General features: G+C 41.7%; 53 protein-coding genes and 1 other annotated feature. Of the genes, 29 read left to right on the forward strand and 24 right to left on the reverse strand.

The annotated features are described in order from the left end of the window. Window positions 1–50: 50 nt before the first annotated feature. A complete protein-coding gene (gene istB, locus FD12_RS13380; protein WP_082622130.1) occupies window positions 51–701 on the reverse strand; it encodes an IS21-like element helper ATPase IstB in 651 nt (216 codons plus the stop codon). A gap of 5 nt (window positions 702–706) precedes the next feature. Further along, complete coding sequence (locus tag FD12_RS14365) at window positions 707–1,147, reverse strand: Mu transposase domain-containing protein (protein WP_371862796.1); 441 nt, start codon at window positions 1,145–1,147, stop codon at window positions 707–709. Window positions 1,148–1,224: 77 nt separating this feature from the next. Between FD12_RS14365 and FD12_RS01845 the strand changes: the two genes are divergently transcribed. The 4 genes from FD12_RS01845 to tnpC all read left to right on the forward strand — a co-directional run bounded on the left by FD12_RS01845 (window position 1,225) and on the right by tnpC (window position 3,352). After that, a complete protein-coding gene (locus tag FD12_RS01845) occupies window positions 1,225–1,404 on the forward strand; it encodes a hypothetical protein (protein WP_054747518.1) in 180 nt (59 codons plus the stop codon). Then, window positions 1,397–1,753 carry an IS66 family insertion sequence element accessory protein TnpB gene (gene tnpB / locus FD12_RS01850; RefSeq protein WP_054747520.1) on the forward strand — a complete coding sequence of 119 codons (357 nt, stop codon included), beginning with the start codon at window positions 1,397–1,399 and terminating at the stop codon, window positions 1,751–1,753. Before FD12_RS01845 ends, tnpB begins: the two co-directional genes overlap by 8 nt. 96 nt (window positions 1,754–1,849) lie before the next feature. Next, window positions 1,850–2,266 carry an IS66 family transposase gene (locus FD12_RS01855; RefSeq protein ID WP_056981372.1) on the forward strand — a complete coding sequence of 139 codons (417 nt, stop codon included), beginning with the start codon at window positions 1,850–1,852 and terminating at the stop codon, window positions 2,264–2,266. A gap of 36 nt (window positions 2,267–2,302) precedes the next feature. Continuing rightward, on the forward strand, window positions 2,303–3,352 hold the full coding sequence (tnpC, locus tag FD12_RS01860; RefSeq protein ID WP_225427277.1) for an IS66 family transposase: 1,050 nt from the start codon (window positions 2,303–2,305) through the stop codon (window positions 3,350–3,352). A 57-nt stretch (window positions 3,353–3,409) separates the two neighbouring features. Here tnpC and istA read toward each other — a convergent pair whose 3' ends face one another. Next, the gene (gene istA, locus FD12_RS01865; protein WP_054747526.1) at window positions 3,410–4,192 is read right to left on the reverse strand and encodes an IS21 family transposase; all 783 of its coding nucleotides are present in this window, start codon (window positions 4,190–4,192) and stop codon (window positions 3,410–3,412) included. 175 nt (window positions 4,193–4,367) lie between these two features. Here istA and FD12_RS01870 point away from each other — a divergent pair, with 175 nt between their 5' ends. Beyond that, window positions 4,368–4,670 carry a type II toxin-antitoxin system HicB family antitoxin gene (locus FD12_RS01870; protein WP_054747528.1) on the forward strand — a complete coding sequence of 101 codons (303 nt, stop codon included), beginning with the start codon at window positions 4,368–4,370 and terminating at the stop codon, window positions 4,668–4,670. Window positions 4,671–4,824: 154 nt separating this feature from the next. On the opposite strand, the gene FD12_RS14070 is transcribed toward FD12_RS01870, so the two are convergent. Together FD12_RS14070 and FD12_RS01880 are read right to left on the reverse strand one after the other, a co-directional pair. Further along, entirely contained in the window at window positions 4,825–5,208 is a 384-nt protein-coding gene (locus FD12_RS14070) for a hypothetical protein (RefSeq protein ID WP_054747530.1), read from the reverse strand. A 166-nt stretch (window positions 5,209–5,374) separates the two neighbouring features. Next, a complete protein-coding gene (locus FD12_RS01880; protein WP_056981376.1) occupies window positions 5,375–6,916 on the reverse strand; it encodes an SIR2 family protein in 1,542 nt (513 codons plus the stop codon). Between the two features lie 348 nt (window positions 6,917–7,264). Here FD12_RS01880 and FD12_RS13385 point away from each other — a divergent pair, with 348 nt between their 5' ends. From FD12_RS13385 to FD12_RS01900, 5 genes are all read left to right on the forward strand, one after another. Continuing rightward, a complete protein-coding gene (locus FD12_RS13385) occupies window positions 7,265–7,429 on the forward strand; it encodes a DUF262 domain-containing protein (protein WP_082622132.1) in 165 nt (54 codons plus the stop codon). A 100-nt stretch (window positions 7,430–7,529) separates the two neighbouring features. Further along, window positions 7,530–9,536 (forward strand): AAA family ATPase, encoded by a 2,007-nt coding sequence (locus FD12_RS01885; protein WP_054747538.1) that lies wholly within the window; start codon window positions 7,530–7,532, stop codon window positions 9,534–9,536. Then, window positions 9,526–10,557, forward strand: a complete 1,032-nt coding sequence (locus FD12_RS01890; protein WP_054747540.1) for a 5-methylcytosine restriction system specificity protein McrC — start codon at window positions 9,526–9,528, stop codon at window positions 10,555–10,557. Before FD12_RS01885 ends, FD12_RS01890 begins: the two co-directional genes overlap by 11 nt. Window positions 10,558–10,630: 73 nt before the next feature. Then, complete coding sequence (locus tag FD12_RS01895) at window positions 10,631–11,071, forward strand: hypothetical protein (protein ID WP_054747542.1); 441 nt, start codon at window positions 10,631–10,633, stop codon at window positions 11,069–11,071. A gap of 280 nt (window positions 11,072–11,351) precedes the next feature. Next, a complete protein-coding gene (locus FD12_RS01900) occupies window positions 11,352–11,654 on the forward strand; it encodes a type II toxin-antitoxin system HicB family antitoxin (protein WP_054747544.1) in 303 nt (100 codons plus the stop codon). A gap of 103 nt (window positions 11,655–11,757) precedes the next feature. Here the strand turns inward: FD12_RS01900 and FD12_RS01905 are convergent, their stop codons facing one another. From FD12_RS01905 to FD12_RS01920, 4 genes are all read right to left on the reverse strand, one after another. Beyond that, complete coding sequence (locus FD12_RS01905; protein WP_056981380.1) at window positions 11,758–12,813, reverse strand: linear amide C-N hydrolase; 1,056 nt, start codon at window positions 12,811–12,813, stop codon at window positions 11,758–11,760. A gap of 65 nt (window positions 12,814–12,878) precedes the next feature. Beyond that, the gene (locus tag FD12_RS01910; protein WP_162258716.1) at window positions 12,879–13,877 is read right to left on the reverse strand and encodes a DMT family transporter; all 999 of its coding nucleotides are present in this window, start codon (window positions 13,875–13,877) and stop codon (window positions 12,879–12,881) included. 322 nt (window positions 13,878–14,199) lie between these two features. Further along, window positions 14,200–14,946, reverse strand: a complete 747-nt coding sequence (locus tag FD12_RS01915; RefSeq protein WP_056981382.1) for a glutamine amidotransferase — start codon at window positions 14,944–14,946, stop codon at window positions 14,200–14,202. Between the two features lie 376 nt (window positions 14,947–15,322). Beyond that, window positions 15,323–16,339: a LacI family DNA-binding transcriptional regulator gene (locus FD12_RS01920; protein WP_056981384.1), complete on the reverse strand. Its 1,017-nt coding sequence runs from the start codon at window positions 16,337–16,339 to the stop codon at window positions 15,323–15,325. 319 nt (window positions 16,340–16,658) lie between these two features. Between FD12_RS01920 and FD12_RS01925 the strand changes: the two genes are divergently transcribed. From FD12_RS01925 to FD12_RS01935, 3 genes are read left to right on the forward strand one after another with little or no spacing between them, the layout of a single operon-like run. After that, on the forward strand, window positions 16,659–17,726 hold the full coding sequence (locus FD12_RS01925) for a mandelate racemase/muconate lactonizing enzyme family protein (protein WP_054747546.1): 1,068 nt from the start codon (window positions 16,659–16,661) through the stop codon (window positions 17,724–17,726). Window positions 17,727–17,740: 14 nt separating this feature from the next. Continuing rightward, window positions 17,741–19,360 (forward strand): peptide ABC transporter substrate-binding protein, encoded by a 1,620-nt coding sequence (locus tag FD12_RS01930; RefSeq protein ID WP_056981386.1) that lies wholly within the window; start codon window positions 17,741–17,743, stop codon window positions 19,358–19,360. A 5-nt stretch (window positions 19,361–19,365) separates the two neighbouring features. Continuing rightward, window positions 19,366–21,423 carry a CocE/NonD family hydrolase gene (locus FD12_RS01935; protein WP_056981388.1) on the forward strand — a complete coding sequence of 686 codons (2,058 nt, stop codon included), beginning with the start codon at window positions 19,366–19,368 and terminating at the stop codon, window positions 21,421–21,423. A gap of 239 nt (window positions 21,424–21,662) precedes the next feature. On the opposite strand, the gene rbsK (FD12_RS01940) is transcribed toward FD12_RS01935, so the two are convergent. From rbsK (FD12_RS01940) to deoC, 3 genes are all read right to left on the reverse strand, one after another. Then, complete coding sequence (gene rbsK, locus FD12_RS01940) at window positions 21,663–22,595, reverse strand: ribokinase (protein ID WP_054747548.1); 933 nt, start codon at window positions 22,593–22,595, stop codon at window positions 21,663–21,665. Between the two features lie 18 nt (window positions 22,596–22,613). After that, the gene (locus FD12_RS01945; protein WP_054747550.1) at window positions 22,614–23,630 is read right to left on the reverse strand and encodes an aldose 1-epimerase family protein; all 1,017 of its coding nucleotides are present in this window, start codon (window positions 23,628–23,630) and stop codon (window positions 22,614–22,616) included. 99 nt (window positions 23,631–23,729) lie between these two features. After that, the gene (gene deoC, locus FD12_RS01950) at window positions 23,730–24,383 is read right to left on the reverse strand and encodes a deoxyribose-phosphate aldolase (protein ID WP_056981391.1); all 654 of its coding nucleotides are present in this window, start codon (window positions 24,381–24,383) and stop codon (window positions 23,730–23,732) included. A 150-nt stretch (window positions 24,384–24,533) separates the two neighbouring features. Here deoC and FD12_RS01955 point away from each other — a divergent pair, with 150 nt between their 5' ends. Beyond that, window positions 24,534–25,496 (forward strand): sugar-binding transcriptional regulator, encoded by a 963-nt coding sequence (locus FD12_RS01955; protein ID WP_225427276.1) that lies wholly within the window; start codon window positions 24,534–24,536, stop codon window positions 25,494–25,496. Between the two features lie 85 nt (window positions 25,497–25,581). Here the strand turns inward: FD12_RS01955 and fucP are convergent, their stop codons facing one another. The 3 genes from fucP to rbsK (FD12_RS01970) form a co-directional block, all read right to left on the reverse strand. Further along, window positions 25,582–26,940 (reverse strand): L-fucose:H+ symporter permease, encoded by a 1,359-nt coding sequence (gene fucP, locus FD12_RS01960; protein WP_056981393.1) that lies wholly within the window; start codon window positions 26,938–26,940, stop codon window positions 25,582–25,584. Window positions 26,941–27,112: 172 nt separating this feature from the next. Continuing rightward, window positions 27,113–27,508 carry a D-ribose pyranase gene (gene rbsD / locus FD12_RS01965; RefSeq protein WP_056981394.1) on the reverse strand — a complete coding sequence of 132 codons (396 nt, stop codon included), beginning with the start codon at window positions 27,506–27,508 and terminating at the stop codon, window positions 27,113–27,115. Window positions 27,509–27,536: 28 nt separating this feature from the next. Beyond that, a complete protein-coding gene (gene rbsK / locus FD12_RS01970; RefSeq protein ID WP_054747556.1) occupies window positions 27,537–28,469 on the reverse strand; it encodes a ribokinase in 933 nt (310 codons plus the stop codon). 291 nt (window positions 28,470–28,760) lie between these two features. On the opposite strand from rbsK (FD12_RS01970), the gene FD12_RS01975 reads away from it, so the two are divergent. Next, on the forward strand, window positions 28,761–29,756 hold the full coding sequence (locus FD12_RS01975; protein WP_056981397.1) for a Gfo/Idh/MocA family protein: 996 nt from the start codon (window positions 28,761–28,763) through the stop codon (window positions 29,754–29,756). Between the two features lie 144 nt (window positions 29,757–29,900). On the opposite strand, the gene FD12_RS01980 is transcribed toward FD12_RS01975, so the two are convergent. Then, window positions 29,901–33,035: an AAA family ATPase gene (locus tag FD12_RS01980; RefSeq protein WP_056981399.1), complete on the reverse strand. Its 3,135-nt coding sequence runs from the start codon at window positions 33,033–33,035 to the stop codon at window positions 29,901–29,903. Beyond that, window positions 33,032–34,168 carry an exonuclease SbcCD subunit D gene (locus tag FD12_RS01985; protein WP_056981402.1) on the reverse strand — a complete coding sequence of 379 codons (1,137 nt, stop codon included), beginning with the start codon at window positions 34,166–34,168 and terminating at the stop codon, window positions 33,032–33,034. The genes FD12_RS01980 and FD12_RS01985 overlap by 4 nt, the downstream gene beginning before the upstream one ends. Window positions 34,169–34,629: 461 nt before the next feature. Here FD12_RS01985 and FD12_RS01990 point away from each other — a divergent pair, with 461 nt between their 5' ends. Together FD12_RS01990 and FD12_RS01995 are read left to right on the forward strand one after the other, a co-directional pair. Next, on the forward strand, window positions 34,630–34,920 hold the full coding sequence (locus FD12_RS01990; RefSeq protein ID WP_054747561.1) for an HPr family phosphocarrier protein: 291 nt from the start codon (window positions 34,630–34,632) through the stop codon (window positions 34,918–34,920). A 128-nt stretch (window positions 34,921–35,048) separates the two neighbouring features. After that, on the forward strand, window positions 35,049–35,543 hold the full coding sequence (locus FD12_RS01995) for a C39 family peptidase (RefSeq protein ID WP_054747564.1): 495 nt from the start codon (window positions 35,049–35,051) through the stop codon (window positions 35,541–35,543). A gap of 204 nt (window positions 35,544–35,747) precedes the next feature. Here FD12_RS01995 and FD12_RS14120 read toward each other — a convergent pair whose 3' ends face one another. From FD12_RS14120 to FD12_RS02020, 6 genes are all read right to left on the reverse strand, one after another. Next, on the reverse strand, window positions 35,748–36,182 hold the full coding sequence (locus FD12_RS14120) for an RDD family protein (protein ID WP_225427333.1): 435 nt from the start codon (window positions 36,180–36,182) through the stop codon (window positions 35,748–35,750). Further along, the gene (locus FD12_RS14125; RefSeq protein ID WP_225427326.1) at window positions 36,143–36,847 is read right to left on the reverse strand and encodes a VanZ family protein; all 705 of its coding nucleotides are present in this window, start codon (window positions 36,845–36,847) and stop codon (window positions 36,143–36,145) included. The genes FD12_RS14120 and FD12_RS14125 overlap by 40 nt, the downstream gene beginning before the upstream one ends. A 32-nt stretch (window positions 36,848–36,879) precedes the next feature. Beyond that, a complete protein-coding gene (locus FD12_RS02005; RefSeq protein WP_056981404.1) occupies window positions 36,880–37,941 on the reverse strand; it encodes a YdcF family protein in 1,062 nt (353 codons plus the stop codon). A 259-nt stretch (window positions 37,942–38,200) separates the two neighbouring features. Next, window positions 38,201–39,835: a peptide ABC transporter substrate-binding protein gene (locus FD12_RS02010; RefSeq protein WP_054747566.1), complete on the reverse strand. Its 1,635-nt coding sequence runs from the start codon at window positions 39,833–39,835 to the stop codon at window positions 38,201–38,203. A gap of 20 nt (window positions 39,836–39,855) precedes the next feature. After that, window positions 39,856–40,761, reverse strand: coding sequence for a proline iminopeptidase-family hydrolase (locus FD12_RS02015; protein ID WP_054747567.1), 906 nt, complete (start codon window positions 40,759–40,761; stop codon window positions 39,856–39,858). A gap of 62 nt (window positions 40,762–40,823) precedes the next feature. Further along, window positions 40,824–41,065 (reverse strand) — a binding site (T-box leader). 119 nt (window positions 41,066–41,184) lie between these two features. Next, on the reverse strand, window positions 41,185–41,886 hold the full coding sequence (locus FD12_RS02020) for an ABC transporter ATP-binding protein (protein ID WP_056981406.1): 702 nt from the start codon (window positions 41,884–41,886) through the stop codon (window positions 41,185–41,187). A 146-nt stretch (window positions 41,887–42,032) separates the two neighbouring features. Here FD12_RS02020 and FD12_RS02025 point away from each other — a divergent pair, with 146 nt between their 5' ends. The 12 genes from FD12_RS02025 to FD12_RS02080 all read left to right on the forward strand — a co-directional run bounded on the left by FD12_RS02025 (window position 42,033) and on the right by FD12_RS02080 (window position 56,681). After that, window positions 42,033–42,434 (forward strand): fluoride efflux transporter FluC, encoded by a 402-nt coding sequence (locus FD12_RS02025; RefSeq protein ID WP_054747569.1) that lies wholly within the window; start codon window positions 42,033–42,035, stop codon window positions 42,432–42,434. Further along, window positions 42,431–42,787: a fluoride efflux transporter FluC gene (locus FD12_RS02030; RefSeq protein ID WP_054747571.1), complete on the forward strand. Its 357-nt coding sequence runs from the start codon at window positions 42,431–42,433 to the stop codon at window positions 42,785–42,787. The genes FD12_RS02025 and FD12_RS02030 overlap by 4 nt, the downstream gene beginning before the upstream one ends. 57 nt (window positions 42,788–42,844) lie before the next feature. Further along, window positions 42,845–43,669 carry a YitT family protein gene (locus FD12_RS02035; RefSeq protein WP_054747573.1) on the forward strand — a complete coding sequence of 275 codons (825 nt, stop codon included), beginning with the start codon at window positions 42,845–42,847 and terminating at the stop codon, window positions 43,667–43,669. 395 nt (window positions 43,670–44,064) lie between these two features. Further along, window positions 44,065–45,363 (forward strand): GntP family permease, encoded by a 1,299-nt coding sequence (locus FD12_RS02040; protein ID WP_225427323.1) that lies wholly within the window; start codon window positions 44,065–44,067, stop codon window positions 45,361–45,363. Window positions 45,364–45,466: 103 nt separating this feature from the next. Beyond that, complete coding sequence (locus tag FD12_RS02045; protein WP_054747575.1) at window positions 45,467–46,615, forward strand: glycerate kinase family protein; 1,149 nt, start codon at window positions 45,467–45,469, stop codon at window positions 46,613–46,615. Between the two features lie 70 nt (window positions 46,616–46,685). Then, window positions 46,686–48,236, forward strand: a complete 1,551-nt coding sequence (locus tag FD12_RS02050; protein ID WP_162258717.1) for a PucR family transcriptional regulator — start codon at window positions 46,686–46,688, stop codon at window positions 48,234–48,236. Window positions 48,237–48,393: 157 nt separating this feature from the next. Further along, window positions 48,394–49,143: an aspartate/glutamate racemase family protein gene (locus tag FD12_RS02055; RefSeq protein WP_054747581.1), complete on the forward strand. Its 750-nt coding sequence runs from the start codon at window positions 48,394–48,396 to the stop codon at window positions 49,141–49,143. Between the two features lie 18 nt (window positions 49,144–49,161). After that, the gene (locus tag FD12_RS02060; protein WP_056981411.1) at window positions 49,162–50,439 is read left to right on the forward strand and encodes a cytosine permease; all 1,278 of its coding nucleotides are present in this window, start codon (window positions 49,162–49,164) and stop codon (window positions 50,437–50,439) included. 6 nt (window positions 50,440–50,445) lie between these two features. Further along, window positions 50,446–51,537 carry a DUF917 domain-containing protein gene (locus tag FD12_RS02065; protein ID WP_056981413.1) on the forward strand — a complete coding sequence of 364 codons (1,092 nt, stop codon included), beginning with the start codon at window positions 50,446–50,448 and terminating at the stop codon, window positions 51,535–51,537. Continuing rightward, window positions 51,534–53,090, forward strand: a complete 1,557-nt coding sequence (locus FD12_RS02070) for a hydantoinase/oxoprolinase family protein (protein ID WP_054747583.1) — start codon at window positions 51,534–51,536, stop codon at window positions 53,088–53,090. The genes FD12_RS02065 and FD12_RS02070 overlap by 4 nt, the downstream gene beginning before the upstream one ends. Before the next feature lie 1,398 nt (window positions 53,091–54,488). Next, the gene (locus FD12_RS02075) at window positions 54,489–55,925 is read left to right on the forward strand and encodes an APC family permease (protein WP_056981415.1); all 1,437 of its coding nucleotides are present in this window, start codon (window positions 54,489–54,491) and stop codon (window positions 55,923–55,925) included. Next, a complete protein-coding gene (locus FD12_RS02080; RefSeq protein ID WP_054747585.1) occupies window positions 55,926–56,681 on the forward strand; it encodes a M15 family metallopeptidase in 756 nt (251 codons plus the stop codon). A gap of 98 nt (window positions 56,682–56,779) precedes the next feature. On the opposite strand, the gene FD12_RS02085 is transcribed toward FD12_RS02080, so the two are convergent. Then, on the reverse strand, window positions 56,780–57,313 hold the full coding sequence (locus FD12_RS02085; protein WP_056981417.1) for an HdeD family acid-resistance protein: 534 nt from the start codon (window positions 57,311–57,313) through the stop codon (window positions 56,780–56,782). Window positions 57,314–57,648 lie beyond the last annotated feature (335 nt).

A 57,648-nucleotide genomic window follows, 5' to 3' on the forward strand; every position in this document is an offset into this window, starting at 1 on the left:
GAAAACCAACAGTTCTAACCTGCCGTTTTCCTACATTTTACGGGTGCCTTTTACAACATCTTATCTGAGAAGGTGTTGCCCCATTTAGACAGTGGAATATTAGTTGTGATTACTGTTGATTTCCGTTCATAACGGCGTTCAATTAGTTGGAAAAATAGCTTAGCCCCAATTGAATCAATCGGTAAATAACCAATTTCATCAATGATCAATATTTGAAACCGGGCGTATTGGCGTAAGACTTCTTCACTTCTCCCTTGAGCTAATGCAGTCTGTAATTTGCTGATTAAATCGCTGCACCGAATAAATTGGGTTGAAATGCCTTGCTTACAACCTTCAATGCCAATTGCTGTGGCTAAATGAGTCTTCCCGACACCGGAGGTGCCAATGAACAAAATATTTTGATTATCGTCCGCAAATCTTAGGGATCCTAAATCTTCAATCATCTTTTGATTAATGCTGGGTTGATAACTAAAGCCAAAGTCCAGTAGTGTCTTATTGTAAGGGAAACGTGCCAGCTTAATTCTCAGGGCAACCTTCTTTTGTTCACGATACTTCAGTTCCGCAGTAGTTAACTCGTACAGGGCATCGGTGAGGGATTTTGGCTCATCTTCTTGGTGGTCTAAAAGGTGGTTTAAATGCTCCGCAAAACGATTCAACTTTAATTTTGTTAGGTTATTGGATAATGCTTGATACTTTGTCATTGTGCTCACTCCATTTCATCAAACATTTTGAGGTTGCGTTCAACGTACTCATCGATGACGTCGTCATCGCGATTCTTATACAAGTCGGACCGGACAATCTCTTCCATGTCTGGACGAGTGTAATTGAACCTTTTTGATGAAATAGCGTGAGAACGAATCAATTCTCCGTTATAATAAATCCAGAGAGTATTGTCATTGTGTTTGATTTGCACTGTATTGCCAATATATCTTGTCGGGACTGAGTATTTCCGATTTTGAAAGACCACCATAGATTCCTTGCTAACTTTCCTTGCGATGGTTTGGCTGGCATATGAATCCAGGAGGTCGTAATCAAATTCGTGGAAATACTCTTTTTCTTTATCTAACAGTAAATACGGTGGTGTTTGGGTGGCTTGCGAACTTTCATGATTGAGTTGATCACACGTTGAATGAACGATCGTAAGCAGTGAAAATTTGGACGTCTACTTCGTAGACGCCTTTTTGAGTACCATAGAATTATCAGTAAACGATGAGGTGATTCTTAATGGAAAAAGTTATTGTCCCGGTTCCCGTTGAAAAACTGCAGGAACCAGCAAATGTGATCGCAAATGAAGCTCAACTTGCCTGTCAATTGACAATTAATGATAAACACTTGAGTATTTTTAATAATGCCCAGACGGAAATTATCAGTATTGTTTTGAAGGAGTTGACGAGTCATGTCTAAACTACTGAATTTTACTGAGTTAGATAAAGTCTATTTGGTTTGCGGTAAAACGGATTTAAGAAAGGGAATTGATGGTTTAGCCACGATTGTTCAGGAACAATTCAACTTGAATCCATTTTCCCCCGCCCTGTTCTTATTCTGTGGAACACGGAAAGATAGATTTAAGGCCATTTACTGGGAAGGTGATGGCTTTGTTTTGTTGTATAAAAGATACGAATCTGGTCATTTACAGTGGCCCAGAAGTGCGGTAGAGGTGCGTCAACTAACTGATCAACAGTTGGAATGGTTACTAACCGGTTTAACAATTGAACCTTCGGTTCATCGCGTACGACCCGGGCAAATATACTGATATGACACACTCCGTCAACTTTTTATAAGCTATTTTCAACTCCGAGACTGTATGGTATCATCACTAAGAGTTAATTTAACACGAGGAGGTGAAAAAATGGAAATTGATGATCTTAGAGCCGAGGTCGCTTATTTAAAGGAACAGAATCAGCTCCTGCAGGAGCAGGTCAAGTACTTATCGAAAAAACTGTACGGCAAGTCAAGTGAACAAATTCAAGAAGATGGTCAAACATCTTTATTTGGTGACGATGATAATGGTGTTTTCGAAGACCCAGAGTCAACTGGAGAACAAATCAAAACCGTCGTTGTACGTCAAAAGAAAAGGAAAAGTTCGAAAACGAAAATCACCAAAGAACTCTCGGTCAAAGAAGAAGTGATTCATTTGGAAGATGATCATTGCGATCGCTGTGGTGAACATTATGATATCTTTAAAAAGAAAGTTGGCCGAAAGTTACACTATCAGCCAGCTGAATTATACATAGTTCAACAGTACAAAGAAGTTGGCACTTGTTAGCATTGCTCAAAAGATGTTGACTACTTCGGTGACAAAATCACTTCCGCGTCCATGCCTAAAACATTCATGACTGGCGGTTTGCCAGCAGCCGACTTAGTAGCTACGGTGATTGATAATAAATATAAAATGGCGATTCCGTTGGATCGCCAACGGCGAACCTTTAGGGAACTCGGTCTGGAAGTGGCTGAACCCACCCTGTGTTATTGGGTGGCTAAGGCGGCCAATTGCGTTGAGTTAGTCTATGACCGATTTTTAAAACTATTAAGAGGGCAACAGTACTTGCATGGTGACGAAACCCCAATTCAAGTACTGCGTGAACCAGGGAAAACGCCTACTTCCAAATCATATCTGTGGGAAATGCGTTCAATTGAAGCGGCCGAACAATCACTGGTCTTTTTTCACTACGCAACTTCACGAAGTGAAAAGGTTGCCCAAAGCCTATATGCTGGTTACCAAGGAACTTTAGTCTGTGACGGCTATAATCATCTCCCCCCTGAGGTCATCCGGGCTGGCTGCTGGGCACATGTGAGACGAAAATTTTATGAAGCAACCAATGGAATTAAAAGCCAAATGAGTCTGGGGCGGCAATTCGTAAAACTGATTAATCGATTATTTGCCATTGAGCGTCACACCAACGGTATTTCAGAGTGTGAACGACTGGACGTTCGTCAACGGAAAGCTGTCCCAATCGTTGAGCAAATTTTTCAATTAGTTGAGCAAACTCAGGTCATTGCCAAATCTAAACTGGGCCGAGCAATTCAGTACTTGCTTAATCAAAAGCAAGCTTTGATGGTCTATTTGACTGATCCGCAAGTCGCAATTAGTAACAACGTGGCTGAGCGTAGCATCCGACCGACCGTTATGGGAAGAAAAAACTGGCTGTTTAGTACGAGCCAGAAGGGTGCCAAAATTAATGCCATTTTCTTAAGTTTAATGGAAAGTGCCGAAGCCAACGGCTTAAATTATCGAAAATATTTAATGACACTGCTTGAGGAAATGCCCCAATTAAGTTCCAGTGAGATTGACACTAAGCTGGAGGATTATTTGCCATGGAATCAGCGGATCCAACGGATCTGCGTCGATTAATCCAACCAAATAGGCAGCTGATAACGTTATTTTAAATAAAATAACACTATCAACTGCCTATTTGAATATGTCCACGTATCTACTGCTTACATTATAAACTTTTATTCGTTGAGTTGTTCTGGCCAGTGCTTCAACTTTTCCTTTAGTTTGTGGTCGAAAAGGTCGACAGGCTATTGGGTGAAATCCAGCATCCTTGGCGTATTCAACCAAAGTTTCGTTAAAAACCGGTTTACCAAAGTTGCTTTTGTGGTGATCAACGACAACCTTTTGGTTGTCAAACCAGATTTCTTTGGGAACACCACCAGTCGCATAAAACGCATTAGTTAGGCAATCAAAGAAGGTCGTTTGGGTTCGATCAAATGTAAACTGCATGTATTTCATTCGTGAGTAACCTAAGACATATAGGAAAATGTTGCCTTTCACAATTTCTCCATGTCGAGAGATCAACGTTAAATCTTCTTTCCAGTCAACTTGGGCAGATAATCCTGGTGAGGTTTCAATACGGATGGTTGCTTTCTTTTGAGCCGTTTTCTTAATCGTTTTACAGTAATCTCTCAAGATACTTTGCTTTCCCTGATAACCACGCTCCTTGATAAAGTAATAGATTGACGTTGCTGAGCAACCTTCAAGGGACTTCTCTTTGATGATTTCCCTGAAACCATCTAACTTACTCGGTCGCTTTAAGCGTTGCGGTACTTTATCATGCGGCGTGAGCCCCAGTTCATAATACTTTTTCACTGTTCGGGGATCGACGCCAAAGCGGCGACTTATTTCTGAATAATTTGGCTTGATTTGATTCATGATATATTGCTGGACACACTGTTCAACATCTAAACGCATTTCAATTCCTCCAGAGTTTGAGATGCATTTAGTTTACCGTAAAAAAATGCTAGAAATCCGACATTTTCTAATCGGTATTTTCCAACATTTTATAACCGTTGCTGACAAAACAATCTGAATATGGATGTACAGATAATCCAAATCAAATATTTTAAAATAGGAAAGGACTACCCAAATGGTCAAACCACAAATAGTGACCTACCTAGCAATCTTCTCTCCAGAGAAAAGCTCAGCCGCAATTAATGTGCGGTTCCCAGATGTTCCAGACACAATTACTTATGGAATGAATGAGTCTGAAGCAAGATCGTATGCAAGTGAGGCTTTGGGATTAGCTCTTACTATACGAGAATCTTTGCCGCCAGCAACTTCCGTAGAAGATATTGTTCTATCAGCTAATGAGTATGTGGTTATGATTTCAGTGGATTTAACCAGAGCGGCTAAGAAAGTTACTGATCACGATAACCTAAAAGGAAAATAAATTTTGTATGGATTGGGATTAGTCATGTCCATCTGTCCTCTGTTATTCCATACAACAAAAGCCTCCCGATTGATTGTCCTATCATCAATCTAGGAGGCTTCTACACTTGATACAGTCAATAAAAATTTATCTATCTGCAGTTCGGGGAAACAACCTATATCGTATTCTCCCCCTCACTCCACTCATCCTTCGCCTCAAACGGTTCCGCCGTCTGCTTCGAAATAAAACTAAAATAACTAATCCCATCTTTCCACTCACTCGGATCACCCCATGTAAGTGAGCGTAAGTTCCTGTTGTCGTAAGTGAAGGCATACAGGATCTTTTTTTGATCGTAGCCGGCGGTGTTGACAAATTCGGGGTACGAAGTACCTTCGGCCAGATATTCTTTAGCAACTGTTTGCTTGAACTCCAGTGAATATTGGTTGTTTTTCGAGGAGTGTTTCAGCTCATCTACATCTCTGCGGTTATACCTTTCCATCCAAATTTTTACCTGATCAATTTTAATCCTATACCGATTCTCGATTCCAGACACTGTCATTTTGACGTCTTGAATTAAGCCGATATAGAAGAGCTTTTGTTCTAGGGTGTATCTGGGTCATTTTTGACCCAGATCAAAACTCCTTCCTAAGTAAACAAACTTTAATTATTTGCTTGTCTACTCAAGTATATCCGAGACAGTTATTGATGAGGTGTTTATAATTGCATTATTTTCTTTGGTTAATTAGCTTTCTTAGAATTGATATATCATCATCAGTGGGCTTACGAGCTCTGATATTTTGATGAAGTTCAAAAAACAGATGGTGTTGCCAATAAATTGGACTATCCCTGGGTGTGTGCGCACTTTCATGGAACTTAGTGAGCCATTTTTCTGTAAACTCTTTTAGATCGTTTGGTAACAGACAATAAGGATAGGCTATTTCAGATAACGTGACTAAGTAATCTGGAAAGTGATTTAGAATAGGTTCGTTATTTTTCAAAATATCTGAACATGTCAAGGCCATTATAGCAATTAGGACAGATGGATCTGGTACTTCCCAATTCAATACGGATCCATAGCTCATGAAATCAATTTTGCCACTGATATTATTTCGATTGGCCCCTTTCAACAAATCGATCATATTATTAAACATTAGTTCTTTGTCAGGAATTCTGGTTAAATACGTATAGGAAACGTAGGTTGCTATTTTTTGTAATTGCTGCGAATTAACTGCTTTATTACACAGTATTCCAATTTGTTCAGATACAGTTTTAAATCTATCTTTAGGTATTTGGATTGGTCCAGAATATAAATGTTCAAATTCAGAAAATGCGTTGTCAAATGTTTCATTTGGGATGTTTCTGCTAAGTGTTTCGATCTCCATATTGGTGACCCCCTTTACCGGAACTGAGCCATAAAACAATCCGTGGAATTGGGCTGAAGAAAATAAGCGTTGTGACCTGTCATTCAGTTTTTGTAAGTAAAGCTGAAAAGCAACCTTGGGGTGTTTCCCTGGAAACATTTTAGTGGGGTCGATTAGTGTGATTGCATATTTATTACATTCTCTTTGGAGTGAGTCACTATACTCAAAAGCAATCATGTAAACGGATATACTTCGTTTTGCAAGAATGTTTTCCAACTCTAAAAAAATTTTTTGTAGGTCTGGATCTCTGAAGCTATATCCAATAAATAGTAAATTATTAGTCATAAGATGACTTTCTAGCATAATATCAAGGCCACTTCTTACTTTCATTCTGTGTTTATAATCATTCTTTGTAATAATGAGGTTATCTGGGTGATTATAATCTCCATGAAATTTAATTAATGTTTTGGGGGAAGGAGTATTTTTCTCAAAGTCATTAGCCGAGCAGATGACATTAAGATCCCGGTTATATTTTTTCATCATTGTTTCGTACACATTATCGAAATTAGTTGTGTAGGTTATAGGAAAAGCATTACTCATGAGCATTAAATCGGCTGTTCCTTTATCATCAATAAATTCCGAAATTTGAAATTGACTTCTTAAAAAAGTACATAATCCTTTCCTGCCAAACTTATTTTCAAATAATTGAGCAGCATTTAAAAAATAGTCAGTATCTTGTGTATTAAGATGACTGAGATCAACTTTAGATCCCATGTCTTTAATTAGGTTATCCCATGAAGGGTTAAATTCGATTGATGTACCAGCTCCTAAGAATGGTATCACTTTCTTATTCGCTACCATTCTTGCTAAGGTGTCTAATTGTTTTTCAGAACTGTTCTTTTGCATGAATACAATTCTCCTTATATTGTGAATGCATTACCGAGGTACTTATTTTGCTAACTAATCTATCATAAGGATATGTTTTTCTTATGCGAACATTCTACCTCAAGGAACGTACGTTCGTCAAAGATGAAAAAGGAATTCCATTGTCACCAAATCCTGGGTATGGGTTGTGACAAAATCAAATTATTAATCGTTCGCTTATTCATTAATAATCACTGAGGGGATTCTTATGTCAAAGTTTATTTCAAAACAATATGAGGTTCAAAATGTATCTATATAGGGAAGTTTTAAATTGGATTACCTGAATTGCAAAGGCCTTTTGTCTGAAAGTTAGTTAAAGTCAAAGATTTAGTGGATTCACTGTATAAAGACGTTCCGATTCGTTACATCATTACTTGGAACAATACTAAAGTGAAACTAAAAAGTCGTGATTCTGCTGTTGGCAAGAAGATCGTCATTGATGGTCAGCAAAGAATTACGGTGTTACTAACACCCTATAGTGAATTCAGTCATTGAAGGGAGTTTTTAATAACACTTTTACCGCCATTTATCAATTTGACAACGTCCCGAGCGATCCAAAAATGATATAATTTTTATCAGAAACGAGGGATGATTTATGGAAGAAAAGTACACCTGGCGACCGATTTTTAAAGAACTGAGTCGTAAGCTTTTGGATTATCGCGATCACCAAGATGAGCTTTTGAATATGGGGTCAAAAGCGCTTCGCAATGGGGATATGAAAGATTTTTCTGATTTACACATGATCGATCCGTTTACATTCTTTGGGGCGTTCATGCGCAGTGGGGCGGTTCCTAATCGATTACATATTTTAAGGGATATCAAAGACAAAATGGGATTGGATTCGAAAATGCCAACTGATCTTGCCGGACTCCCGACATTGAACCCAATGCAGGCGTGGTTTTGTTTCCCTGGCAGCACAGTGGCAGAAATTAATAACTTTTGGAATCTGTTTGAAGATACCCTTAATCTGGATCTAACTGATGGAGAAAGTCAAAGTCGTTTTATTAGTGATTACCACAAAATTTATACCATGAAAGGTATTCATTCTAGAACCACGTCAGGTCTCTTCTGGGTTCGCCCAGACCTGTTCTTTAGTCTGGATAATGCAAACACCGGTTATCTGTTTGAATTGATAGACAGACAGTCACTTTCAAAAATTGAGGATCAGATTAAACATGTGAAGAAGAGTGCATCTGGAACTGACTATCTTAATTTTTGCAATGATATGAAGGCTTTACTCAATAAATTTCAGCTTAATTTCGTTGAATATAGTGATAAAGCTTATTTGGACAAGGATTTGCCCCACTATTATTGGATGAATTGTAATCCAGCTATCTGGGATGTATCCAGCGAAGAAGAACAAAGCATTCAAAGTTATACCAAGAAGAACGAGAGTGGAAATTCCAGAAGAATGGCCTCGGCCTTCAATGAAATTAAAGAAGGGGATCCAGTTATCGGGTATGTGTCATCTCCAAGAAAAAATGTGACAACCTTATTAACTGCTGTCCAATCTAATAATCAATCTGAAATTATGGTTCGGGTGGACAAGCAATTGACTCATCCAATTGTTTCGGAAGAACTGGCTAAAGATCCAATTGTAGGTCCATTTTACAATGGTACTAAGCAAGGCAGCCTTTTCCGTATGCGTAAGGTTGAATATGATCAGATCCTGAAACTAAGTCAGTTAAGTGGAAATGACACCGTTATCGAGTCGGCTAACAAAATAATCCCTTATACTGAGGAAAATTTTCTCAACGAAGTATTGCTATCCAATGATCAATTACATCAACTCGAAAGATTATTAATTCGCAAGAAAAACTTAATTCTTCAGGGACCTCCTGGTGTTGGTAAGTCATTTATTGCTAAACGGCTTGCTAAGGTGATGTTGGATGATCAAGTGGATTCGTCAGAACATATTAAAATGGTCCAATTTCATCAAAGCTATGGTTACTCAAATTTAATGATGGGTTATGTGCCTTCAGGGGATGGCTTTAAGCTTCAACATGGGGTGTTTTACCGCCTTGTCCAGGAAGCCATTCAACATCCTAACGAGAAATATTTCTTCTTAATAGATGAGATTAATCGAGGTAATGTTTCAAAAATCTTTGGTGAATTATTGATGCTAATTGAAGCAGATAAGCGAAGTTCTAGTAATTCTGTCACGCTACTGGATGGGTCAACTTTCTATATTCCTAACAATATCTATTTAATTGGAACCATGAATACGGCTGATCGTGGGTTAACACGAATGAACTACGCTTTAAGACGCAGATTTAGTTTTTACACCATTCATCCGGCTTTCAATTCACTGAAGTTCCAACAAATATTAGCTCAAGATGATGATCCAACTGCTCATGAGTTGATTGCTGGTTTACAAGCCCTTAACTCTGATATCGATAAAGATGAGACTCTTGGTAAGGACTTCGAAATTGGCCATAGTTACGTCATGAATGACAATAAAATTGCCAGCTTGCCATACTTACAAGACTCAGTGTTGTATGATATCATTCCTCAACTTCAAGAGTACTGGCAAGATGAACCGGATAAGGCGAATAGTTATGCTGAAAGTTTGAAAGAAGAAGTTGGTTTGAATGAAAGATAGAAATATTCGTATCCAAAATATCTTTTATATGCTTGCTTTTGTTTACGATAAATTAAATTACTCCGGTTTTCAGAAATTAGGAACAGAGGACTTTGAGGATGGTTATGACTTGTTGGGGAAACTATTTTTGCATGCATGTAAGCTTCAGTTAATTCGTGGCTTCCCACACGATTATCGCGGATATACTGAGAAAACCGCTTATCCCCATGGGCAAATTCAAATGACGGACTCCATTACTCAAGGAGCGTTAATTAACCATCAAGTTATCGTTCAGGATGATTCTTTTTCTGCCAATATTCCTCAGAATCAACTGGTTAAAATGGTGCTGTCGAGGATTGCTCAAAGCAAAAGCTTTCCCCATGATCAACGTCTGTTGGCTAAGAAAATGTGGCGAAATTTTTGGCCAGTTAAAAATATTAATTCAAACGATTATCCAAGCGTTAAACGATACTTACACAGAATGGGGGAAGATGGCTCGCTGCTGGTTTTATTGTCAGAAATATTAATTGAAGGGAAAATTTTCGCAACAAATAATGAAAATTATAAAATGGCGAATTTTGAAGATCAATTGATGAGCAGATTGTATGAAAAGTTTCTTTTAAAGTATTATCAACAACGTTTTTCCAACTATGAAGTAAAATCCGCTTATATTAAATGGGACAAGCTGGAAAAGGAAACGCCCCATCTGCCAACCATGCATTCTGATGTTCGAATTTGTGGCCAAAATAAGACGGTTATTTTAGACGCCAAATATTATCAGCATTCGTTACAAAGAAATTTTGATGTCGAAAAGTTTCCTTCGGATAATATGTACCAAATTATTACGTATGTTCTAAATGAAAGTCGGACTGGCTGCAATTCCAATGTTGAAGGAATCATTTTATACGCAAAATCCAGTATCGGTGGCCATCCGGATGGTGAAATTCATATTTTGGGTCATCGATTTCGAGTCAAGACTTTGGATCTTAATGTTAATTGGCAACAGTTAACAGAACAGTTAGATCGTTTAATTGTATTTTGATCAGTGTTAATCCAAGAGAGTAGTCGATAGAATAATTCAACAAGAACTTCCCGATACACTTTGGAATGTTACATTGCCAGATGATCGTTTATCCCACTCTTCTACCCAAGCTAATGTTTGGAAGATCTTTGTCATGAGCCAGGTCCGCAACCATGATATTGCTTGGTTAGAAAAGGATCATGGAATTCGTGACCTATTGCTTGAACAAGGGAATATCCACCATATTTTTCCGAAAGCATATTTGAAGAATCACGGTTTTTCTCAAACACAATACAATCAAACTGCCAATTATATTTGGATTACGCAACCACGGAATCTGCAAATTAATGATCGGGCACCGAAGGACTATTTATCTGATCCGAAAATTACCGAATTTGGAACGGATGCTTCGTTTGCCAGCAATGCGATTCCACAAAGTTTAAAGAATGACGATTATAACGATTACCAAGCTTTCTTAAGTGAAAGACGAAAGTTAATGGCTAATAAGATTCATGCTTATTTTAATGAATTGTGAGTCTTTGTTACAAGTGATAGGGGTAAGTAAAGATATCAATTGTTGATTGACTTTAACATCATCATTTTTCAAAATTTCCATCGGCGATATTTATCTTATCAAAGCCTGTAGAATTTTTGATATAATTCTACATGTTTTAAGAAATTAGACTCACAGAAATTTCCTGATTTACAAAACAGCGTTAAATTTGATTAAAATCAATGCTTTAGGTATAACTTAACCATATGGAAGAGATTTAGATAACCTGTTATCAGTACTTTATCAAGAAAGGATCATCCAAATGGCCAAACCACAAATAGTGACCTACCCAGCAATCTTCTCTTCAGAGAAAAGCTCGGCCGCAATCAATGTGCGGTTCCCAGATGTTCCAGACACAATTACTTTTGGAATGAATGAGGCCGAAGCAAGATCGTATGCAAGTGAAGCTTTGGGATTAGCTCTTACTATTCGGAAATCTTTGCCGCCAGTAACTCCCGTAGAAGATATTGATCTGTCAGCTAATGAGTATGTGGTTATGATTTCAGACGATCTGACAAGAGCAGCCAAGGAAGTTGCTGATTACGATAAAGACATTTTAAAGTAAAACAAAAGCCTCCTGATTGATTATCCCATCATCAATCTAGGAGGCTTCCACACTTTATACAAGGTCAATAAAAATTTATCTATCTAGAGTTCGGGGAAACACCCTATATCGTATTCTCCCCCTCACTCCACTCATCCTTTGCCTCAAACGGTTCCGCCGTCTCCTTCGAAATAAAACTAAAATAACTAATTCCATCTTTCCACTCGCTTGGATCACCCCATGTAAGTGAGCGTAAGTTCCTGTTGTCGTAGGTAAAGGCATACAGGATCTTTTTTTTGATGTCGTAGCCGGCGGTGTATTGGGTCCAAGCGACCAGGGTATCGTCATCCTGGTTGATTCGGAGAGAACCTTTTGGCGTATTTACCGCCGTCAGCAATTGATACAGTTGGTTCAAGGCTTCATCGTCATCTACCTCAATCGACAGCAATTTGGAGAAGGCGGCTCGTAAAAATCTGGATTCTGGTTTGTAGTCGGCGGGGATGCCGACCAGACCACTAGTGGGTTCACCTAACTTGATTTGTTCGATTGGCTCATCAACTTTATAGGTGTAACTGCGGTTGGTAGTGCGTTCCAGCCACGTTTTCAAATTATTCAAGTGCCAATCAAATGTTGGCGCATTGGTAAAGACGCCCAGTGGATTTTCGAAGATCTTAAAGCCATTTTCAATGGATGGCTCGACTACAATCGAGCGGCCAGTTTCATCGTGGAATACACAGTGTTGCGGAACCGACATCCCCATCATCGGGCCAGTTTCATTTGTAATGCCAATATCATTGTTCAGCTGATTCTTGATGTCGTCCAAACTCTGATAATGCGTCAAAATCCACGTACATAATTCTTCACCCCGAATAGCAACTTTACCGGCTGCAGTAATTTCTTCAGTAGGAACGTACTTAAAGAAGTGATCGAAGTAAAACGAACCGCCGCAGATACCATAATCGTTAATCCCATCAAGCAGTACCGGTGATTTGTGGATATCCTTTGCCCAGACGATTCCCATAACGTTGGTTTGGGTTTCAAACGGGGTAAAGGTTGACTGAAATTCATAACCCTTTGGAATCTTGACACCCGAGTACTCGAAATGTTGTTCAAAGTCCTGGGTCCTTGCCCAGTAAGGATTACCTTGTTTACTAATCAATTCAATACCTGTACAAGCCATGTTGCAGCTCCTTTCGAAATGTTGATGTTGCATTTAACCCACGTCCTTCAAATTGACAAACCTGATTAATTTTCCAATTCATCAACGGCAACGTGTTTCTTAGCGGATGGCATCATTGCGATTCCTGCACCGATCAAGGCAACCAAAGCACCGATAACCGTAACCAAGTAAACTTGGGCGCCGAGTTGGGGAATCAACCAATCAATTAAGACCGAACCGATTAACTGGCCGGCAGTTGAAGCCAACCCCAGCAGCAATAGCCCCAAGCCGCGAACTAGCAAAGCCATCAGAGCAATTGAGAGTAAGCCAAGCGGGCCGCCTAAATACATCCACCAAGCGGTTGGCAGGCTAAACGAAACATCTCCCATTAGAACACGGACGAGTAAAACACCACCAAGAACACAGAAACCGATAATAAAGTTCCAGGTGATGGAAACCAACATTGAGCCGGTTTCCTGGGCAACAGCTGAGTTACCGGCAGGTTGCCAACCGGCTAACAAACCAGCCAGGAAAGGTAAAATGGCTAACGCAATTACTTTAGGAGCTTCCCAGTTGGGGGAAACGACTAATACGGTGGCCACAATTGCCAATAAGGCGCCTAAAATTCGGGGGAAGTTGAAGTATTGTTTCTCAGGAACGCCGATGCCTAAGCGGTCACAGAGCAGACCGGAAATAACCATGCCAGAAATCAAAGTTGTTTGGAAAGTCGCAACGCCTAAAACTGAAGCTGAAGCGCCTTCTGAAAAGACAACCATTGCGCCACAGATGCCGGCAATCCAGTTCCACCACGGAATCTTTTTGGCAGCAATTTTACCAGGAATCGAAGCAAATTGTTTTCGAGTTGAACGACGGGCCAAGATGATAACGGCCATCACAACCAATCCAGAACCAAAGGAAACGACGGCTGAGGCATTGCCGTCTTTCAATAATTTACCAACCTGACCATTAACGGCTGACTGCATTGGTGACAGCATGCCGGCCAAAATGGTTGCAATCACTAATAATGGCACAACAACTGTTTTTTCTGTATTTTTCATGTTATTTGTTGATGGTTGATCACTCATAATGTGTACCCCTTTCAAAAGTGAGCGGATCCAAGCGATTAGAAGTCGGAGCGTAAGCCGCCGCTGAGGAAAATTCCCGATTCTGGAATTTTTCTCAGTGGTGCTTACGTGCAGACTTCTGCTTGGAGCAGCTGTCCTAAAACAAGTGAGCGGAGTAAAGCAGTTAGAAGTCGGAGTGTAAGTCTCCTCTGAGGAAAATTCCTGATTCTGGAATTTTTCTCGGAGGTGCTTACATGCAGACTTTTGCTTTGCACAGCTGTCCTAAAATCTGGTTCATTTTAAATAGCGTTCAATATGATAAGTGGGTTGAAGCGAAACTGATTTAAGCTAATTCACCAGCTAACCAACTGATGCAACGGGAGAAAAACTCACCGTAGTTATCCCAAGCCATGAAGTCTTGAGAGGCCCAGTGGGGGGCAATGTCAGTTCCATATGCGAGGGTGCGGCCTTTACCAGCCGTGCCGGTTACTAAGAGGGGCGCCGAATCGGCAGTCATCAAGACTTGGCTGGCAGCTTTGGGTTCAATGTCTTGGTAGCCTAAAATGACAGGGAATTCACCTAAGCCGCGGGTAATTGGATTATCTTTGGCTTCAAGTGGTCGGACCCCTTGGGGTGACTCAATCCGATCGTCATAAGGCTTGATGGTAACGGGCAACACATCTTCGATTGGGGAACCATGATAATGGGCTTTGCCTTCAAAGCCGCTAAATGATAAATACCCGCCGGCCATCATTAGCGCGCCACCTGACTGCACCCATTGTTTGAGCAAAGCTAATCGGTTTACGGAAGGGTTGCCACCAGCAAAGACGCCGTTGGACAGCGTAAATGAATTTGAACCAATGTCAGAAAGCATGATGACGTCGTACTGGTTGAGTTCAGTTAACGTCCAGGGAAAGTTTTCCGGAACGTCGTGTGCTCGCAAGTGAGTGACGGTGTGGCCAAGGGCTCGCAATGATTTGAGTAAGTCCTCACAGCCAATTTCTAATTTCGTACTTGTAAATGAATCATATCCTTTGTATTCAGTCGTGGTTGAGATCCACGATTCACCAGCTAACAATACCTTTGCCATACGAAGTTATCCCTCCTAGGAATTGTGATTAAGTCAGATTTGGAAGCATTATCAGATTGCCAAAGATTGAATGATCATAATTGGGCCCATAAATGCAGCTGTGTTTTCAATCAATAGGGATCTTGGGTTGTCAACTGGTAAAGCGCTTTATCAATTGACCAAATAAAAATGCGTCGCTTCCTACGCTTTTTACACCTGTAGAATATCATGTTTTAAAATTATGTCAACTGATATCACATGTACAAAATGTAAGAAATTACATTAGAATCCTATGGAAACACCGGTTGACGCAGATAATAATTATTTTGATTGATAAAGCGGTTTATCAAGCAAAATAAAAAAAGTGATGTTAAAATACATGTTATATATTTTAACATCACTTAATGAATTTGACAGATTTTCTTCTAATGAGCTTAGGTTTAATGACAATTTGACGGGTGACATCTCGTTTGCCCTTAATCTTGCGAAGCAGCATTTTGATGGCATCTGCCGACATTTTATCTGCATCTTGATCAATCGTAGTCAGTGGCACCTCAATGATCTCCGTGTAGGGGGTGTTATCAAAGCCGACCATTGAGAAGCGATTAAAGATATCGACACCCTGTTCCTTGGACCATTTAATGAGTCCAAATAACATCAGGTCATTGGAACTCAATATGGCTGTAATTTCTGGATGCTTGAGAATTTGCGGCGCCAATTGATAGCCGCTTTCGCCAGAATAGTCGCCTTCAAAGACTAGGCTTTGATCAAAGGGAATGTGATTCTGCCGCAGACCGGCTTGGTAGCCTTGATAGCGCTCGTGAGCGTTAACCAAGTGATCCTTGCCTTTGATGAAAGCAATCTTTCGGTGGCCGTGGTCAACCAACTCCTGGGTCGCCATCATGGCACCTTCCACGTTATCAAAGTTGACATAGCTAATGTCCATATCTGTGCTGGCATTCAGCAAGATAATCGGCTTGCCGGCGCTTTTAAATAAGTGTTCGACTTCATCTTGATCGGCTGAAAAAAATTCACTGGAAGGAACTAGCAGGATGCCGTCGACACCCCGAGAAATCATATTTTGAATGGCCTGCTTTTCCCCCAGGTAGGAGTTGCCGCTGTCCACAAATAGCGTGAAGTAACCATTTTCTCGGAGCTTGCGATTAATAAATTGGGTCAACTCGGTGAAGAAAGGGTTAGTAATATCTGGCACAATCAGGCCAATGTTATAGCTGATTTGTTTGCTCAACAGCACAGCTGCAGAGTTGGGCTGATAATTCATTTCTTTGGCAATTTGTTTAATTTCTTGCTTCTTTTGCGTCGAGATTCGTGATTCCTTGTTGTTTAGAACCAGTGAAACGGTCGTTAAGGAAACGTTTGCTCTTTTCGCAATATCTTTCATGCCATATTTCATAAAGCGGGACCTCAATTCAAAATTAGTTAACAAATAAGTTAACAGAAAAACGGTTCATGCCACAATTTAATTAAAATGATTCTAGCTCCAATCATACTAATATATTTGGAAATGGACAACTCAAAAACATGACATGAGCGGGTCATGAGTGATCAACAAAATTGGTCCATTTAGCCAGAGTACTCAAGAATGTTGACAAAACAGGCATAGCTTCATTCTACATGGTTTCAGGTACGTCATTATTTGGTTGTAATTTCATTCAAAACACGCTATCATCTAACATTATGAGAACGTTTTTAATTTAAGGGGTGAAGAGTTCATGCAGATAAGTAGTATTGTTGGCAAAGCAGTTAACATCGAGCTGACCCAACCGTTGAAAGTGACCTTTGGGGAGATTAAATCCATTGAGTCGCTGATCATCAAGATTACCACTGATACTGGCTTAGTGGGTTACGGTGAGGCCTGTCCATTTGAACCAGTCACCGGTGAGTCAATCGAGACTGAGCAGGCGGCCCTTAACGCGATGGCTAAAACGATTGTCGGGGAAGATCCATTTTGTATCGAGCGGCTCCATTCATTGATGGATTCGCAGACGGTTGGCCACACCGCTTTGAAAGCCGGCATTGACATCGCCCTGTATGATTTGCTGGGCAAGGCAACCGGTTTACCAGTATACAAATTATTGGGCGGCAATGATAACCAGGTACATACGGACATCACAATCTCAATCGGTGAGCCTAGAAAAATGGCTAACGAAGCCGTTGATTATGTCAGTCGAGGATTCTCAGCTCTGAAAGTGAAAGCCGGGATTGATCAAGAGTCGGATGAAGAAGCCATCAGCGAAATCTTGAACGCTGTCGGTGATAAAGCGATGGTTAAGGTCGATGCCAACCAGGGTTGGAACGCCAAACAGACAATCCGCATTTTGAACAAATTTCAGAATACCCAACTCCAAATTGTCGAACAGCCTCTTCCATACTGGCAGCACGAGGAAAATAAAGTGATTAGAAATGCGATCACTCAGGATTTGATGTTGGACGAGAGTGTTCATGCGCCAAGCGATGCCTATACCGTGATCAGCAATGGTGAAGCCGATATTGTTAATATTAAGTTAATGAAATCCGCTGGCATCTATGGGGCAGAAGGCATTAATAAAGTGGCTGAAGCAGCGGGTGTTCGATGCATGATCGGCTGTATGGCCGAAACCCGATTGGGAATTTGTGCAGCGGTTCATTTTGCGGCTGCCCATCAAAACGTCGCTTTTTGTGATTTGGACAGCTTTTTGATGTTCAAAGAACCTGATTGGCTGACCGGTGGATTCACCAACGAAGGCGGATTACTAACGCTGTCAGATAAACCAGGTCTTGGGTTGGATATCACCATTTGAGGAGGAACATGTTTATGAAGAAAAAAATCGCAATCGCCGCCATGCTGGCAACAACGCTTTTGTTGGCAGCCTGTGGCAAACAGAGTAGTAGTGAAAGTAAGAAGCAGGCCACCTTTGGCTTAAACACTGAAGTGGCTTCCCTGGATACCTTAAAGGCCCAGGATCCAAATAGTTTTGATGTTCAAGATGCCTTGGTAAGCGGCTTATACCGAATGAATGCCAAAGACCAGGTTAAGCCGGATATTGCCAAAGGGATGCCGGTTAAGAGTAATGGCAATAAAACTTACACGATCAAGTTAAGGCATAATGCCAAGTGGTCAAATGGTGCGTCAGTGACCGCCAATGATTTTGTATATGCTTGGAAACGCGGCGCTAACCCAGCAACAAAGAGCAATTATGCTTATATTATTCAGACCATTGTCAAAAACGGTGACAAGATTGCCACGGGAAAGATGAGCGCCAATAAGTTGGCCGTGAAAGCCCTTGGCAAGTACCAGCTTCAAGTGACCCTACAAAAGCCAACACCTTACTTTACCTCACTGCTGTCCTTTAACCCATATTTCCCTCAAAATGAGAAATTTGTGGAAAAACAAGGCAACAATTACGCAACTTCCCCATCAACGATGCTATATAACGGGCCATTTAAACTCAAGAGTTACCGGCAAGGTGCCAGCAGTTTCTCTCTGACGAGGAATAAGAAGTACGTTGGCCCAATTAAGCCAAAGCTGGATCAACTCAACTTCAATGTGATTAAGGAAGCTCAAACCGGATTAAGCCAATATGAAAGCAAAAAGCTCGATATGACCTTCCTAACGGGTAATTTGGTTAAGAACAATGCCAAGAAAGCCGGCTTTAAGACGATCCCTAATTCACTGGTCACTTACCTCGAGTTTAACTTTAAGAAGGGCGCTAATAACTATCTGCTCAACAAGAATTTGCGGACAGCGATGGCAAATGCAATTGATACCAAACAATTAGCCACAAAGATCCTTCAAGACAAGTCTTCGCCATTAACTGGTTATATTCCGCCAAAATTTGTGAAAAATACGGCCACTGGCAAGGACTTCCGAGCTGAGGGTGGCGATTTGTCAGTTCCTAACAAGAATTTAGTTCAGGAAAACTGGCAAAAGACCTTGAAACAACTGGGTAAGAAGCAGATTACAATTCAATTGTTAGTTGATGATGAAGATTGGCAGAAGACAACGGCCCAATATCTCCAGTCAGAATTGCAAACTCAATTGAAGGGCTTGAAAATTGATATTCGATCACTTCCACAGCAGCAAGAGCTTGGCATGGTTGCCCAAGGCAAATTCCAGATGTGCTTGGCTCAATGGGGACCTGATTACCAAGATCCAAATACCTACCTGGCTAACTTCGTAACTGGTGGGCGAACTCAATTTAGTGATTCTAAGTATGATCAGTTTATGAGCGAAGCCAATGGCAAATTTGTAAACGATCCAGCCAAGCGATTCCAGGCATTGCATAATGCCGAACGACAGCTGGTTCAAACGGATAAAGCAATTGTTCCATTGAACCAACAAGTTTATTCAGTTCTACAAAATCCGAAATTGAAGGGCGTTCACCATCACATGGTTGGCGCACCATTCACATACGCAACGGCATATTGGAAGTGATTTGAGTGAATTTTGATTATTATCAAACTGGAATTAAAGAAGCAACCTTTTCTGTCGAAGACGATCAGATTCGAGTTCGAAAAAATGATGGGATTAGTGATTGGCAAACCGTCAGTGGTGAAGTTGAAGCCGATTATACCGAACGACTGCATTTTGATCTGGTAAAAGCCATTCATGAACTGATCGACAATCCGGAAGTAGTGGCTGGAATTCGAACAGGGGTAACATTCCATACCTCAACTGGCGCAATTTATCAGCCAACAACTGACGAGCATCTTTGGATTCAACGAGAAAAGAAGCCAGCAATTAATCTGGTAGTGGCTGCCGGCAAAGTGGTTGGACTTCAGGTGGCCGTTCGAAATATGGGCACGGTGATCATTCGTCCCGGCTTTGAAAAGGATACTGTTTTAGCCGAATGGCAGGAACAGGGGATGCTGGTGACGGATCCGTTTGAAATCCAGCCGCATTATACAAAGATGGTTTCAATGCGAGATGGCGTGAAGCTGGCGACGGAAATCTTTATGCCGGCTGATGGCCAGGCTAAGCATAGTGTCATTTTAGGGCGGACACCGTATGGGCGCCAACTATTCTATAAAGATTACGAACGGTTTGTTCAACGCGGATTTGTGGTTGTGCTTCAAGATGTTCGTGGTCGGAATGATTCTGAAGGCGACTGGCTGCCAATGTATTATGAGCGTGAGGATGGTCAAGACACCGTTGAGTGGATTGCCAAACAGGACTGGTCTAATCAAAAGGTTGGGATGATCGGTGGCTCTTATGGCGGTTACGTCCAATGGGCAGCGGCATCTTCCGGCACCCCTTACTTGAAAGCCTTGGTCAGCATTGTCACGGCTGGCGGCCCCTTCAACGACACGATCTATAAAAATGGCGCCCCAATGGCAGGCAGTTTAGCCTGGTTCTTTTCAACTTCCGAGCGGAAATTCCATCCGGAAAAAATGCTGCGGAATGATTGGGATGAGTTGATGAAGATTCGGCCATTGAGCATGATCCCTCAAGTTGGTTTGGGACATGAAATTCCGGGATTTTCCGAGTTCATGAAGCATAAACACTACGATGAATTTCTAGCTCAGATGGACTGGAAGGTGCGTGCGAACAACATTCATGTTCCGGCGCTGATTCAAAGTGGCTGGTTCGATGATAACGGAGTCGGAACCACCGAAGCCATTCGAGCAACCAATCACTACACTAGAGGAAGTCGAAAGCTGATCCTAGGGCCTTGGGTTCATAGTGGTAATGCCCAATATGATTTGGGGCCGGTTCATCTGGGTGAAAACGCGCTGCGATTCGATATCGACCTCCAACACGTTAGGTGGTTTGAGCATTTCCTAAATGGCGTTAATAACGGCGTTGACAAGGAAGCGCCGGTTGAGTATTACACCTTAAATACGGATAAGTGGAAGAATGCTGATCAATTTCCACCCACTGAGCAGCAGACCAGTTGGTATCTCGATTGCGAGAATGGTAAGTTGTTGCCTGAAAAGCCAACTCAAGAGAGTATCGGGAAGTTCGACTATGATCCGACGAATCCCATTCCGCATTTAATTGACGTTTCCCAAAATGAATTGGAATTTCCAAATGATTACGCCGAGGTTGAACAGCGGGATGACGTCTTGACGTTCACCAGTAACGAATTAGCTGAGCCGATGACCATTACCGGCTGGTTTAAGGCAATCTTTTACGCAAGTTCGTCAGCCGTTAACACCGACTGGGCAGTTCGCGTGACTGACGTTTATCCAGATGGGCGCTCGATCAACATTGATGATGGGGTCATGAATGCCATTTTCTACGATGGTCCGGATAAGCCACAATTGCTGAAACCAGGGAAAGTTTACAAGTTTGAAGTGGAAACTCAAAAAACTTCAATTCAGTTGGCGGCTGGTCATCAATTACGAGTTGACATTGCCAGTGCTGCCAATAATTTGATTTTCCCCAACACCAACACGGAAGCAGGTGCCGATGGCAATCACCCGGTGACAGCTCACCAAACGATTTATTCGGGAGGGAAGTATTCGTCTAGAGTTGTGTTTAGTGAAGAGTCGTAATATTTAGAAGATTTGACTAAAAGGCTCGCAAAAAGATCTCCTTCGATGTTGATTAATAAGAAAAGACAGGATTAACAGTTATTACTTCCAAAAGTATAAGCGTGTGTTCCGAATGTTAGGATTTTAAACATTCAGAGCACACGCTTATATTATTAAAATGATTTTGTTAAAGTAGTTACTCAATGAATTGAGTGCACTTAATTTAAAGCTTATTTCCACTAAAACAATTTTATAATTTATCAGCGTACCGAAGATGATCCCGACAGCGCTTTCATTTCATCCCAAGTTGGATATGACTTCTGCGTGCCGCGGCGGGTAACGGTGATTGCGGCGTACTGATTAGCGTGTTTGAGAGCAGTCGGCACATCTTCGCCTTGAGCAAAGTAGTGGGCGAACGATCCGATAAAGGAATCACCAGCACCGGTTGTATCGACAGCTTTAACCTTGACAGCGGGGATTAATTCACCACGATCTTTAGCAACCCAGAGAACCCCTTTGGATCCCAAGGTAACCATCATATTCTTAACACCCAACGTAATCATGTGTTTGGCTGCCTGCTTGATTTCATCCATATCATTGGTTGGCATACCGGTTAGGGTGGCTAACTCAGTTTCGTTTGGTGAGAAGAAGTCAACTTTAGATACATGATTAATGTCCAAGTCTTTGTTTGCGGGCGCTGGGTTCAAGAGGACCGGCACGCCGAATTGATTGGCCAAGTCGATTGCATGATAATTGGTTTCCAACGGAATTTCTTGCTGTAAGACAATGATCTTAGTATTTTTAATCAAGTCGACATATTTGTCCAGAACCTCTGGAGTTAACTCGTTGTTGGCACCTTTAATAATCAGGATTCGATTGTCTGAGGTCGGATCAACAAAAATTGGTGCGGCACCACTACTCTTAGTGCCAATGCCAACGCCAGTGGTATCAATGTGATTTTCCTTAAAATTAGCGAGCTGCTGTTTGCCAAACGTGTCATTACCAACCATTGAGATAAAGCTGACCTTGGAACCTAATCTGGAAGCTGCCACGGCTTGGTTAGCGCCTTTACCGCCAAACCCCATTTGAAAGTCGGGAGCCTCAACGGTTTCGCCTTCAACAGGCATACGATCAATGTAGGTAATTAAATCGATCATATTTGAACCAATTACTAAAACGTCACTTTTTGTCATGATAAGTTCCTCCTTAGATTACTTTTCCAATCCGGTTGTTACTTTGAATTCACGGGATTCATGCGCCTTCAACATAATCAGGGTGCCGGCTTGCTTAGCGGCAGCGAAGCCTTCTGGTGTACTGGTTCCAGGGATAACAAATGCATTAACCTGTTGATCTGGATTATAAAGAATCCAGCGGGTGCCAATTGGAAACTGTTTTGTTGAAAATTTGGTTAGGAAGTTTTTGCCATTACCAATGTTGACTCGGAACTCTGCATCGTCGACATACTTTGACAAATCTGATGAGAAGAAGACAATTTCCGGATCATAATGATCGGGATCATCTAATTTGTTAATCAACTTACCCGAGGCTTTCAATTTTTCGTTGAATGCTGTCCATTCTGGAGTTGGGTGAACGTGAGCAGGAATGGTTTGGCGAAGTTGGAAAGCCTCATCGGGCACATTTGAACTCATTTCAGCATCGGAAACGTAGGCGTAGTTCATATGGCAGAGGTACTGAAGCGGCATCGGCTGATAATTGGACAGGTTGGTGACTTTTAAGTGAATATCAAACAAGCCACTATCCTGATGCATGGTGACGTTCGGTTCAGCCAGATAGTGATCGCCAAAGCCCTTAACGTATTCATAACTGCTGTGGATGGTGATCGTATCACTGCCAAAAGTTAAGTGGGATTCATTCATTGGCGAAGTTGGGAATTCACCATGCAATTGATAATCGTCCTCGGGCCCTGGGGTTCCGTTAGCTAATAGGCCTGACGTGAATTGGAAACAACCGTAGGTGTCGGCAATTCCCGGACCAGGTAATGGTTGAGTAAACATGTCTTTCATTTTGAGGGAAATATTGTCAAAGATGGCGTCCCAAATGATTAATCCTTGGAAGGGGAGCACAGTTAGGGCACCCTTGGAGTTCTTGAGCTTTAAGCCTTCAATCCCTGAAGGATAAGTAAAGGTTTCAACTGCGAAATGATCATCTTTGAATAATTCAAAGGGTGCATCCGTAAACATTGCGTGACTTAGATTAAGTGATTTCATGAGTTTGGATCTCCTTTATTTATATATGAAGCGCTTACAATCTTTCCTTAAAATAAACAGAGAATTTGAACGTGATTGGATTCTCTGTTAGGTTAAGCTTTATTCTTTGCCAATAATCTTAAGGCTGGCGCTGGTACCTAATCGGGAGGCGCCAGCTTTGATCATACTTTCGGCATCTTCGGCAGAATGAATGCCACCGGCAGCCTTAACTTTAATGCGGTCACCAACGGCTTTTTTCATAATGGCAACATCATGGGCCTTGGCACCACTCGTTGAAAATCCAGTCGAAGTTTTCACGAAGTCAGCCCCAGTATTTGCGACAATGTCAGACGCCTTGGCAATCTCATCATCAGTTAATAGCGCATTTTCGATAATCACTTTAATGAGCGTATTACGTTTATGAGCAGCTGTCACAACGGATTGAATATCTTCTTGAACGGCTTGGTAATTTCCGCCCTTAAATTCGCCAATATTCATCACCATATCGACTTCATCGGCGCCATCTTCAATCGCTTGGTTAGCCTCGGCAACTTTGATGTTGGTCGTGTTTGCTCCCAAGGGGAAACCGATCACGGTTGCTGTTTTGACGTTGGTGGCGGCTAGCAAATTATGAACGTGTGAAACCCAATATGGGTTAATCATAACCGAATAGAAATCATTGTCGATGGCTTCTTTAACAACGCGATCGACATCTTCTTGAGTTGCTTCAGGTTTGAGTAACGTGTGATCAATGTACTGGTTTAATTTTTCCATGAATACATCCTCTTTTCAGTTTTTCTTTTATATCTTTAATCTATCATTAAATCATACATATGTAAACGTAATATATTTACATATGTAAAATAAAGTAATTTATGTTAAGCTTAATGATAATAACAGGTTCCCGATGAAAGGTGGCTACCGATGATGGATATCGCGAAAAGGTCAAAAGCAGATGAACATTTTAAACGACTTGTTAAGATTAGTCGGCTGTACTATCAAAACGGCTTAAGTCAAATCGAAATTGCCAAGCAGCTTAATTTGTCCCGGCCAACGATTGTCAAGGCACTTCAAGAAGCTCGCAAGGAAGGGGTTGTTCGAATAGAGGTGGTTGATCCCTTCGAAGATATTCCACTGCTTGAACAACAGTTACAAGATAAGTATCAGTTAAAACGCGTCATTGTTACCCTGGAACCTACCCATACAGAAAAACGGATTTTGACTGATTTGGGCAAAGCAACTGCCGATTATCTTCATGAGATTGTAAAGGATGACGACATTATCGGTATTAATTGGGGCAAGACAATGAAGGCAGTGGCCGAACACTTACGCGAGGATCACCACCAGAATGTTAAAGTCGTCCAGTTAAAAGGGAGCGTCACGAATTCTCACGAAGGTAATTTTTCCGCAGATATTACTAACAAATTTAATCGGGCTTTTCATACCCAAGCAAATGTTCTACCGTTGCCGGTTATCTTTGGTGATTCTAGGGTAAAAGAAGCCGCAACCAGCGATTATTTTATCAAAGATGTTATTAAAGAAGGCTATGACGCCAACATCGCTATCTTTACGGTCGGAACGACCCGGCCCAACGCCATGTTATTTCGCCTAGGATATCTTGATAACCAACAGATTAAGAAGTTACAGAAAGAAGCAGTCGGAGATGTCATCTCCCACTTTATTACCCTCGATGGTCAGCTTGCTGATCCTCAGCTAGACAAACGGACGGTTGCCATTCCATTGGATAAGTTAAAGCACAAGGCTTATTCAATCCTGGTTGCTGGCGGGGAACCCAAGCTTTTGCCAATTCATGCGGCGCTTACCGGCGGCTATGCCAATGTCTTAGTCGTCGACCAGGCGGTTGCCAAGGATCTATTAAAGTACTGATTAAAGACAAAAGCGTTTGATCACCTGTAAATAGTGACCAAACGTTTTTATTTTTCAAAATTGTTTGTAACGAAACAGGTTACTTTTATTGATTTTGTTCGATTTGTTCTGGGTGAGCAAGATCGTAACGATATTCAAAGAAGAAGTAAATTGTCACGATAACGTAGCAAAGAGTTGGTACGATAAATGAAAGTTGCATTGAACCAGTGAAGTCGGAAACTAATCCTTGGATAGCTGGGATAACAGCACCACCGACAATGGCCATAACAACAATGGCACCAGCGGTTTCAGTGAATCGTTTATCTTCAACCGTATCAAGCGTATGAGCATAAATCGTTGGCCATTCTGGACCGAAGAAGAAACTAGCAGCGATAGCCATCCAAACGGCAGTCATGTTTGGAATCGTAGTTGCGCCAATTAACGTCAACGTTCCAAGGGCTGAGAAGATAGCTAAAACACCGGTAATGGAATGGTCTTTCAACAAGTAGCTGGCAAACAATTTACCAAAGAACCAAGCGGCGTAACTGTAAATCATAAAGGTACTTGCATCACTATCTGAAATGCTGGTATTCAAGTTAAGGGCCAACCGAATGGTGAATGACCAAACAGTGGTTTGCATACCAACATAGAAGAATTGTGCCATGATTCCTTTTTTGAATCGAGTGTTTTTAGCAAGGTACTTAAGGGTTTCGATTAAGCTTGGCTGTGTTGCTTTTTCTTTATCAAGACTAACAGCTTTTGAACTAGGCATTGGCGTCAAAGCCAAAACAATTAAAATGGCAATTAAGACAACTAAAATGTACTTGTATGGCTGCAAAGTCATTTGAAGCATCTTTTCACCATAAGCAATTCGTTCAGCGCCATGCATGTGACTCATGGTTTCTGACAAATTACCCACGTGACCAAAGATTAAATATTTACCTAAGACAATTCCGGCAATATCACCAAGTGGTACCAGAGTTGCCGAAATGTTCATTCGGATGTTTGAATATTTACGCGGTCCAATCATTGAACTGTAAGTATCACAAGATGTTTCCAGGAAGCTCAACCCAACGGCAATTGCAAAGATTGAAGCTAAGAACATGGTGTAGGTTGCTACTCGTGAAGCGGGGAAGAACATTGCACAACCCACGATATAAAAGATTAAACCAGTCATAATAGCAAACTTGTAACTTTGTTTTTTAATAACAATTGAAGCTGGGATGGCGATTAAGAAATAACCACCATAAAAGGCACTTTGAACAAAGGCGGTTGCAGCATCGTTAAGCATAAAAACAGTCTTAAACTGGGTGATTAAAATATCATTCAGTGATGCTGCTGCTCCCCATAGTGGGAAAATTAATGAAACTAATAGGAATTGGAAAATAGGTGTTTTATTGAGATAGCCATCGGCATATTGTTTCCAGCCGTGTTTCTCTTCAACCACGTGACGACTTGCTTCCATATTTGAGTCCTCCTAAAGTAAGTGAGCGGAGCAAAGCGTTTAGAAGCTGGAGCCTAAGTTTACTTGGCCGGAAATCCCGGGCTTGGATTTTTGTCCAAGTAGACTTAGGTGCAAGCTTCTGCTTTGCGCAGCTGTCCTAAAATATAAATTGCAAAAACTAAATCAAATGCGATTAGAACGTTACGCCGGATTCAAGGATAATATTTGAAAATGGGGTCATTTCGCCGGTTCGCACGAATGCGTGACACTTAGCCAAGTCCTTTTTCAAATCTGAATGGGGCATATATTCAATTTCAACATCTGGTAAAACTTCTTTGATAGCTTTTAATTGATCTGGATTCTGAGTTTTAATTTCATCGGCTAAATAAATCTTTTGGACTTTAAGCTCGGCCAAAACATTCTTTAGGACGTCCATAAAGCTGGGGATTTCTTTGGTTAATGCCAAATCAATCTTTTTGGTTCCCATTGGAACTGGCATGCCGGCATCACCGATGCTTAACCAGTCCATGTGGCCCATACCAGCAATAACGGTTGATAACTCTGAATTAATAACAGTTGTTTTTTTCATTTTATAATTCCTTTCTGGATACTCAATTTTATGAAGCTGATTCCTTTTCAACTTTCAATACTTCGTCTAGGGTTGGAATTGAAGGTTGAGCGCCTAGTCGTTGAACCGTCAGTGAACTTGCGTGTTGCGCAAACTTTACAGCTGAGACGATGTTTGAAAAGTCTGGGGCAACTTGGGATACAAAGGCGCCGATAAAGGTATCACCTGCGGCGGTTGTATCCACTGCCTTGACTTTGTATGCAGGCAACATTTCTGCCTTGTCTGGAGTTGAATAAAAAGCACCCTTATCACCGATTGTGATGATCAAGTTGGCAACACCCAGATCGGCAAATTTCTTAGCAGTTGCCGTCATTGAAACTTGATCAGTAATTTTAATGCCAGTAATTGAAGCACTTTCCAGTTCATTAGGAACAATGATGTCGGTTAACTTCAACAATTCCGGCTTGATGCCATTGCTTGGTGCTGGCGCTGGATTTAAAACGGTTGTCACACCGTTTTGTTTGGCGATCTTAAAAGCAGCAATTGCGGCATCCTGAGGTGTTTCGAATTGAGCAACAACAAAATCTGAATTTTTAATCGTTGGTTCTGCTTTTTGGACCTCTTCAGCAGTGAGTGTTTGGTTGGCGCCGCCATAAACTAAGATGCAATTTTGACCATTATCATCAAGCATGATGTTAGCAGTTCCGGTGCCAACGCTTTCATTTTCGCTAACAAAAGTACTGTCAATTTTGTCGGCTTTCAGTGAATCTAGCATGAATTGACCAGCACCATCATTGCCAATCTGACCAATAAATGAGGTTTGGGCACCTTCCCGAGCAGCAGCTACTGCTTGATTGGCACCCTTGCCGCCAGCAGCGTTACTTTTTGATTTAACTTGAACTGTTTCCCCTGCTTGGGGGAAGTCTTTAATTCTAAAAGTTGTGTCAACGTTTAAGCTGCCTAAAACCGTTACTTTGTTCAAAAGACCACTTCCAATGTTGTTTTATTGATGTTTATCAAATGTTCCTTAAAAGGTTTTAGATAAACGTTTTACTAAATCCTTTTACAATTGAATAAGATAGCACAACCTGGAATCGCTTTCAACTATTTTATCCGTTAGAAAATTCTTTCACCTCGCCAAAACCCCGCCAATAAAACGTTTTCAAGCACTTAAAATTTTTTTCATATCATTGGTAGATTCTTTTAGTTGCTAGGAAGAGATACTTGTCATAAAGTTAATATGTTGAAATTCTATTTGAGAAGGGATAAAAAAATGATTAAATTAGGTATTATTGGTACTAATTGGATTACCCAGCAGTTTATTGATGCTATCAAGGAGTCTAAGCGCTACCAATTAACAAGTGTCTATTCTCGTCATCTGGATACGGCTAAAAGTTTCGCTGATCATAATGGGGCAACCGAGACGTTTGATGACTTGAAAACTTTTTTCAACGAGGGGGACTTTGATACTCTCTACATTGCGTCACCTAACAGTCTCCACTTTGATCAGGCGAAACAAGCAATTGATCATGAAAAAAATGTGATTGTTGAAAAGCCAGCATTTATGAATGTTGATCAAATGGATCAGATCCAAGCATTGTTGAAGGAACATCCAACCGTCAGCTATTTTGAGGCTGCTAGAAATATTCACACGCCAAACTTCCGAGCAATCAGCGAGAAATTGGCTGATCTAAAGCTTGTCCAGGGGGCTGAATTTACTTACTCTAAATACTCTTCACGATATGATAAAGTTTTAGCTGGCGAGGAACCCAATGTTTTCTCACTGAAATTTGCTGGTGGGGCATTGCAAGATCTAGGCGTTTATACGGTTTATGATGCCGTGACCTTATTCGGTTTGCCAACCGCGGCAACTTATTATCCCCAACTGGTTTCCACTGGAGTTGATGGAAAAGGGACTGCCATTCTTAGTTATCCAAATTACAACGTCACTTTGAACTTTTCAAAAATTTCTAATTCGTATATGACTTCAGAAATTTATGGCTTAAAAGACGTCATTGAGCTCGATGATGCAGGTGAAATTCAGCGGGTTAACTATATTGATGCAAAAGGCCAGCGGAGTCCGATTGGGGAACAAACTGACCAAAATCCGATGCTGCCGGAAGCCCTCGATTTTGCCAGAGTCATTTCAGATCCTGATAATGCTAAGAATAAGCAAGACTACGATCGCTGGCTGAAACTTAGTGTTGGGGTTAATCGCGTTCTTTTTGATTTACGGAAATCTGCCCATATTAAATTTGAGGGTGAGTAGATCAACCGAAAAATAGTTAACAACTGACTGAGGCTATTGCATACTCTAAAAACGGGACTGATTAGCGTGCTCAGTTATGATTACGCTAGCCAGTCCCGTTCTTTAATTGATTAAGTCATTTCAAAAAAGTCTGAATGGACGTTCTCACACCCCCACCATCTTCACCGCACTCTTCCCCTGCCCAACGGTCTGCACCTGAATCTGACAGGGAATACTATCCTTTAGCATCGCCACGTGGCTGATGATGCCAATCGTCCGGTTGCTGCTCTCAATGTTTTCCAGCGCCGCCATGGCGGTTGCCAGCGAGCTTTGGTCCAAGCTGCCGAAGCCCTCGTCGACAAATAGGGTGTCAATGCTGATGCCACCAGCTTCATTTTGGATAACTTCTCCTAAAGCTAATGCCAAGCTTAACGCCACGATGAAGCTTTCGCCACCTGACAAGGTGTGGACACTGCGGGTTTCGCCAACGGTATCATCGTAAACGTCAATTTCTAGTCCGGTATCCTTTTGATAGGTGCCGGACTCTTTGTGTAACAAGAGGTGGTAACGGCCGGAACTCAATTGTTTCAAATGTTCATTAGCGACGTTCAAAATTTCTGCCAACTGAGCCCGCAAAACGTAGCGCTCCAGCCCCAATTTGGCATCATTATTTCCGGTAACGGTCGATACTAGCTGCTCCAATTGAGTGAGCTTTTCCTGCTGGTTATGGATATCCTTGTAACTTTTATTGATTTGCTTCAGTGAATTACCGTTTAAAATGTAGCGGTTGTTCTGAACTTTTGACTCAGCGTTCAAATCATCCCGAACTTGAGTCAATTGAGCGAGTTTTGCTCGTTCTGCCTCAAGGTCAACTGGCTTGTGATCGCCGATGTTCTTTTCGTAGGTCTCAATGGCGACCTTGGCACTTTGAACTTGCTGTTGATAGTCTTTGGCCTGCTGTTGGTAATCAGCCAAATGAGATAGCTGCTCCAAGCAAGATTCGAACTTGGACCACTCAGCCGTGCCAAATTGCTTTTGAATTGCGTTGGTGATCAATTCCTGAACCGCTGTCAATTTCTGCTGATTATCCTTGATGTTTTGGTTCAATCCTTTAATCGTGGCGTTGCTCTCGGAAATTTGATTGCTGATTTGGTTCAAATCCTGATTGTTAGCCTTAACCGCATTTTCGTAATGTTGAACAGAATCAGTAATTTCAGTTAAATAGGTGTCCAAAGTTGACAAATCCTTAAATTCTGCTGGTAAATCTGCCTGAATTGTTTCTAAGGTGCCCTTAGTTTTCGCCAAATCCTTTTCGTTGGTCTGAAGTTCCGAATTGAGGTTGGTGGATTTCTCCATTAAAGCGCTGAGTTGTTGCTTGATATGGTCCTGTTTTTCGGCTTTGTCGGCCAATTCTTGAAGCTGATCGTCAATGTCACTGATTGCTCGTTGATTTTGATTGATCTGATTTTTGATGACTTGCACGGCACTTTGCAAATCACTAATCGGGTTTTCGGTGATTTTTCGCTCCTCAAATTCGGCAATCAATGCCGCAAATGTCGTTTGAAACTGTTGGGTTTGCTTGGTTAACTGGGCCGTTTGGTTCGCCAACTGGGATTCCTGTTGCGTAGCGGTATCCTTCACTGCCTGCAATTGATTTTGGGCAGCCTTCATTTGCGCATTGGAAACTGTTCGAACATCGACCACGTGAGCGGGTGCCGGGTGATCCAGACTCCCACAAACGGGGCAAGGGGTGCCATCTTTTAACTGGTCAACTAAATTCATAATCTGATTCTGCAGCCAGTCGTTGCGCAAATCATCATAGTTGGTCTGAGTGGCTGCCACCTGTTTTTTGGCAGTAAGTAAAGCCGTCTTAGCGGCAGAAACTTGAGCTTCCAGGTTCTGGTTTTCGGTATTTTGGTGCCACAAATCCTTCAGTTGTTGCTTGTAATTGGTTAATTGATCGCTGGTTTGCTTAAGCAGGTATCGACGATCCTTCAGGGGGTCTCGTTGCTTTAAATCGGCATCAATTTGGGCAGTTTGTTGCTGGAGATCAGCCATTGATTGGTTGGTGGCAGTTAGCTGCTTCTTGAGGTCAGCAAGCCGGCCCTCGGAATCACTTAACGATTGTGCTAAATCAGCTGCTTTTTTGAAGGACTGCCGTTGTTTTGTTAAGACGGGGATGCGGTCCTTCAATTCTGCTTGAGCACGCTGTTTATCTTGAAGCGTTCTTTGGGTCTTCTCTGCAGTCTTTTGCGCAACTTTATGATCTGCTAATTCATTAGTAACGGTTGCCAGCTTTGCCTGAAAATTCTGAATGGTTGCCTGGAGTTCTTGAAAATGGTCATATTTTGGTTTTAAATCCTTGGCCCAAGTTAATTGATCGATTTCTTGCTTGAGCTTATCATAATCGGCTTTTTTGGCACTAAGTTGGGTCAGCGCTTGACGTTGGTTTTCCAGTTCCTTGATCTGTGTATTCATCTGTTCATCAGCATTGATCTTCGAAGACTGCTTCGTGATTTGATCTTGGGCGTCGTCAACTTTTGCCTTCAGTGCGGCCAAATCTGCCTTGGCGACTTTTTGTTGGGCCTTCAATGCTTGAATCTGATTCTCTGTACTTTGAGCTTGAATGTCAGTAGGAGCGTCAACCCAATCAACGCTGGCTAAATTGTCTTGAATAGCCTGCTGCCACTGCTTAGCGTTGGCGTTCATGTCCCGTAATTTTGCATTCAAAGCATCGCTCCAACGACGGTAAATATCAGTATGGAAAATATTTCTCAATAACGTTTCCTTATCCGAGCTGCTGGCGGCTAAAAACTTGCGAAAATCCCCCTGGGGTAACAAGACAATCTGGACAAACTGTTGGCGGGTCAGTTGGAGAATCCGTTCGATGTTGCCGGTTATTTCTGAAATCCGCTTAATTTCATTAACTTTTTTGTCGTCTTTAAAAAAGCTGAGCGTCCCTTTGGCTTCGTAAACTTTTTGACCGGATCCCCGTTGTTTATTCAATGTTTGTTTAGGTTGGCGGGCAATCACGTATTTTTTGCCTTGATGTTCAAATGTCAGTTCAACCCTGGTCGGCGAGTCAAAGTCAGCAAAATCCGACCGTAAACTTGCTGGGTCACGGTCTTGGGTAATGCCTTCGCCGAACAACGCAAAGGTAATGGCGTCAAAGATGGTGGTCTTGCCGCTACCGGTGTTGCCGGCGATCAAAAAGACAGGCGTTTGATCTAATTTGTTAAAATCAATAGTTTCATCTTCATAGGGACCGAAATTTTGCATGTGTAATTTTAATGGTTTCACGATTTTTTACCCCCATCATTGGCAGCCTTCAGTGCTTCGGTGGCCCACTTTTTTTGTTGCTCGGTTAAGTCCTCTTTGGCAATTTGTTGATAAAAATCGGCTAGGAGTGCCATTGGGTCTTTCTGGCGGATTTGTTTGCCACTTTCTCCCCGATAGTCAATTGCGGTTTCATACCCGTTTTCCCGGTCCAACGAAATGATGTGAGGATAGATGTTTCGTAATTGCGCGAGAACGTTCGGAATTGGTTTGGTATCCTGCAGGGTGATGCCGTAGTAGTTATCTAGATTCAATTGCTGATAAAAATCCTTATCGGTTAAGGTCGCAAAAGTTTCCGTCAATTTCTGGACATCCCATAACGGTTTGATCGGCTTAAAGGTCAGCTTGACTGGATCGGTGTCCACGATAAAGACACCCTTTTGCTGGTTGGCTTCGGACAATGAGAACTTGACCGGCGAGCCGCTATATCTGGCGTTGTCAGCGTGAAGGGCGTCTTTGCCATGCAAGTGGCCGAGAGCAACATAATCGAAATCTTGAAGGAGGGCAACCGGTACGGCAGCCAGGCCACCAACGGTTAGCTGGGTTTCAGAAGCGGTCTGAGTACTGCCGTCCGCGAAGAAATGGGCCACTAAAATGTGCTTCTTCTGGGGATTAAACTGCGTCTTCATCTTCTCAGCAATTGGTTTAAATGCCTGATCCAGGTGCTTGATCGTCTCATCGTTGAAGTATTGTTGAGCATCAAAAAGTTCAAAGTAAGGCAATAAAAATAGTTGGGTGTCAGGCAGCTCAATTGGTTTAAATGCCTGGTCCAGCCTGGTATGCAGGTAAAAGTTGGTTTGCTTGAACCACTTGGAACCGGTAGATAGGCGCGTGGCACTGTCATGGTTGCCAGAAATGGCGTAGATGGGAAATTTGTCCGCTAAGTTTAACTTCTCAATCATTTGGTTCAAAAGAGCCACTGAATCTTCGGCGGGCATGCTGCGATCGTAGAGGTCGCCGGCAATGATGATCCCGTCGACTTTTTCGTCAATGGCAATTTTTTCGATTTGCTCAAAAGCATTCTTTTGTTCGGAAGTCAGGTCAAAGCCGTGCAGGCGCCGGCCAATGTGCCAATCAGCAGTATGTAAAAAGCGCATATGATTACGTCCCTTCAATGTCCAATTTATGATGGCTCTCATTATATATATACGGATTAAGTTCAGTCTGTTTTGAGTATATCTCTGGTAAAAATTGAAAGCAATCGCGGAATGACGCTCAGTCAAAATTTTTTCAACCACAAAGACGAGCCTCAAAGTTGGCAAGAGAAGGGCATCATCATGATTTCCTTTTAATAGGTACTCGCGGTATTCGTTAAAATGGCTATTTACGAAAAAACAATGGATATTTATAAAATAATTAACCGAATAGAATTGCAATAATTTTCAAAAGAAGTTCAGAATTTTGCTAAATGATAATGTTAAAATTTACTAAAATATCACTTTTCGACACCATTTATCGTAAAATAACCATTGATTATAAAATTGAAATCGCTTACACTATAAACTAAAGTTAATTAATAAAAAACTCATTTATAAAATCTGAAAGAGGGACATTTAAAATGTTAGAAAAAGAATATCGAGTTAATGCCGAAACCGGAATTATGGCTAGACCTGCCACCCAGCTGGTCATGGTCGCAAACGAATATCAAGCAAAAATCACTGTTTTTTACCGTCAGCAACGCGCCGACCTCAAGTCAATCATGGGCGTAATGTCGCTTGGAATTCCTAATGGCAGCGACATCCGGATTCAAGTAGAAGGCGAAGATGAAGTTGAAGCCATGAATGGGATTGATGAACAGCTGAAGACTGAAGGACTGGTTGAAGATGTAGACATGAGACGGGAAGCTTAGAAATGACTTTTCGTCAATTAAGTTTCATGATGATCAAATATAATCACTAGCTATTGAGTTGTTTTGTTACTCAATTAACGAGTGACTTTTGGGTTGTTTTCCAATGAGTTAGCTAAAGGAGATTCCTCATGCCCACCACCAAACTTTCCGTTCCACTCATTACCCAGCGGCCAGAGTTACCGACCGGCTGTGAAATTACGGCCGTGACAATGATGCTGCGGTATGCTGGCGCAAATGTCGATAAAGTTTCACTTGCTCATGAAATGCCGTACGACCACTTTGATCCAAATAAGGGATTTGTAGGAGATCCATTTACCGAGGATGGGAATAGTATCTATCCACCGGCGTTAATCGAGCTGGTTACGAAATACGCTGGGAAGGCTGTCAACTTAAGTGGTCAGCCAATTAACAAATTGAGCGAGTACCTTGCCAATACGAAACATCCGATTGTCACCTGGGTCGGTCAATTTGACGGCTTTAATACCCATGCGCTGATTATGACCGGATTTGATGATAAAGTGATCTACTATAATGATTGTTGGACCGGTGAACAAACATCAATGCCAATTTCAGCTTTTGAAGCAATTCGAAATCATCAACAAAAGCTGGCGTTGAGTTATTAGAGATTGGGACGAAAGGCGATTTGATCCCAGAATTTAAGTGAAAAAAGTAATGCATTCTGGTTTTTGAATGCATTACTTTTTTGGCTTAAATGGCCGGTATCAGCCGTTTGTTGCAAGTTTTATCAATATAAGAGAGAAAACCAAATGCATTTACACACAATCTGCAACCTCATGTTCCAAGCGTTCAATTTGAATAGCAATCTTTTATTGACCAACTTTTGTATCCGTGCCACTCAAACGTTCGAAGAAGAGTCGGTGCTTTTGCGAAAATGTGTCAATTAATAGGTCCACCAGAATCAAAAGGAGAACGAATGAGAGGGCTAGGACAATTTTTTGGATGGTGATTAATTCTGAAGACGGGGCGTAGGCAGTCATGTCCAGTAAACGTCCTTGGATGCCAAAGGTGCCGCCGATAATCCCGTAGGCAATCATGTTTCGCAGACAGATCTGCAGCCAAGTGGCATCTTGACCGAATCGGTTTGTCAGCCGAATGCCGACGATTCGCATACCGAACGTTTTTTGATTCGTGATTTCAGCGCCAAGGATATAGATCGCCCCAACGATGAAAGTGACCAACCATTTTGGGCCGAGAAAGATATTTAAAATGTCACTGACAATGTAAATAATGATCCAATCCACTGCCAACGCGGTCCCCGGCGAATGACCGAAATATTTTGACTCTTGGCAACGGCGGATTTGTCGACCTTTTGTTTATTCGGCAGAAAGCGCCCCAGCCAGATGGCCAGACTGCCACCAAGAAAGCCACCAAGGGTATTGAGCATTAAATCGTCGACATCGAATAACCGATACGGCCGGGGATAAATCCAGTACAGACCGGACAATTGAGTTAACTCATAAAATAGCGACAGACAGAAACTTAACAGGACGGTTTGCTTCCAGTTGCGATTGAAATAATACCGCAGATAAAACCCAAACGGCAGGGTTAACAGCAGGTTAAAGGCCGGCTGGATCACCGTTGGCGCCTTTAAGGCAGCAATCCAAGTGCTGGGATGGGTCAAAGAAAATGGATTATATTTCAAAAAGTAGGTAATGAACGTGAATGGGACAAAGTTATGGGTCGGTGTCGTTAAGTGAGCAACGTAGCTCCTCGATGGCAACGGTAGAATCGTTAAAAAGTAAGCACACAGCATATAGAACACGAATGTGTAAAGCATGAAAATATTCCATTTTGGTAATGCTCCATAGCGATGGTAGTTAACCAAAAGGATTGGCAGGGTGATCACCATGGCGATCATTGGAAAAATAATGGCAGCAGTGTAAATGACGTGAATATATTGTGACATGAAGTTCTCCTCAGTTGATGTTGAATGAATGATTAAGGCTTTGGCACTAACAGCGCGCCGATGGCCAATGTGATTGACAGGGCAAGCATTAGAATAAAGACGGTCAGGTGGAACTTCTTGTGCATCACAAACAATGCGAGGTACTCGCGAATGACGGCGTTGGGAAGGAAATAAAATGGTGTCGGAGCCCCTAACCCATAAGCGGCAATTTTTAATTGATGAGCGAGAATGCCGGCCCGTAAAGTATGGTAGTTGTTGGTGACAAAGATTTTCTTGCTTGTGTCAGAACCACCGTCATTTCTGATAATTTGTTCGGAAAATTGCATATTCTGCTTGGTGTTGACCGATCGATCTTCAACCAAGGTGTCGGCTTCAGGTACCCCGTGATCAATGGCATATTGCTGCATTGCCTTTCCTTCTGGGAGCTTTTCGTCAGCGCCTTGGCCTCCGGAAAAGATCAACTTAGCCCGTTTATGGGTGGTTTGAAGTTGCTTGTGATAAAAATCAATGGCGGTGTTAATGCGGTTCCCCAACAGGCGACCAACTTTATAGCCATCAATTAGACCACTCCCCAGCACGATAATGTAGTCCTTGTCTTTTTTGGGGAAGTACCAATGATACAGCAGCATTGAGGTGATCGTATTCCAGACAGTGAGCAGGACGTAAAAGATGACGTAGGTTAAAAATGACATTACGCCTAATTTGATGGGTTCGGGAGCATGAATGGGGTTGAAGAAGATTAAAATATCAGCTAAAACCACGCCAATACCCACAATTAAGGTCAGCGAACTGCTGAGGCTATGGCCTTCACGTTTCCAGACAATAATGGCATTCCAGAATAAAAACACAAAACTAAGGGTCAACCCTACAAAAACGACGGCGCCAACCAAGGCGATCAATAAGCCTAAAATGATTCCTAAGGTTTGGTTGTTAAAAACTGAGATGAGTTGGACAAATAAGACCAGCAGCGCCAAAAGTGAAAAATTGGCTAGCCAGCCCAGCATGGATGAATTTCGGTTACGAATTAAATATGTACATAATGTTCCCGCGAGGATCAAGAAAATGATCACAGTAGGAATAAGTGTTACGGCCAAGTCAAACACCCCTTTCTGTTATTATATTTCAGTGATGGTGGTTAGGCAAAGAATTTTGAAGCCAGTCATAAAGAAATGGCTAGGTGTGAATTCGGGATCATCGAGACACGATGACGCAACTAAAAAGGTCACCCCAATTGCGTAGGATGACACTCATGCTAGTATTATACAGGAATTTAAGGGCCAATGATAATGATGATTTCACATAGCAGAAAAAACACAAATTTCATTTTGCTGGAATTTGTGTTTTTTGAAATTGTTATTTTGTTAAATAAGCTCGCGTATAATCATCTTCTCCAGCTGGGTGGTGAAGAACGCCCTTTAGATGTGGATTTACCAAGTGACTTTCAATCATTTGATAGAGTGGGATGACTGGCATCTGTTCATTCAAACGAGTTTGCATGTTACGAAGATTTGCCCAATATTTGGACTGATTCTTTGCATTGTCACTGGTTGCCTCTTGATACTGCTTATCGAAGTAGGCATCGTCATATTTACCATAGTTTTGGGGACTATTTTTAGTCATAATGCCCATAAAACTGATTGGATCAGCGAAATCTGACAGCCATAAGGTTTGCAAAATATCGAATTTGCCGGCAGTTTCAGTATTGAGTAATCCTTTGGCTGGCAAACTGGAAATATTGACTTTAGCATCTGGAAGTGATTGCTTAATCGATGCTTGAATGAACTGGGCAACGTTTTTGGTGATTGTTTGATCGTCACCGGTTAATCGGAGCTGAATGTTTCCTTTAGTATGGGACTCTTTTAGGCCCTCAGCCCATAACTTTTTGGCTTTGGCAATGTTGTAGGTTTCTTTTGGCTTGGTTTCTTCAGCGAAATCTTTACCGGTAGTCGGGTCCGTCGCCGTATCCTTTGATGTATAAGTGTAAGCCGGTTGAGAACCATCAGACAGAATATCTTTGGTTAGTTTATCTCGGTCAATCACGAGGCTGATTGCTTGCCGTAATTTAGCGTTGTTGAGGGGCTGACCATTCCGCTGATTGAGTCGAAGATAGTAGGTTCCAGCTTTTTCAACGTGAATGAGATCTTTATTTTTTTGCAGGCCTTTAGCGGTAACCCCACTAATAGTGGCGTCATCAAGTTTTCCTTGTGTAAATAGGTTATGAGCGGTGTTGGGATCTTTAACAACCTGCATCTTAATTGAGCTTAAATGGATTGCTGATTGATCATAATAATGGGAATTTCGCTTCAATGTCCAATTATCATTAGTCCCATTCCAGCCGGTGACTTTGAACGGACCATTGTAATACATATATTGAGATTTAGTCCCATATTTTGAACCAAATTTATCAAGGGCGGTGCTGCTTTGCGGGAAGAATGCAGGCAAGACCATCATTTTAATGAAGTAAGGCATTGGATGATCCAGTTGAACCTGCAAGGTATGTTTGTTGAGGGCATAAACGCCAAGTGTCTTATATGATTTCTTCCCGGCCGTGATCGCATCGGCGTTCTTAATGCCCGAGAATATGTAGTTATAACCAGATTTTGCGGTTGGGGAAACGTCTCTTCGCCAAGCTTTTACAAAATCGGTCGCAGTTACCGGATCACCGTTACTCCATTTGGCATTTTTGCGAAGGTGGAAGGTGTAGGTTTTACCATCATTAGTTGGTTTGGCAATTGAGGTTGCCATGGCAGGCGTCGGCTCATTTTTACTATTGGCCCGATACAGGCCTTCCATGCTATTTTCCAAAGTATTCCAAATAGGCAGGTCAGCAACTGCTGAGGTATCCAAAGAAAGGAGTTCGTTGGTTTGCATTAAAGAAATTGAATTGTGACTACTCGCTGAATTGTGTGAACTGCCCTTGGCGCCGCATGCTGCTAACAATAATGCTGAAAGACTAATTGCTGCAAATGATAAGAGATGTTTGTTCATGTTGATTTCCTCCATTCGAATTATTTGGTATTAAAATTGCCATCCTCAACGTCTTGTAGATATTCGCCAAGGGTTTGGAAAAACGCTTTGGGATTATCAATGCTGTGACAATGACCACCATCTGGCGTAAGCGTAAGCCGAGCGTTGGGAATCGTGTCAGCCATCCGTTTGGCAGTATCGAGGGGCATGGTGTCGTGATCCCCAAATGTTAACAACGTTGGGTTCGTTATTTTGTGGATGTCTTTTCTGCGATCCCATTCGCGAAGTTTGCCAACCATCACGAACTCATTATTTCCTTGGAAGTAGTTGTATACTGGCGTGGCCATAGTCTCAACCAAATGACGAGGGGCTCGTTCAGGATGCCTTGTGACGTAAATTTTATAAAGCTGGGCAACGAGATCTTGGTACTTGGGGTCGTCAAAGCGCTCGTCTTTTTCGACAGCTTTCATGTAGTCAATTTCCAGTTCTGTGAAAGTCTTTTCCCGAAGCCGGTTAATATGGGTGGTATATTCTTCAATGTTATCGATCATACTCATGATGATTAAGCCTTTTAGATGATCACCATATTTAAGGGCATATTCTTGGGCCAGGATGCCGCCCCATGAATGACCAAGGAGATAAAAGTTCTCCAGGCCTAATTTTTGGCGAACTTCTTCTAATTCTGAAAGATAATAATCTAACGTCAGGTATTTTTGGTTTGCCGGTTGAGTAAAATCAGGTTGATCCGAATAAAAGGATCCTAGCTGGTCATACATCGATACTTGAACGTGATATTTCGCTAATCCTTGGGCAAAATTTTCAAATTCCTCATGGTTACTGCCGGGGCCACCATGAACACATAGAAGATGAATATCACCTTCACCGACTGTGCGCGTAAATAGATGGAACCCATTATCTAACGTCAAAATTTGACTTCCTTGTTGCATCAAAACCACTCCATTCTTTGATTGCTGAGTAAATAAAAAACGTCCTACATAAGTTTTCACTTACATAGGGCGTTTCCGCGGTACCACCTATTATCGTCCAGAAAAAAACTGAACACTCAATGTACGGCAAATGAAATCATCTGCGATACACGGCCAATCATAATGGGTGGCTACCATCAGAAACTAATTTGTTCATTTCTGCCGCTCAAGGATTACTTTCAACCAACTCAATTTGCCTTCTTTCACCAAACGAAAGCTCTCTTAAATCATTCAGTTGATTTACTATTCCTCTCAAAGCGTTTTTTAATTTACTCATCAATATTTAATGACATTAGATTAACGCCATGATGTCAGAATGTCAACCGCAGCTACTAAAAAATAATCGAAGGGGTGGCCGAGTTGTCTTTTGAATGCTTAAATATACTACCACTCAATTTCCTCAACCGGTTTCGGCCGATCATTTAGCTTATCTTGCTTAACCTGACCATCACCAATCTCAATGATATGATCGGCCATTGGCTTAATCATGCCATTATGGGTCACAATGATGACGTTTTTATCAGTTTTATGGCTAAAATCCTGCAACAATTTCAAAATACTTTTGCCGGTTTTGTAATCAAGGGCACCAGTGGGCTCATCACATAGTAATAATTCGGGATTCTTGGCGATGGCTCGGGCAATGGCAACCCGTTGTTGTTCACCACCGGAGAGTTGGGCTGGGAAATTATTCATCCGCTTGCCGAGACCAACTTCCTGCATCACTTCGGTAACGTCTAATGCGTCGGGAGAAATCTGCGAGGCCAGTTCAACATTTTCCAGCGCCGTTAAATTCGGAATCAAGTTATAGAATTGAAAGACAAAGCCAATTGAGTGGCGGCGATAGGTCGTCAATTGCTTACTGGTGTCCGTTGAAATGTCCTTGCCATTCACAATGATCTGGCCATGAGTTGGTGTGTCCATACCACCCAAAATGTTGAGCAATGTGGATTTGCCGGCGCCTGATGCCCCAACGATAATCGTCAACTCACCCTTGGCAATCTCGAAGTTAATATCGTCATTTGCCCGCACTTCTTGCTCACCGCTGCCATAAATTTTTGAAACGTGTTTGACGTCAATATATGCCATCCTAGATCCTCCTGCCTTATTCTATACAGTAACTATAGCCTATTATTTTAACTAATGACAACTACTCCCGAAGAAAAAGTGGGCTGAAAACTTTTGCCAATTCCGTTATACTGATGAAATAAGTTTTCATCGAGGAGGAAGCCATAATGCCTGTGAATTGGTATAAAATTGGCCAACTTTTGTCTGTCTTCATTGGCGGTATGACTGGTGGTGCTGGAAGATATGAGGTTGGCAAATGGTTGGGAAGCAGTCATTCTTTGCTGGCGACCACTTCCGTAAATTTGATTGGTTGCTATTTATTGGTATTTACAATTTATGGATTGGATCTGCACGTTGATTTGCCCGAATGGTTGATTTTAGGATTAGGAACTGGAATCGTCGGTTCATTCACCACTTTTTCGACTTTTGGCGTGCAGTTTGTGCAAACAGCGACAACCCATTTAGCGATTGCCATCCTGTATTTAACCGTCAATTTAGTTGGTGGCTTTTTCATGGCGATGCTGGGTTTTGGAACTGCCCATGTCATTGACTGGAGGCAGAAAATATGAATTTGATGTATGTGGCAGTTGGGGCCGGGATCGGCGCAGTGGGGCGTTATGAATTAACGATATTGGGGAAACGGCTAGCACCTATTATTCCATTTGGAACATTATTGATTAATGTGCTGGGGGCATTGCTGGCAGGCGTTTTAACCGGGATGCTGATTGATAACAGGTTGTCACTCTTTTTGCTTACCGGGATTTGTGGGGGCTTCACGACATTTTCAACGTTCACTGCAGACACGTTTGTGTTGGTGAAAAATCAGCGGTTTGGCATTGCCACGATCTATTGGGTTGCTACCGTGGGGCTGGGGATCGCTGCCGTCGTTTTCGGATTGTGGTTAGGAATGCTCATTCGGTAAGTGAGATATAATGAAATCGTTAGGGAGGTGGATTCGATTCAATTAAAGACAAGGCAGATGGTGCAAAATGGTCTTCAGATCGTGATCGGCGCATTTATTTATGCGATCGCTATCAATGATTTTTTGATTCCCCATCAAATTGGTGAGGGTGGCGTGACTGGTCTGACAACAATTGGGTATTACGCATTACATATTCCCCCAGCTTACACAAACTTTGTTTTGAATGGTATTTTGATGCTGGTCGGGTTTCGGTATCTTGAAAAACATACGGTGTGGTATTCACTTTGGGCAGTTCTATGGATTTCGATTTTCTTAAAATTACCACCGTTGTTGAATTATCATACAAATCAAACGCTGATTCCGGCGATTGCTGGCGGTGTCTTGATGGGAATCGCGATGGAGATCATTTTTCGTGGTGAAGGAACCATTGCCGGTAGTACCATACTGGCCAAAATTGTTAACCGCTATTTTGGCATGCAAAACGGCTCGGCAATGCTGATGTTTGATTTGTTAGTCGCGATTCCTTCAGGATTAATTATTGGTTTTCAAAATATGATCTTGACCGTTATTGAGTTGTATGTTTCAGCGGTTGTGCTGAATGGACTCTTGTCGAGATTCGGTGCCCGCAAAGCGGTGACAATTATTTCAGCCCAGACTGATGAAGTGACCGCAGAGTTGTCAGCTGTGCTGCACCAAGGAATTACGCTGATTAAGGCCAAGGGGTATTACCACCAAGAAAAGCGGCCGATGATTTACGTGATTTGCACGGATAAACAAGTGGCCCAAATTGTGCCATTGGTGTCGAGCGTGGATCCCGAAGCTTTAGTAGTCGTGGATAATGTTCATAGTGTCAAAGGTGAGGCCCTGGGGAAACTTTTATGATTCAAATAAACAAGCTAAGAGGACATCTGGTTAGAGACGGTTGGACATCAACCGTTAACTGGAAGTACTCTTAGCTTGTTTTAGTTTGTGGATTAAGATGGGTTATTTCATTTATAAAAATGAAAAATATTTTCAAAATGAATCACTAATTGATCATAATGTGCTAGAATGAGAAATCGTGAGCAAACTTCAAAAGCCATCATGCTTTCATTCAGTGGTGAAGGCGTTAAAAAGATTCTTAAAAAGTTATGTGAATTCGCTTACACAATCGTGTATACTATCGGTATAGTTTCTGCGTTTTTCTGCAGATGCTATTAATATACCAATTCAGGGGGTGACTTCCAAAAAAAACGGTTCATTGGTATATAATCTTTATTTCTTAGGAGGCATAAATAGTGGGAACGTTAATTTTACCTTGGTGGGCAGCTTTACTAGGCTTAGCCCTTGCTATTATTTTGATTTTATGGAAGCTCAACCCGGTTTATTCATTGATGTTGGGGGCCATTGTTGGCTGTCTGATTGGCGGCGATAACCTTGTTCAGACAATTAATGTCCTCATTCAAGGCTCTCAAAGTGTCATTGGAACGATCTTGCGAGTTATTGCTGCAGGGATGCTGGCTGGTGTCATGATGGAATCTGGTGCCGCGGATACAATTGCCCGGGCGATCGTTAATAAGCTTGGCGATCGACTGGCGCTGTTCAGTCTGGCCTTTGCGACAATGGTGATTACTGGGGTAGGGGTCTTCATCCCAGTTGCCGTTTTAATCGTTGCCCCAATTGCGCTTGAAGTTGGTGAACGGATGCATATTTCAAAGCTAGCCTTGTTAGTCGCTCTATCTGGTGGCGGAAAGGCCGGAAATGTGATTTCACCTAATCCCAATACGATTGCTGCGGCAAAAGGCTTTGGTTTGGAATTAAGCCAAGTGATGATTGCCGACTTTATTCCAGCGGTCGTTGGTTTGATTGTGGCAGTCTTGGTTGCCTCACTGTTGCGAAACAAGGGCTCTAAAGTCTTGGACACTGATTTGGCAAACCTGACTCAAGAAACCAATGTCAAAGATCTGCCATCTTTGGGATCTTCGTTGGTTACACCAGTTCTGGCAATTATTTTACTTCTGCTCAATCCAATCGGCTCCATTTTTCACGTTGGCTTTTTAACAAAATTGAACTTGGATGCGATGTACGTCTTGCCGATCGCCGCAATTATCGGCTCCTTGGCAATGAGAAAAGGAACCCATCTCAAGTCATATGCCCAATCAGGCATTACGCGAATGACTGACGTGGTGATGATTTTGTTGGGGGCCGGAATGATTGGTGCCTTGATTACGTCATCCAGTTTACCAACCGAAATCATCAGCCTGATTAAGGTTAGTCACGTTTCGGGTGTCTTCCTGGCCCCAATTTCAGGAATCCTGATGGCTGCAGCAGCCGCCTCGACTTCAACGGGGGTTATCCTCGCAACCGGCTCATTTAGTAAAGCGATTCTCGGCTTCGGAGTAAGTCCACTAGCCGCCGCAGCAATGGTTCACACCGGAGCGACGGTGATTGATCATTTACCACATGGAAATTATTTCCACGTTACGGCTAACGCGATGCACATGGAAATCAAAGAACGTTCCCGTTCGATCGTATACGAATCAATGGTTGGCCTCTCAATGACCATTGTCGCAACGGTGATGTACGGTTTCTTCTAAAGTTGCCCGTATCTGATGCAAGCTGATTTGGTGAAGCCATCATGATTCATGAATGACCAGTTTTAGATGAATTATTTTAAGACATTGCAGGAGGACAAAAAGTATGAAATTTGTGATCGCACCTGATTCATTTAAGGGCGGCCTAACTGCTAAGCAAGCTGCAGAAGCGATGAAAACCGGCCTTGCCCGCGTGTATCCCAATGCAGATTACACGTTGGTGCCAATGGCTGATGGTGGTGAGGGAACCGTTCAATCTTTAGTTGATGCCACTCATGGTAAGCTGTTCACGGAAAAAGTGACTGGACCGTTGAAAAATCAAGTCGATGCCAAATTTGGCATTCTTGGTGATGGTAAGACCGGCGTCATCGAAATGTCCCAAGCCAGTGGGATTCAATTTGTTAACGAGAAGACTCACAACCCTTTAATTGCGACAACTTTTGGTACTGGAGAACTAATTTTAAAGGCTCTCGACCATGGCATCTCTAAGTTGATTTTAGGGATTGGCGGTAGTGCAACCAATGATGGCGGCGCTGGCATGGCCCAAGCGATTGGGGTCCGCTTACTCGATCAGCAGGATAAGGAGATTGAAGTCGGCGGTGGCAGCCTTGATCAGTTGGCAAGAATTGACACGTCAAAAGTTGACCCGCGGATTCAAAATTTGGAAATCCTGATTGCTTCTGATGTGACGAACCCATTAGTTGGTGATGATGGGGCTTCGGCTGTATTTGGGCCACAAAAGGGCGCCACCCCGGAGATGGTTAAAACGCTTGATCGCAATCTGCGACATTACGCAGCTATTATTCAGCGAGACCTTGATAAGGATTTGGCTAATTATCCGGGTGCCGGTGCTGCTGGTGGTTTAGGGGCAGGCTTGTTAGCATTCACGAATTCCACGATGGAGAAGGGCGTTGACATTGTGGTTGAATATAGTGGCCTTAAAGAAAAATCTCAAGGGGCTGATTTTGTCTTCACCGGTGAAGGCGGGATTGATTTCCAAACTAAATTTGGGAAAACCCCATATGGTGTTGCTTTGGCGACCAAACAGGTGGCCCCTCAAGCACCTGTTATTGTGATTGCTGGCAGTGTCGGGGATGGCATCAATGAACTTTATTCTGACAAATCAATCGACGCAATCTTTACCAGCGTGGCAGGAGTTAAAACCCTGCAGGATGCCTTGGATACTGCAACCCACGATGTCGCTCAGGTGACGGAAAATATTGCGAGGTTGATTAAGAAGACGTTGGCGAAGTGATCTTTTATTTTTTTCTCACACCGTGATAAGATTATTAGAAATAATCTAATTGAAGGTGATGCTTATCAGTGTGACGGTAAAAGATATTCTTGGGTTACCATCTCTGAAGAATGCAAATGTAATTGCCGGACAACCAGCTGTTACCAAAGTTGTTGCCTCTGTTTCAGTTTTGGAATATTCGCAAATTACGAATACCCAAGCTGAGATATACCAACACATCAATTTTAATAATGATGAATTAGTTTTGACAGCCTTTGCAAGCGTTCGTGATGATGTTGAAGCCCAATGCGAAAATATTAAAACGTTAGCAAAGGCTGGTGAACTTGGACTCATTCTCTTTTATGTTGGATTAATCCTACCAAAAGTCGATCAACGATTAATTAAAGTTGCGGATGAGTATAACTTTATAATCATTTTAATGCCAAAAAACGAGCCTGAGTTGACATACCGTAGTGTCATCACTGAAATCATGTTTTCTGTTTTTAATGATCAAATTGAGAATCCTAACTTTTCTGCCGAGCTAGTTGAAAAAGTTTCCTCGATGCCGAGTTACCAACAGAATCTTGATATGGTTTTACGACTCTTAAGTGATCGATTGAGAGCATCGGTAGCTCTTGTTGATAGTGAGGATCAATTAATTAGTTCCCAACAATGGCCGCAAACAAATAGCTTGAATTGGAAACGGATCTTAAATAACATTGGACGACAAAACCAACCAGATGGTATGCATGTCTACACTCATGGCTTGGGTAAGAGCAATCAAACCTTAGTTCTTTGTAAAGAACACGGAGAATTAACTCACACAACCCAGAAGCAGGCCGTTGAAACGATTCGGATATCCCTGAATCTGTGGGGGAAAGTTGGTTCGTCTAACAATGAAATGGCAGCGTTACTCGATGCGATAATTCAAAACGAGCCTCAAAAGATCACCCAATTAGCCAATAAAAACCATATCAAGATCCAATCTTTATCAATGCTCCTAATAGTTAGCAACTTGGAAAATATTGATAATCTGAATAATGCTGAAGCGGACATTGTGCGAATAACTCGCGCGTTAGCGAATATTGCAATTTGTGAGATCTATCATGACGAAATTTTGATTTTACCAGTCAATCGGCCCTCAACGCTTCAAGAGTGGCATGATTGGCAGGCTGCAATCTCACAGTATAGTGATCAGAAGCAATTAAAAATAACGACAACGAGATTTAATGACTTACACGGTGATGGAAATATTCGGGAAGCTTATCTTAATAATCATCAGTATTTGCCAGTAGCTCAAATTATTTTTCCCCGGCGGACGATATTTTCTGGTCAGGATTTGTTATTTTCAAAGTCATGTCAAGAACTAATTGATCATGGTGGTGGATTAATTAATTCACAGTTGGGACTGATTGGACAATTATCAACTGATATGATCAAAACCCTATTAGTATTCTTGCTGGATGCCCGTGGAAACATCGAAGAGGCTGCAAAATTATTGTTTATTCATCGCAACACAGCAAAGTATCGACTTAAGAAACTGAATAACTATTTTGGGTTTAAGGTGGGCCTAATGCCCGATTCATCTTTGATTTATCAAGCTTCTGCCATATACAGAATCATCAACGGAGACCCAGTATAGCGTCCCTTTTGTCAAATGAGACAAAAGGAGACGCTATTTTTTTGTCATAAAGACCAATGACAATTGTTCCAAAAGACCGTAATATCGTTAACAATTAAATAAATGAGAAAATGATTAGATTGATTATCATTTATCTTATTAAGTGAGGTAATTGCTAATGTTGAATAAGGAAATACGGCTTTTAGATATTGTACCAGTTGTTGCCGAAGGGATCCTGAGCCAAAGTATGAAGGAAGACATGGAGCAGTATCTAATGCCGAATACAAAGGTGGACCATGTTCAAATTGGTGGTACTGGACCGATTACGATTGAGAGCGAGTATGATGAGGCTTTCGCAGCCCCCGAAGTTGTTAAGACGGCGAGTCAAGAAATGACTCATCGTGATTACGATGGCATTTTTGTTAATTGTTTTGGCGACCCAGGGGTCCGAGCAACTCGAGAAAAATTACCGATCACAGTTTTTGGTGGTTTTGAACCAGCAATTTATTTAGCACTCGGGCTGGGAGATACAGTTGGGATTGTGACGGTTTTGGAAAACGTTGTCCCAATGCTCAAAGGCGCCGTTGCCAGGGCAGGCCTTGGTTCTCGGGTCACAACTATCCGGACCTTGGGGATACCAGTTTTGCAGCTTGAAAATCGAAAATTATTAATGACAAATCTATATAAACAATGCAAATTAGCAATCGAGAATGATCATGTGAGTGTCCTAGTGATGGGGTGTACTGGAATTGCGGGGATTGTTGAAGAAATGACCTCACGACTTAAAGCGGATGGATATGATGTGCCAGTGTTAGAAGCTGGTCAATGCGCCATGTTGCTCACAGAATTATATGCCCGCTTAGGAATTCACCCAAGTCGTCAAACATACATGACGCCACCGGAAAAGGAAAAAGTTGATCAAGAATAACATGAGGAGGTCTTTTTTATGAATAATAATCAGAGAAATCAGAATTGGATTAGTCTTGCTTTTGTTTGGGCAGGAGCGCTGGTGTCAATCCCAAGCTTACTTCTGGGTGGAACATTGGTAGCAGGAATGTCACTTACTAAGACGCTCTTAACTGCGTTTATTGGTTATGCCTTAGTTGTTTTAATCATGATTTTTCAAGGAATGCAGAGTACAGATTTAGGCAAACCAACTGTCAAAGTCGCCGAACAGGTTTTTGGCCAAAAAGGCTCTAAACGGGTGATTTCGATCCTCATTGCAATTGGCTGCCTCGGCTGGTTTGGAATTCAGGCAAATGTTTGCGGTGAAGCATTTGCCAGCTTACTAAAAAATCTAGGGGTAACAATTCCCGTTTCAATTTCATCTCTTATTTGGGGGATGATTATGGTTGTTACCGCAATATATGGGATTAAAGTGATTCGGCTTCTTACATATGTGGCAGTCCCATATTTGATCGGAGTTTGTTTATATGGACTTTACCAAGCTCTTGAATCAAACAGTTTTTCTCAAATTAATGCCTACCATCCGGCAACTAATTTGCCGATTGGTACTGGACTGACGATTACATTAGGATCATTTGCGATTGGGGCAGTCATTGCTGGTGACTATTCCCAATATTCCCCTAAGAGAAGTGATGTTGTTAAAGCAGCCGTTTTTGGAGTAATCCCAGCCGGTGTCTTGATGATCGGAGTTGGGGCAATCTTAACAATCGTCTATCATAATGCTGACTTGAATGGTGTGTTCATGAGGATTGGCTCTCCGCTTGTTGGTGGTTTAGCTTTAGTGTTGGCAACTTGGAAAGTGAATGTTATCAATGCTTTCTCCGGTGGTATTGCCGTCGTGAACGCTTTTAATATTCCAGATCGGTACCAAAAAATAACAGTATTTCTGGTGGGTTTGTCTGGAACGGGCCTGGCAATCATTGGTATTATGAATTATTTTACCCCCGTTATGAATATTTTAGGGGCAATGATTCCCCCAGTTGCCGGTGTCATGTCTGCAGCATATTGGATAACGCATCGTGGCAACGCAAATCTTTGGGAATCAAATCCTGGATTCAAATGGTCAGGCATTATTGCCTGGTTGATAGGAGGCATTGTGGCATCCGTGCCAGTTATCATGGGCCTGATACCCAATATTGCCCACCCACAAATTAATCCGTTAACTGGGATTATTCTGTCCTTTTTCGCTTATCTAATATTACAAAAAGTGGCTGTTCGACAACGAGTTAAACAAAACATTCAAATTAAAGAGAGGTAATTTACAATGCGATATTTAAATAAAGAAGATGTTAAAAATATTGCTACTGGAGCATCGTTATTTGGCGCCGGTGGTGGTGGTGATCCATATGTTGGGATGATGATGGCAATTTCCGCAATTGAAAAAAATGGCCCTGTAAAATTGTTATCGCTTGATGAAATTGATAATGATGATATTTATATGCCGGCTGCTTCCATGGGAGCGCCACTAGTTATGACCGAAAAATTTCCTAAAGGTGATGAATTTACTCGGGCATTTAATCGACTTGGGAAATACCTTGGTAAGCCAATCACGGGAACATTTCCAATGGAGGCCGGTGGAGTTAATTCGATGATTCCAATCGTTGTTGCCGCTCAAGCGGGGATTCCCTTAGTTGATTGTGATGGAATGGGAAGAGCATTTCCGGAGCTTCAAATGACAACTTTCCATTTAGGCGGTGTCTCAGCAACGCCCATGGTTGTTACTGATGAGAAGGGAAATTTGAGTATTTTGGAAACCGTGACCGATAAATGGTCGGAACTATTGGCTAGAGATCAAGTTGTCGAGATGGGAGCCAGTGCCTCAGTTTCTCTTTATCCCTCAACTGGTCAGCAAATGAAGAAAAATGGTATCAGAGGGATTATTAGTCGATGTGAAAAAGTTGGAGAAATTGTTAAAAACCATACTAAAGGAAAGGACTGGCAATTAAACCAGCTACTTGATTTAACAAAAGGTTTCCATCTGTTTGACGGTAAAATCGTTGATATATCAAGAGAAACCCGCGATGGCTTTAACTATGGTGAAATGACAATTCAAGGACTAAATGATTATAAGGATCAGCAAATGGTGATTGAATTTCAAAATGAGAACCTGATTGCTAAACGAAATGATGAGATCGTTACCAGTGTTCCTGACTTAATCTGTTTGGCCGATATGGATAATCTATTACCAAGTACTACTGAATCAATTAAATATGGTAAGCGGATCACAGTCTTAGGCTTGCCAGCTGATAAAAAATGGCGGACACCAAAGGGAATTGAGACAGTCGGACCAAGATACTTCGGCTATGATTTTGACTATAAAACAATTGAATCAATTAATGAGGAGGTTGAAGTATGAAATATCGTTTAGGAATTGATGTTGGTGGAACCAATACGGACGCAGTCATTCTTGATGAATCACTTAATGTGATTGAGAGTACTAAATCACATACGACCCCAGATATTGAAACTGGTATTTATAATTCAATGAAAACAGTTATTGATCATTCTGGGATTGATCCCAACATGATTACGCATGCAATGTTGGGGACAACTCAATGCACAAACGCAATTGTCGAACGGAAGAATTTAGCAAAAGTGGGAATTATCAGATTAGGGTATCCAGCGTCAGTGTCAATTCTTCCCTATACTGCGTGGCCCGAAGATATGGTGAAGGTTCTTTCTGGCAAGTACAGCATTCTTCACGGTGGTGCAGAATATAATGGCAATCCGATTTCTGATTTTGATGGAAACGAGCTACGACAATTGCTTAAGGATTGGCGCGGTCAGGTTGAATCAATTGCGATTGTTGGGGTGTTTTCCTCGATTAAACCCGAACAGGAAAATGAAGCTGCAGCAATCATCAAAGAGGAATATGGAGAAGACTTTCCAGTTTCATTGTCTTCAACCATTGGCTCTATCGGACTTATTGAACGGGAAAATGCAACAATCTTAAATGCTGCTCTTCATAACGTTATTCAAAGGACGGCAAACGGATTTGCACAATCACTGATTCATGAAGGCGTTAAAAATGCTAAGACTTATCTATGTCAAAATGATGGGACATTGATGTCGATTGATTATGCGCGCCATTATCCAATTTTAACCATTGGCAGCGGTCCAACCAATAGTATTCGGGGTGCGTCATATCTGGCTGATTCGAAAAATGCGGTCGTGTTGGATATTGGTGGCACTACAGCTGATCTGGGAGTCCTCGTGAATGGTTTCCCACGTGAATCTTCAATTGCGGTAGATGTCGGCGGAATTCGGACTAATTTTAGAATGCCTGATATCATTTCGATTGGATTAGGTGGTGGTAGCATCGTTACTGAGGACGATAATGGGGACATTACTATTGGTCCTGAAAGTGTTGGCTATCAAATTGAAGAGAAATCACTGGTTTTTGGTGGCAAAACGATGACAACTACTGATATCGCTGTTAGGTTAGGCAAGTCAGATGTTGGCGAATATCAAAATGTTGCCGGAATTAGCTTGGCGTTTGCTCAACGGGTTGAAGATAAGATTCAAGAAATTATTGAGAATGCCATTGATCAAATGAAAACCAGCAGTGACGATGTTGATTTGATTCTCGTAGGTGGTGGGGCAATTATTGCTCCTAAACAACTGCAGGGGGTTAAAACAATTATTCAACACCCTCAAGGGTCGGTTGCAAATGCGATTGGCGCATCAATTGCTCAGGTCAGTGGGGACTTCGAAAAATTATATTCGTACGAAAAAGTTCAACGAGAGGATGCCTTAAATGACGCCCGCAGTTTTGCCGAAGATCAGGCAGTTGCTGCCGGAGCTAACGTAAGTACATTGGAACTTGTTGATGTAAATGAAACTCCACTCGCATATGCCCCTGGTAAAACGACCAAAGTGAGAATTAAGGTGGTTGGCGAGTTAAATTAAATATTATTTACCGTTGTAGTTCGGCACGAGCCATTCCGAAAGCTAAGGTTATTGAAATGGCTTTTTTAATACGAAAAATAGTGTTTATAATTTTCTAATTTCCATGGTAATTAATAGTGAACACAAAAAAATCTCATTCAAGTGATGGATCTTTTTTATAGATTGGCAAATCATAGGCAGTAATCGGACAACCCAACTAAAACCTCAGAATTTAATTTTTAATTATCAAGCAGGGAATTTAAAATTGTTTGGGTAACTTTTGAGGTTAATGATTCTACAAAAAACAAAGAGACAAATCTTCAAGGACGGAACTTTGAATTTGTTCAAGGGTCTGTAAACCATCTAATGAGACTTCATTTTATTAGAAGTAATAACGTATTGAAAGAACAGATTATCAAAGTTGCTTATACAAGGTTATATTTCGATTAACGTGTCATGAAATAAAAAAATGATTAAATTAAATAAGAATCGAGTCTGTGAGTGAATCGATATAAGTCTTCGACATTGTTACACGTGAAACAATGTCTTTTAATTAGTAACCACAGTAAAAGGCGATTTCTTTTTAACGAAGAAGTCGCCTTTTTGTGTGGACAGTTGCGCTAATCACGCTAATATGTTCAATTATCCGCCGCATTAAAAGTGATTATCAATAGTTTCAACTAAATCAAGTCAAATCGTGGGTCAAACCTGCGAGTAATCTGGTCGCAATCGACCAGCTAAGTGGTATTTCGGTGGTTGGAGATCCCGATCAGGCTGCCATTTGAGTGAAAGCCGATTATTTCAACTCAATGTCCAATGATTGATTTAATTGTATTCCCGCGTTAAATATTGATAACTATCAGCACGGATAGTTGATTCGAACAAGTTCCCTCAGAACTTTGAGACTATAGGACCCCCGCTTTAAAGCTGAATATGATAGGTGTATGCAGTACAGCAAGATTCAAAGTGCGATTAGCTGGATACCTAAATCTCCACACCTCTATTATAATATATTGTGAAATGATAAACAATGTGAATTTTGTTGGTTTGGATAAGCTTGATTAACCTTTTGAAATGAACACGGCCGGCGATTTAGAATTATCGGCAAGTGTATGTAACTTTTTATTACATATATTTTGGAAAAAATGTATGTAATAAAAAGTGATGACCTCACCAGTGCTGTTCAACCATGTGCTAATAATTATGCATATTTGTTATTCCAATTAAAGCTTTAATTAAAGCAACAAAAACCGAAAGCATCTAAAGCATTCTCCTAACATTTCCATGTAATAAATGAATATGTAATTTAAATAAACGCACTATTATATATATTTATACATTGACAACCCTGATAATCATGCTACAATTCATTTAACTCATGTTAAAAGATATTACATGAAATGAATTGGAGGCCATTAGATGGAGCATTCACTTAAGCATAGTATTAGCTTCTTTGGACTGATCGCATTAGGAGCCGGTGGCGTCATTGGCAGCAGTTGGATTTATACCAATAGTCAATTTTTTAAGACTTATGGTGCCGGCGGCGAAATATTTGGGTTACTAGCCGCGGCTTGTCTTGCAGTCTTGGTATCATTGTCGTTCGCGGAGCTCTCAACAACTTTCTCTCGATCAGGCGGGGAAGTTGTGTATGGTTACGCGGCTTTTGGAAAAAAAGGATCATTATTTGCTGGTTGGGCATTACTCGGGGCATATATTAGTACGTTGGCATTTTATGTGACGGCATCCAGTTTGCTCATCTCAACGATTTTTCCTCAAATTGCAATTGGCCCGTATTATTCATTTGCAGGCGTTAAAGTTTATTTAACTGAATTAGTAATTGGAATTGCGATCATGCTGTTGGTTTTTTTGATTAACTATTTTGGTGCCAAATTAACTGGTCGGGTGCAGATATTGATGTTTCTGTTATTGGTAGTTCTTGGCTTGTCTCTGGTTGTCGTCGGCTTCTCACGGGGAAACGTTGCTAATTTTCTCCCGGCTTTTTCACAAAGCCAAGATAAAGTATCTTCAATTTTTCGATTTATTTTACCTGCAATGACCTTTCTGACTGGCTGGGAATCAGTCGCAATCATGGCAGAAGAGGCAAAATTTCCGAAGAAACGAATCGGGACGGTGGTAATCTTATCAATTGTAATCGCTGCGGTTTATTACATTTCGGTATTGCTATCATCAGCTTGGGTGTACCCTTGGCAGCAGACTGCCGGTATGCAAATGGGGACAATTGATGCATTCAAAGCAGCTGGTTTTCCAATCCTGAGTGTTTTTGCCTACGCCATTTCATTTTTGGGGTTGGCAACGAGTGCCATGACGCTGTTTACTGCAGCATCCCGTCTTGTCTTTTCGTTAGCCAGAGCCCGTATCCTGCCTCAAAGATTTACGAAAGTTCATCCAAAATATGGGACGCCCGTCAATGCATTATGGCTGGTCTTAGCACTCGTTCTTGGAATGGGTTGGCTCGGGAAAGGAGCTTTAGTTTATTTCCTTGATATGGGTGGCTTTCTCGTAGCATTAGCTTGGTCATTTAGTACATTTTGTTTGTTGAAGATTCGGCGCAAATACCCATACCTGGATGGTGGATTCAAAAACAAGCATTTGTTCTTTCCAACTTTTGGTGGGGTGATTGCGCTTGGGGTAGCTGGTTTGACATTGATTCCGGGAACCCCCGTTTCACTTGTTTGGCCATATGAATACATTATTTTAGCCATTTGGTGTGGCTTTGGGCTAGTAAGCTACTTTACTCAAAAGGGCGAACAATCTGTTTCGGAAGAATTTATGGGAGCAGATTCTCAGTTACTTAACTCTAAAAATGTCTCAAGTAATCCAAAGGAGGTTCTTTAAATGGCTAACGATATTGACCAACCCATTCCGGTTTCAAAACAACCGTGGGATTGGAAATTGTCTCATGATCCGTTGATTGAAGAATCAGGGGAGCCGCTAATTGAGGCGGCGTTTTACCCAGAACGAATCTTAACGTTTCCAGAATATTTTTATCAAGGATTAGATGGGACGGTGTTGCCAATTTTCATTCGTCAAGGAGCCTATGATCGACTAATTAAGGCAGCGGCTAGCCTTCCGAAAGGCTATAAGTTTGTCCTATTTGATGTCTGGCGTTCTAATCCCACCCAGAAAAGTTTATTCGATACTCTCAAAAATCAATTGCGTGGGCTGTTCCCGGATTTATCAGAAGAAAAGTTAACTGCCCGCACCCTGATTACGGTTGCCCCACCTTCCAAAGATCCGAAAAGGCCTTCACCGCATAATACGGGTGGGGCGGTTGATTTGTCGATTGCAGACGCTAGTGGTCATCTATTGGATTTTGGAACGCCATTTGATGATCATACGGAGGTTGCTAGGACGACGTATTTTGAAGAAAAACGTCTTAAGGATGAATCATTGACCGAAAAAGAGATAACGATCATTAAGAACCGCCGGCTTCTGTACCAAGTGATGATAAGTGCTGGCTTTACCAACTATACCGATGAGTGGTGGCATTACGACTATGGCAATCAAAACTGGGCCTGGAAGTCAGGAAAGGACACCGCCATTTATGGGTCGGCTAAGCCTAAATTTGCTTGGCGGGATCCGTTTGAATGATTATAATGAAATTATTAAAAAGACAAGCAGATCCATTCCTTTTGAAGTGCAATTAACTTCAAATTGGAATGGATCTGTTTTTGTGATATTTTGAAAAATTACCGACTCCAGCGCCAAGCCATCACGATATCCAAGATCGATATGACCACTAAGGTTGCCCCGAAGAATTGGAGAACCACCAACACAGTGCCGAATGGATTAAACATCAGCATGATGCCCACTAAGACCAACAAAATCCCATACAGGCTATTTGGAAAAGGCGAAACGTTCACGTATTCACGATGCTGTTGAATGCCGTCAACCGTTTTGGAGATGCCCATGATAACCAGCGTCAGGCCGACAATAAATGGCAAAAAGGCAAGCAATGGTTTGGCAAATATCCAAATGATCAGCGCAATAATCAACTGTGAGACGCCCATTGTCAGGCTGTAGCTGGTGATATCATCGTGGGATCGCTGCCACCAGCCAGAAATCAAGTTGATAATGCCAAACACCGCGAAAAAGACTGCCAATATGATAATAAAAATGTTCAAAGTTTCATGTGGTTCAAACAGGAACAGTAGGCCAAAAATGATATAAGCCAAACTTTTGAGCCAAACATAATTTCTAATTTGATTGATAAATGAGTACATATGATCTCCCCCAACTTATTACTGTCTTCATGATACGAGAAATGTTATCAAAACAACAGTAATTAGTAACAGGTTATCAGATTTTTTGGTGGGTCTTAAAGTCGAATATTGGAATGACAAGTAGGGACAGGAATGGTAACCAAATTAAGTTGGCATAAACATTTAGGAAAGCGTGGTTTAAATGAACCTTCAGTTGATGTTTAATGTGAGCAATGAGGGATTTTAACTGGTGATCCAAGTCATTTTCTTTCTTAGTAATCGTTTGGCTAACTGTGGCTGAGAAACTGTTTGAGATCTAAATTGAGTTTTGGTATACTTTTGCAAAAAAGGAAATT

It is taken from the genome of Lentilactobacillus rapi DSM 19907 = JCM 15042, assembly GCF_001436255.1.
Lineage (GTDB): Bacteria > Bacillota > Bacilli > Lactobacillales > Lactobacillaceae > Lentilactobacillus > Lentilactobacillus rapi.

Excerpts from the sequence above, each read along its gene's own strand:
- FD12_RS01955 (WP_225427276.1), top strand. The coding sequence starts at position 24,534 with ATGATGGATATCGCGAAAAGGTCAAAAGCAGATGAACATTTTAAACGA.
- FD12_RS01915 (WP_056981382.1), bottom strand. The coding sequence starts at position 14,946 with ATGGCAAAGGTATTGTTAGCTGGTGAATCGTGGATCTCAACCACGACT.
- FD12_RS14125 (WP_225427326.1), bottom strand. The coding sequence starts at position 36,847 with ATGTCACAATATATTCACGTCATTTACACTGCTGCCATTATTTTTCCA.
- FD12_RS01900 (WP_054747544.1), top strand. The coding sequence starts at position 11,352 with ATGGCCAAACCACAAATAGTGACCTACCCAGCAATCTTCTCTTCAGAG.
- FD12_RS02015 (WP_054747567.1), bottom strand. The coding sequence starts at position 40,761 with ATGCAACAAGGAAGTCAAATTTTGACGTTAGATAATGGGTTCCATCTA.
- FD12_RS14070 (WP_054747530.1), bottom strand. The coding sequence starts at position 5,208 with ATGACAGTGTCTGGAATCGAGAATCGGTATAGGATTAAAATTGATCAG.
- fucP (WP_056981393.1), bottom strand. The coding sequence starts at position 26,940 with ATGGAAGCAAGTCGTCACGTGGTTGAAGAGAAACACGGCTGGAAACAA.
- FD12_RS02045 (WP_054747575.1), top strand. The coding sequence starts at position 45,467 with ATGAAATTTGTGATCGCACCTGATTCATTTAAGGGCGGCCTAACTGCT.
- FD12_RS01920 (WP_056981384.1), bottom strand. The coding sequence starts at position 16,339 with ATGAAATATGGCATGAAAGATATTGCGAAAAGAGCAAACGTTTCCTTA.
- FD12_RS01885 (WP_054747538.1), top strand. The coding sequence starts at position 7,530 with ATGGAAGAAAAGTACACCTGGCGACCGATTTTTAAAGAACTGAGTCGT.
- FD12_RS01990 (WP_054747561.1), top strand. The coding sequence starts at position 34,630 with ATGTTAGAAAAAGAATATCGAGTTAATGCCGAAACCGGAATTATGGCT.
- FD12_RS01880 (WP_056981376.1), bottom strand. The coding sequence starts at position 6,916 with ATGCAAAAGAACAGTTCTGAAAAACAATTAGACACCTTAGCAAGAATG.
- FD12_RS01845 (WP_054747518.1), top strand. The coding sequence starts at position 1,225 with ATGGAAAAAGTTATTGTCCCGGTTCCCGTTGAAAAACTGCAGGAACCA.
- FD12_RS02035 (WP_054747573.1), top strand. The coding sequence starts at position 42,845 with ATGGTGCAAAATGGTCTTCAGATCGTGATCGGCGCATTTATTTATGCG.
- FD12_RS02060 (WP_056981411.1), top strand. The coding sequence starts at position 49,162 with ATGAATAATAATCAGAGAAATCAGAATTGGATTAGTCTTGCTTTTGTT.
- FD12_RS01945 (WP_054747550.1), bottom strand. The coding sequence starts at position 23,630 with ATGAAATCACTTAATCTAAGTCACGCAATGTTTACGGATGCACCCTTT.
- FD12_RS01925 (WP_054747546.1), top strand. The coding sequence starts at position 16,659 with ATGCAGATAAGTAGTATTGTTGGCAAAGCAGTTAACATCGAGCTGACC.
- FD12_RS02075 (WP_056981415.1), top strand. The coding sequence starts at position 54,489 with ATGGAGCATTCACTTAAGCATAGTATTAGCTTCTTTGGACTGATCGCA.
- FD12_RS01995 (WP_054747564.1), top strand. The coding sequence starts at position 35,049 with ATGCCCACCACCAAACTTTCCGTTCCACTCATTACCCAGCGGCCAGAG.
- tnpB (WP_054747520.1), top strand. The coding sequence starts at position 1,397 with ATGTCTAAACTACTGAATTTTACTGAGTTAGATAAAGTCTATTTGGTT.
- FD12_RS02020 (WP_056981406.1), bottom strand. The coding sequence starts at position 41,886 with ATGGCATATATTGACGTCAAACACGTTTCAAAAATTTATGGCAGCGGT.
- FD12_RS01985 (WP_056981402.1), bottom strand. The coding sequence starts at position 34,168 with ATGCGCTTTTTACATACTGCTGATTGGCACATTGGCCGGCGCCTGCAC.
- FD12_RS01890 (WP_054747540.1), top strand. The coding sequence starts at position 9,526 with ATGAAAGATAGAAATATTCGTATCCAAAATATCTTTTATATGCTTGCT.
- FD12_RS01975 (WP_056981397.1), top strand. The coding sequence starts at position 28,761 with ATGATTAAATTAGGTATTATTGGTACTAATTGGATTACCCAGCAGTTT.
- FD12_RS02025 (WP_054747569.1), top strand. The coding sequence starts at position 42,033 with ATGCCTGTGAATTGGTATAAAATTGGCCAACTTTTGTCTGTCTTCATT.
- FD12_RS02055 (WP_054747581.1), top strand. The coding sequence starts at position 48,394 with ATGTTGAATAAGGAAATACGGCTTTTAGATATTGTACCAGTTGTTGCC.
- rbsK (WP_054747548.1), bottom strand. The coding sequence starts at position 22,595 with ATGACAAAAAGTGACGTTTTAGTAATTGGTTCAAATATGATCGATTTA.
- FD12_RS02080 (WP_054747585.1), top strand. The coding sequence starts at position 55,926 with ATGGCTAACGATATTGACCAACCCATTCCGGTTTCAAAACAACCGTGG.
- istB (WP_082622130.1), bottom strand. The coding sequence starts at position 701 with ATGACAAAGTATCAAGCATTATCCAATAACCTAACAAAATTAAAGTTG.
- rbsD (WP_056981394.1), bottom strand. The coding sequence starts at position 27,508 with ATGAAAAAAACAACTGTTATTAATTCAGAGTTATCAACCGTTATTGCT.
- deoC (WP_056981391.1), bottom strand. The coding sequence starts at position 24,383 with ATGGAAAAATTAAACCAGTACATTGATCACACGTTACTCAAACCTGAA.
- FD12_RS01910 (WP_162258716.1), bottom strand. The coding sequence starts at position 13,877 with ATGAGTGATCAACCATCAACAAATAACATGAAAAATACAGAAAAAACA.
- FD12_RS01905 (WP_056981380.1), bottom strand. The coding sequence starts at position 12,813 with ATGGCTTGTACAGGTATTGAATTGATTAGTAAACAAGGTAATCCTTAC.
- FD12_RS02085 (WP_056981417.1), bottom strand. The coding sequence starts at position 57,313 with ATGTACTCATTTATCAATCAAATTAGAAATTATGTTTGGCTCAAAAGT.
- FD12_RS02065 (WP_056981413.1), top strand. The coding sequence starts at position 50,446 with ATGCGATATTTAAATAAAGAAGATGTTAAAAATATTGCTACTGGAGCA.
- FD12_RS02030 (WP_054747571.1), top strand. The coding sequence starts at position 42,431 with ATGAATTTGATGTATGTGGCAGTTGGGGCCGGGATCGGCGCAGTGGGG.
- FD12_RS01855 (WP_056981372.1), top strand. The coding sequence starts at position 1,850 with ATGGAAATTGATGATCTTAGAGCCGAGGTCGCTTATTTAAAGGAACAG.
- FD12_RS02070 (WP_054747583.1), top strand. The coding sequence starts at position 51,534 with ATGAAATATCGTTTAGGAATTGATGTTGGTGGAACCAATACGGACGCA.
- FD12_RS01930 (WP_056981386.1), top strand. The coding sequence starts at position 17,741 with ATGAAGAAAAAAATCGCAATCGCCGCCATGCTGGCAACAACGCTTTTG.
- FD12_RS01870 (WP_054747528.1), top strand. The coding sequence starts at position 4,368 with ATGGTCAAACCACAAATAGTGACCTACCTAGCAATCTTCTCTCCAGAG.
- istA (WP_054747526.1), bottom strand. The coding sequence starts at position 4,192 with ATGCGTTTAGATGTTGAACAGTGTGTCCAGCAATATATCATGAATCAA.
- FD12_RS02010 (WP_054747566.1), bottom strand. The coding sequence starts at position 39,835 with ATGAACAAACATCTCTTATCATTTGCAGCAATTAGTCTTTCAGCATTA.